The sequence below is a fragment of the Acinetobacter sp. YH01020 genome (assembly GCF_013420275.1).
In the GTDB taxonomy this organism is placed as follows: domain Bacteria; phylum Pseudomonadota; class Gammaproteobacteria; order Pseudomonadales; family Moraxellaceae; genus Acinetobacter; species Acinetobacter amyesii.
In genome coordinates this window covers 1-50,020 of sequence record NZ_VOYN01000023.1, presented here as the reverse complement: position 1 = coordinate 50,020, position 50,020 = coordinate 1, and the positions used below count along the sequence as shown (strand labels likewise).

General features: G+C 42.5%; 47 protein-coding genes and 2 pseudogenes. 21 read left to right on the top strand and 28 right to left on the bottom strand.

Going from position 1 to position 50,020, the window contains the following annotated elements:
* Nucleotides 1–121: 121 nt before the first annotated feature.
* The 5 genes and pseudogenes from FTT85_RS10320 to FTT85_RS10300 form a co-directional block, all read right to left on the bottom strand.
* Nucleotides 122–337, bottom strand: a pseudogene (locus FTT85_RS10320) (urea ABC transporter permease subunit UrtC); the annotation flags it as partial.
* Nucleotides 338–341: 4 nt separating this feature from the next.
* Complete coding sequence (urtB, locus tag FTT85_RS10315; protein WP_180049713.1) at nucleotides 342–1,976, bottom strand: urea ABC transporter permease subunit UrtB; 1,635 nt, start codon at nucleotides 1,974–1,976, stop codon at nucleotides 342–344.
* A gap of 96 nt (nucleotides 1,977–2,072) precedes the next feature.
* Nucleotides 2,073–3,359: an urea ABC transporter substrate-binding protein gene (gene urtA / locus FTT85_RS10310; protein ID WP_180078537.1), complete on the bottom strand. Its 1,287-nt coding sequence runs from the start codon at nucleotides 3,357–3,359 to the stop codon at nucleotides 2,073–2,075.
* Nucleotides 3,360–3,733: 374 nt separating this feature from the next.
* Nucleotides 3,734–5,614, bottom strand: coding sequence for a DNA topoisomerase IV subunit B (gene parE / locus FTT85_RS10305; protein WP_180183487.1), 1,881 nt, complete (start codon nucleotides 5,612–5,614; stop codon nucleotides 3,734–3,736).
* Nucleotides 5,615–5,801: 187 nt separating this feature from the next.
* Nucleotides 5,802–6,401: a YqiA/YcfP family alpha/beta fold hydrolase gene (locus FTT85_RS10300; RefSeq protein WP_180183488.1), complete on the bottom strand. Its 600-nt coding sequence runs from the start codon at nucleotides 6,399–6,401 to the stop codon at nucleotides 5,802–5,804.
* Between the two features lie 243 nt (nucleotides 6,402–6,644).
* Between FTT85_RS10300 and FTT85_RS10295 the strand changes: the two genes are divergently transcribed.
* Nucleotides 6,645–7,976 (top strand): alpha/beta hydrolase, encoded by a 1,332-nt coding sequence (locus FTT85_RS10295; RefSeq protein ID WP_180110689.1) that lies wholly within the window; start codon nucleotides 6,645–6,647, stop codon nucleotides 7,974–7,976.
* A 68-nt stretch (nucleotides 7,977–8,044) separates the two neighbouring features.
* On the opposite strand, the gene FTT85_RS10290 is transcribed toward FTT85_RS10295, so the two are convergent.
* Together FTT85_RS10290 and gshA are read right to left on the bottom strand one after the other, a co-directional pair.
* Complete coding sequence (locus FTT85_RS10290) at nucleotides 8,045–8,572, bottom strand: disulfide bond formation protein B (protein ID WP_180066490.1); 528 nt, start codon at nucleotides 8,570–8,572, stop codon at nucleotides 8,045–8,047.
* Between the two features lie 21 nt (nucleotides 8,573–8,593).
* A complete protein-coding gene (gene gshA, locus FTT85_RS10285; protein WP_180183486.1) occupies nucleotides 8,594–10,171 on the bottom strand; it encodes a glutamate--cysteine ligase in 1,578 nt (525 codons plus the stop codon).
* Nucleotides 10,172–10,381: 210 nt separating this feature from the next.
* On the opposite strand from gshA, the gene FTT85_RS10280 reads away from it, so the two are divergent.
* The 4 genes from FTT85_RS10280 to FTT85_RS10265 all read left to right on the top strand — a co-directional run bounded on the left by FTT85_RS10280 (nucleotide 10,382) and on the right by FTT85_RS10265 (nucleotide 13,575).
* Nucleotides 10,382–10,921 carry a DUF924 family protein gene (locus tag FTT85_RS10280; RefSeq protein WP_180183485.1) on the top strand — a complete coding sequence of 180 codons (540 nt, stop codon included), beginning with the start codon at nucleotides 10,382–10,384 and terminating at the stop codon, nucleotides 10,919–10,921.
* A gap of 59 nt (nucleotides 10,922–10,980) precedes the next feature.
* Complete coding sequence (locus FTT85_RS10275) at nucleotides 10,981–11,538, top strand: hypothetical protein (protein WP_180041416.1); 558 nt, start codon at nucleotides 10,981–10,983, stop codon at nucleotides 11,536–11,538.
* Nucleotides 11,539–11,564: 26 nt separating this feature from the next.
* Nucleotides 11,565–12,875 carry a DUF445 domain-containing protein gene (locus tag FTT85_RS10270; RefSeq protein WP_180049705.1) on the top strand — a complete coding sequence of 437 codons (1,311 nt, stop codon included), beginning with the start codon at nucleotides 11,565–11,567 and terminating at the stop codon, nucleotides 12,873–12,875.
* A gap of 106 nt (nucleotides 12,876–12,981) precedes the next feature.
* Nucleotides 12,982–13,575 (top strand): hypothetical protein, encoded by a 594-nt coding sequence (locus FTT85_RS10265; RefSeq protein ID WP_180183484.1) that lies wholly within the window; start codon nucleotides 12,982–12,984, stop codon nucleotides 13,573–13,575.
* Nucleotides 13,576–13,635: 60 nt separating this feature from the next.
* On the opposite strand, the gene FTT85_RS10260 is transcribed toward FTT85_RS10265, so the two are convergent.
* Nucleotides 13,636–13,923 carry a DUF2798 domain-containing protein gene (locus tag FTT85_RS10260; RefSeq protein ID WP_372491143.1) on the bottom strand — a complete coding sequence of 96 codons (288 nt, stop codon included), beginning with the start codon at nucleotides 13,921–13,923 and terminating at the stop codon, nucleotides 13,636–13,638.
* A gap of 177 nt (nucleotides 13,924–14,100) precedes the next feature.
* Between FTT85_RS10260 and argS the strand changes: the two genes are divergently transcribed.
* Both argS and FTT85_RS10250 read left to right on the top strand, forming a co-directional pair.
* Nucleotides 14,101–15,891 (top strand): arginine--tRNA ligase, encoded by a 1,791-nt coding sequence (argS, locus tag FTT85_RS10255; protein WP_180183483.1) that lies wholly within the window; start codon nucleotides 14,101–14,103, stop codon nucleotides 15,889–15,891.
* A 244-nt stretch (nucleotides 15,892–16,135) separates the two neighbouring features.
* Complete coding sequence (locus FTT85_RS10250) at nucleotides 16,136–16,735, top strand: SPOR domain-containing protein (RefSeq protein WP_180183482.1); 600 nt, start codon at nucleotides 16,136–16,138, stop codon at nucleotides 16,733–16,735.
* A gap of 145 nt (nucleotides 16,736–16,880) precedes the next feature.
* Here the strand turns inward: FTT85_RS10250 and asd are convergent, their stop codons facing one another.
* The 5 genes and pseudogenes from asd to FTT85_RS10225 form a co-directional block, all read right to left on the bottom strand.
* Nucleotides 16,881–17,732 (bottom strand): archaetidylserine decarboxylase, encoded by an 852-nt coding sequence (gene asd, locus FTT85_RS10245; protein ID WP_180173998.1) that lies wholly within the window; start codon nucleotides 17,730–17,732, stop codon nucleotides 16,881–16,883.
* The gene (locus FTT85_RS10240) at nucleotides 17,729–18,577 is read right to left on the bottom strand and encodes a sulfurtransferase (protein WP_180008663.1); all 849 of its coding nucleotides are present in this window, start codon (nucleotides 18,575–18,577) and stop codon (nucleotides 17,729–17,731) included. The genes asd and FTT85_RS10240 overlap by 4 nt, the downstream gene beginning before the upstream one ends.
* A gap of 153 nt (nucleotides 18,578–18,730) precedes the next feature.
* Entirely contained in the window at nucleotides 18,731–19,939 is a 1,209-nt protein-coding gene (pncB, locus tag FTT85_RS10235; RefSeq protein WP_180042294.1) for a nicotinate phosphoribosyltransferase, read from the bottom strand.
* Nucleotides 19,940–20,085: 146 nt separating this feature from the next.
* Nucleotides 20,086–20,586: an ankyrin repeat domain-containing protein gene (locus tag FTT85_RS10230; protein ID WP_078193253.1), complete on the bottom strand. Its 501-nt coding sequence runs from the start codon at nucleotides 20,584–20,586 to the stop codon at nucleotides 20,086–20,088.
* A 181-nt stretch (nucleotides 20,587–20,767) separates the two neighbouring features.
* Nucleotides 20,768–22,284, bottom strand: a pseudogene (locus FTT85_RS10225) (catalase).
* Nucleotides 22,285–22,513: 229 nt separating this feature from the next.
* On the opposite strand from FTT85_RS10225, the gene dtd reads away from it, so the two are divergent.
* Nucleotides 22,514–22,954: a D-aminoacyl-tRNA deacylase gene (gene dtd, locus FTT85_RS10220; RefSeq protein ID WP_180183481.1), complete on the top strand. Its 441-nt coding sequence runs from the start codon at nucleotides 22,514–22,516 to the stop codon at nucleotides 22,952–22,954.
* 80 nt (nucleotides 22,955–23,034) lie between these two features.
* Here the strand turns inward: dtd and FTT85_RS10215 are convergent, their stop codons facing one another.
* The 3 genes from FTT85_RS10215 to serB all read right to left on the bottom strand — a co-directional run bounded on the left by FTT85_RS10215 (nucleotide 23,035) and on the right by serB (nucleotide 25,637).
* Complete coding sequence (locus tag FTT85_RS10215) at nucleotides 23,035–23,514, bottom strand: SCP2 sterol-binding domain-containing protein (protein ID WP_078190615.1); 480 nt, start codon at nucleotides 23,512–23,514, stop codon at nucleotides 23,035–23,037.
* Between the two features lie 156 nt (nucleotides 23,515–23,670).
* A complete protein-coding gene (gene aciT / locus FTT85_RS10210; RefSeq protein WP_078190616.1) occupies nucleotides 23,671–24,003 on the bottom strand; it encodes an AciT family ciprofloxacin tolerance protein in 333 nt (110 codons plus the stop codon).
* A 413-nt stretch (nucleotides 24,004–24,416) separates the two neighbouring features.
* Complete coding sequence (serB, locus tag FTT85_RS10205) at nucleotides 24,417–25,637, bottom strand: phosphoserine phosphatase SerB (RefSeq protein ID WP_078193257.1); 1,221 nt, start codon at nucleotides 25,635–25,637, stop codon at nucleotides 24,417–24,419.
* A 77-nt stretch (nucleotides 25,638–25,714) separates the two neighbouring features.
* On the opposite strand from serB, the gene FTT85_RS10200 reads away from it, so the two are divergent.
* Nucleotides 25,715–26,971, top strand: coding sequence for a hypothetical protein (locus tag FTT85_RS10200; protein ID WP_078190618.1), 1,257 nt, complete (start codon nucleotides 25,715–25,717; stop codon nucleotides 26,969–26,971).
* Nucleotides 26,972–27,020: 49 nt separating this feature from the next.
* On the opposite strand, the gene ppk1 is transcribed toward FTT85_RS10200, so the two are convergent.
* The 5 genes from ppk1 to mhpT form a co-directional block, all read right to left on the bottom strand.
* The gene (ppk1, locus tag FTT85_RS10195; RefSeq protein WP_180183480.1) at nucleotides 27,021–29,084 is read right to left on the bottom strand and encodes a polyphosphate kinase 1; all 2,064 of its coding nucleotides are present in this window, start codon (nucleotides 29,082–29,084) and stop codon (nucleotides 27,021–27,023) included.
* A gap of 198 nt (nucleotides 29,085–29,282) precedes the next feature.
* Nucleotides 29,283–30,251, bottom strand: coding sequence for a bile acid:sodium symporter family protein (locus tag FTT85_RS10190; protein ID WP_180183479.1), 969 nt, complete (start codon nucleotides 30,249–30,251; stop codon nucleotides 29,283–29,285).
* 73 nt (nucleotides 30,252–30,324) lie between these two features.
* Nucleotides 30,325–30,975, bottom strand: a complete 651-nt coding sequence (gene pncA / locus FTT85_RS10185) for a bifunctional nicotinamidase/pyrazinamidase (protein WP_168379715.1) — start codon at nucleotides 30,973–30,975, stop codon at nucleotides 30,325–30,327.
* A 70-nt stretch (nucleotides 30,976–31,045) separates the two neighbouring features.
* Nucleotides 31,046–31,435 carry a hypothetical protein gene (locus tag FTT85_RS10180; RefSeq protein WP_168379713.1) on the bottom strand — a complete coding sequence of 130 codons (390 nt, stop codon included), beginning with the start codon at nucleotides 31,433–31,435 and terminating at the stop codon, nucleotides 31,046–31,048.
* Nucleotides 31,436–31,585: 150 nt separating this feature from the next.
* Nucleotides 31,586–32,797, bottom strand: a complete 1,212-nt coding sequence (gene mhpT, locus FTT85_RS10175; RefSeq protein WP_180004342.1) for a 3-(3-hydroxy-phenyl)propionate transporter MhpT — start codon at nucleotides 32,795–32,797, stop codon at nucleotides 31,586–31,588.
* Nucleotides 32,798–33,520: 723 nt separating this feature from the next.
* Here mhpT and dapA point away from each other — a divergent pair.
* From dapA to purC, 3 genes are read left to right on the top strand one after another with little or no spacing between them, the layout of a single operon-like run.
* On the top strand, nucleotides 33,521–34,420 hold the full coding sequence (dapA, locus tag FTT85_RS10170) for a 4-hydroxy-tetrahydrodipicolinate synthase (RefSeq protein ID WP_078193262.1): 900 nt from the start codon (nucleotides 33,521–33,523) through the stop codon (nucleotides 34,418–34,420).
* 15 nt (nucleotides 34,421–34,435) lie between these two features.
* Entirely contained in the window at nucleotides 34,436–35,041 is a 606-nt protein-coding gene (locus FTT85_RS10165) for a lipoprotein-34 precursor (NlpB) (protein ID WP_078193263.1), read from the top strand.
* 36 nt (nucleotides 35,042–35,077) lie between these two features.
* On the top strand, nucleotides 35,078–35,797 hold the full coding sequence (gene purC, locus FTT85_RS10160) for a phosphoribosylaminoimidazolesuccinocarboxamide synthase (protein WP_078190626.1): 720 nt from the start codon (nucleotides 35,078–35,080) through the stop codon (nucleotides 35,795–35,797).
* Nucleotides 35,798–36,133: 336 nt separating this feature from the next.
* Here the strand turns inward: purC and FTT85_RS10155 are convergent, their stop codons facing one another.
* Nucleotides 36,134–37,405: a replication-associated recombination protein A gene (locus FTT85_RS10155; protein ID WP_111885104.1), complete on the bottom strand. Its 1,272-nt coding sequence runs from the start codon at nucleotides 37,403–37,405 to the stop codon at nucleotides 36,134–36,136.
* A gap of 252 nt (nucleotides 37,406–37,657) precedes the next feature.
* Between FTT85_RS10155 and FTT85_RS10150 the strand changes: the two genes are divergently transcribed.
* Both FTT85_RS10150 and FTT85_RS10145 read left to right on the top strand, forming a co-directional pair.
* A complete protein-coding gene (locus tag FTT85_RS10150; protein ID WP_180183478.1) occupies nucleotides 37,658–39,454 on the top strand; it encodes an EAL domain-containing protein in 1,797 nt (598 codons plus the stop codon).
* A 20-nt stretch (nucleotides 39,455–39,474) separates the two neighbouring features.
* Nucleotides 39,475–39,951, top strand: a complete 477-nt coding sequence (locus tag FTT85_RS10145; RefSeq protein ID WP_078193265.1) for a DUF523 domain-containing protein — start codon at nucleotides 39,475–39,477, stop codon at nucleotides 39,949–39,951.
* A gap of 27 nt (nucleotides 39,952–39,978) precedes the next feature.
* On the opposite strand, the gene FTT85_RS10140 is transcribed toward FTT85_RS10145, so the two are convergent.
* Nucleotides 39,979–40,431, bottom strand: a complete 453-nt coding sequence (locus FTT85_RS10140; RefSeq protein WP_180054337.1) for a YcgN family cysteine cluster protein — start codon at nucleotides 40,429–40,431, stop codon at nucleotides 39,979–39,981.
* Between the two features lie 167 nt (nucleotides 40,432–40,598).
* Between FTT85_RS10140 and FTT85_RS10135 the strand changes: the two genes are divergently transcribed.
* On the top strand, nucleotides 40,599–40,757 hold the full coding sequence (locus FTT85_RS10135) for a DUF1328 domain-containing protein (protein ID WP_005006601.1): 159 nt from the start codon (nucleotides 40,599–40,601) through the stop codon (nucleotides 40,755–40,757).
* Between the two features lie 170 nt (nucleotides 40,758–40,927).
* Here the strand turns inward: FTT85_RS10135 and murJ are convergent, their stop codons facing one another.
* Entirely contained in the window at nucleotides 40,928–42,469 is a 1,542-nt protein-coding gene (gene murJ / locus FTT85_RS10130) for a murein biosynthesis integral membrane protein MurJ (protein ID WP_111885102.1), read from the bottom strand.
* 86 nt (nucleotides 42,470–42,555) lie between these two features.
* The gene (gene ampD / locus FTT85_RS10125; RefSeq protein WP_078190631.1) at nucleotides 42,556–43,128 is read right to left on the bottom strand and encodes a 1,6-anhydro-N-acetylmuramyl-L-alanine amidase AmpD; all 573 of its coding nucleotides are present in this window, start codon (nucleotides 43,126–43,128) and stop codon (nucleotides 42,556–42,558) included.
* Nucleotides 43,129–43,325: 197 nt separating this feature from the next.
* Between ampD and nadC the strand changes: the two genes are divergently transcribed.
* Nucleotides 43,326–44,171, top strand: a complete 846-nt coding sequence (gene nadC, locus FTT85_RS10120) for a carboxylating nicotinate-nucleotide diphosphorylase (protein ID WP_180183477.1) — start codon at nucleotides 43,326–43,328, stop codon at nucleotides 44,169–44,171.
* A gap of 73 nt (nucleotides 44,172–44,244) precedes the next feature.
* Here the strand turns inward: nadC and FTT85_RS10115 are convergent, their stop codons facing one another.
* Nucleotides 44,245–44,484 (bottom strand): hypothetical protein, encoded by a 240-nt coding sequence (locus FTT85_RS10115; protein ID WP_180183476.1) that lies wholly within the window; start codon nucleotides 44,482–44,484, stop codon nucleotides 44,245–44,247.
* A gap of 150 nt (nucleotides 44,485–44,634) precedes the next feature.
* Entirely contained in the window at nucleotides 44,635–45,351 is a 717-nt protein-coding gene (rph, locus tag FTT85_RS10110) for a ribonuclease PH (RefSeq protein WP_078190634.1), read from the bottom strand.
* 176 nt (nucleotides 45,352–45,527) lie between these two features.
* On the opposite strand from rph, the gene FTT85_RS10105 reads away from it, so the two are divergent.
* A complete protein-coding gene (locus tag FTT85_RS10105) occupies nucleotides 45,528–46,205 on the top strand; it encodes a TetR family transcriptional regulator (protein ID WP_180183475.1) in 678 nt (225 codons plus the stop codon).
* A gap of 58 nt (nucleotides 46,206–46,263) precedes the next feature.
* On the opposite strand, the gene FTT85_RS10100 is transcribed toward FTT85_RS10105, so the two are convergent.
* Nucleotides 46,264–46,881: a thiol:disulfide interchange protein DsbA/DsbL gene (locus FTT85_RS10100; RefSeq protein ID WP_078193271.1), complete on the bottom strand. Its 618-nt coding sequence runs from the start codon at nucleotides 46,879–46,881 to the stop codon at nucleotides 46,264–46,266.
* Between the two features lie 182 nt (nucleotides 46,882–47,063).
* On the opposite strand from FTT85_RS10100, the gene ubiG reads away from it, so the two are divergent.
* From ubiG to FTT85_RS10080, 4 genes are all read left to right on the top strand, one after another.
* Complete coding sequence (gene ubiG / locus FTT85_RS10095; protein ID WP_078190637.1) at nucleotides 47,064–47,774, top strand: bifunctional 2-polyprenyl-6-hydroxyphenol methylase/3-demethylubiquinol 3-O-methyltransferase UbiG; 711 nt, start codon at nucleotides 47,064–47,066, stop codon at nucleotides 47,772–47,774.
* Nucleotides 47,774–48,472 carry an HAD family hydrolase gene (locus FTT85_RS10090; RefSeq protein ID WP_180124427.1) on the top strand — a complete coding sequence of 233 codons (699 nt, stop codon included), beginning with the start codon at nucleotides 47,774–47,776 and terminating at the stop codon, nucleotides 48,470–48,472. Before ubiG ends, FTT85_RS10090 begins: the two co-directional genes overlap by 1 nt.
* Before the next feature lie 36 nt (nucleotides 48,473–48,508).
* The gene (locus tag FTT85_RS10085) at nucleotides 48,509–49,258 is read left to right on the top strand and encodes a YciK family oxidoreductase (RefSeq protein ID WP_078190639.1); all 750 of its coding nucleotides are present in this window, start codon (nucleotides 48,509–48,511) and stop codon (nucleotides 49,256–49,258) included.
* Nucleotides 49,259–49,428: 170 nt separating this feature from the next.
* A complete protein-coding gene (locus tag FTT85_RS10080; RefSeq protein ID WP_180124426.1) occupies nucleotides 49,429–49,848 on the top strand; it encodes a hypothetical protein in 420 nt (139 codons plus the stop codon).
* Nucleotides 49,849–50,020 lie beyond the last annotated feature (172 nt).

The following is a 50,020-nucleotide window of genomic DNA, read 5'->3' as shown; positions in this document are numbered from 1 at the left end:
TCAAATGGCGATTCAGCGTTTAATTGGTTTTGGGAAAAAAGAAGAGTTTAAGGAAATTTTGGCAATTTTAAGAAAGCAGAATCCTGATAGGATAAGGGTTCTGTGAAATTTGTCGTGTACAGAGAATGCCGGCATAGCCCCAAACCAAATCTAAGGCCAATGCCACCAAGGCGAGACACATAATCTTGCCAATGAGCGTGACCCAATACGCTGATAAATGCAGTGCTGAATCGGCTGGCAATACATGTAGCCAAGGCAAAATCAGCAAAATGGCAAAGCACACGGCAATCGCCATACCACTATAGGGTTTATCTGATAATAACGAAGTGATTTTCATGCGCTTACTCCACAAAACGGCCTTTGATGGCAAACAAACCTTGTGGACGTTTTTGAATAAACAAAATCACAAGAACCAGTAGAATAATTTTCGCTAAGACTGCACCCATGCCGATTTCCAGCACTGTGCCACTGACACCTAGACCTAAAGCCGCCAATACTGCGCCCCATACTTGGCCAACACCGCCAACCACAACCACCAAGAACGCATCGATAATATAGTTTTGCCCTAGGTCAGGACCGACATTGCCGACTTGTGCTAAGGCACAGCCTGCTAGACCTGCAAGCCCCGAACCTAAACCAAAAGCCATCATGTCAATGCGGCTAGAACGGATACCTACGGCCTGTGCCATTTGACGGTTTTGCGTCACGGCACGAACAAATAAACCAAAGCGGGTTTTATTCAGCAAGTAAACCAGTAATAGGAGTACCGCAACGGTAAAGCCAATAATGGCAATACGGTTATAAGGCAGCATCAGACTCGGTGTCACAGCAATGCCCCCTGACAGCCATGAAATATTCGACACCTCAACGTTCTGCGCACCAAAAACCATGCGCACCACTTGCATTAAAATTAAGCTCACACCAAAGGTGGCTAATAGTGTTTCCAATTGACGGCCATACAAGGGACGAATAACAGTACGTTCAATCAACATGCCGATCAAAGCACTTACAATAAATGCAGCAGGAATCGCGGCAATCAAGTACCAATCGACATAGCTACTGAGATAACTCTTAAACAGGCTTTGCACCACATAAGTGGTATAGGCCCCGATCATGATCAGTTCACCATGCGCCATGTTAATCACGCCTAGCAGACCATACGTAATGGCTAAGCCCAACGCCGCCAGTAGTAAAATACTGGCCGTGCTGAGACCTGAAAAGACATGTCCAGTCCATTCACTGGCCTGAATACGAGTTTTAATATTGCTCTTGGCTTCTGTCAGTGCGGCTTTTAACTCAGGATGCAGATTGGCTTGTTGTAATTCCTGTTCCACCATCGCCAACACATCAGGACGGTTAGAATCTTGCAGCACTTTGGCCGCCTGTATTTTTTGTAAAACATCGGGATTTTGATAGTCCAAGCGTGCTTTGAGCTGCGCTAAACGGGCTTTAACTTTGTTATTTTTTTCATTTAAATACAATTGATTAATATTTTTAACATCCAACTCAGCCAAGTTATTTTCTAAAATATCAATTGCATCTAAACGCTGGTTTAAATCATCCGATTGAAGCTTTTCTTTCGCTTGCGCAAACGTTAAGGCTTTACGAAGGGTATTCACCAAGGTGACTTGAGATAAATCGGCAGGCCAATCCGTCACGGTTTGCAAATCTGGATAGCTCAATAATTTTTCGTCAGTTTCTAAAATATAGGTTTGACCGCTTTGACCACTATATAACTGGTCTTTTTCGACCAATGCGGCCAACTGATCTAAGGATTCAATATCGCCCGGCCATTGATTCAGTAAACTACGTCGCTCGGTAAAACTACCACGAACAAATTGCTGAATGGCGTCACCTTGCTGCACAGATTGCACCGTAGGTGCCACATCTGCTGCTGTTTCTGCATGCACGATTTGCAGACAGAATAATTGGCTCAGGAATAGAAACAGGATCGGGAAATTGCGTAATTTTTTCATCTTATAAGCATCCCTATTGAGTAATAGAACAAACCCCATCTAGGGATCACATCAAAACATGCCCACTACACAATGGCAGCAGGCATTTGGATTGAATTATTTAGGGATGTACGGGCTCCATGGCTCTGCAGCAATGGTTTTTGCCGTTTTGTGTACCACATCAAACTGACCATCGGCACGGATCTGACCAATCATGACTGGTTTATGCAAATGATGGTTCGACGCATCCATTTGCAAGGTATAGCCCGATGGCGCTTTAAATTCTTGGCCGGCCATAGCCTCACGCACTTTATCGACATCTGTGCTTCCTGCTTTTTCTACCGCTTGTTTCCACATATTGATGCCGACATAGGTAGCCTCCATCGGGTCATTGGTCACAAATTTATCGGCATTTGGCAGTTTGTATTCCACGGCATACTGCTTCATTTTATTGGTGAATTCAGTATTCACTGGATTTTTCACTGACATGAAGTAGTTCCACGATGCCAAGTGTCCGACCAGCGGCTTGGTGTCGATACCGCGTAATTCCTCTTCACCTACAGAGAACGCCATCACTGGAATATCCGCAGCTTTGATGCCTTGGTTGCCCAATTCACGATAGAACGGCACATTTGAATCGCCGTTAATGGTCGAGATCACAGCAGTCTTTTTCCCTGCCGCAAACTTCTTCACATTGCCCACAATGGTTTGATAGTTGCTATGACCAAATGGGGTATATTCTTCCATGATGTCTGCATCGGCAATGCCTTTCGACTTCAAAAATGCACGTAAGATTTTGTTGGTGGTACGTGGGTAAACATAGTCTGTGCCCAATAGTACAAAGCGTTCTGCCTTACCACCCTCTTCACTCATCAGATATTCAACAGCAGGAATCGCTTGCTGATTCGGTGCTGCACCTGTGTAGAAAATATTTTTAGACTGTTCCTGACCTTCATACTGAACAGGGTAGAACAATAAGCCATTTAATTCTTCAACCACGGGTAAAACCGACTTACGAGATACCGACGTCCAGCAACCAAAAATCACGGCTACTTTGTCTTGGGTAATCAACTGACGGGTTTTTTCCGCAAATAGTGGCCAGTCCGATGCCGGATCCACCACCACAGGTTCTAGTTTTTTGCCCAATACCCCGCCATTGGCATTAATTTCATTAATCGCCATCAAGGCCGTATCTTTTAGAGAAGTTTCTGAGATCGCCATCGTGCCTGACAGCGAATGTAAGATCCCAACTTTAATGGTGTCACCACTTGCTGCAGCGGCTTTTGGTTCAGATGCAGCGCTTTCTGTTTTTTCTTCTGCAGGTTTTGAACACCCCGTTAAAGCAATCGCCCCAGTCATCGTTGCCGCTAAAATACTTTTAGCAAATACATTGCGTTGAAACATTATTCACACTCCCAACCTAAGCTTGTAAGTCACATTTTTAAAATGCATTTGTTGTCTTTCATCACAACAGAGCAATTCAATAACTGTGCCAAGCCTTATTTTTTATTTTGATTGAGTGCTTTTATTTATTTTTAAATATTATTTTTCATATAGTTATAACAAAAAACTTTGCTTGTGATTTTTTATGGTTCGATCCAAATACCGTAAAATCACCGCAAAGATGCATACAAACTTGTATCCAACATTTGACCTATAATTGAACAATTTTGCGACGTTTTTCAAAAAATACGGTGTTTTAGCACACAAATCATGCAGCTTTTCCTACATTTGAAGCAAAAAAAAACCACTTGCGTGGTTTTTTTCTTATTGCACTTTTAAACCGCCAAATCGGCCAAATTACCCTTCTGTTCCAACCAATGCTTACGGTCTGAAGAGCGTTTTTTCGCCAATAATTTGTCGAGTAAACCTGAAGTAAACTGTACGTCATCCAAGTCCAGTTGCACTAAACGACGTGTATTGGGATCCATAGTCGTTTCACGCAACTGACTCGCGTTCATCTCACCCAAACCTTTGAATCGAGTAATTTGTGGATTTTTGGTTTTGCATTTTTTCAAAATGCTATTTAATTCTTCCTCATCCAGCGCGTAATGAACGTCTTTATTATCATCAATACGGAACAGTGGTGGCATTGCCACAAACAAATGCCCTTCTTCCACCAAAGTTGGGAAGTGTTTAACGAACAAAGCACAAAGCAACGTCGCAATATGTAGACCGTCTGAATCGGCATCGGCCAAAATACAAATTTTGCCATAACGTAATTCAGATAAGTCATCACTACCCGGATCAACGCCAATGGCAATCGCAATATCGTGTACTTCTTGCGATGCCAAAACTTCGTCTGAAGACACTTCCCAAGTATTTAAAATCTTACCGCGGATCGGCATGATCGCTTGGAAGTTCTTATCACGTGCTTGCTTTGCAGAACCACCTGCAGAATCCCCTTCCACAATAAACAGTTCTGATTCTTCGAGGGTATGCCCCACACAGTCAGCCAATTTACCTGGTAAAGCTGGACCTGAAACGATTTTTTTACGTTCAACTTTTTTCGCAGCTTTTAAACGGCGACCGGCCTTGGCAATCACCATTTCTGCCAGTTGCATAGCAATATCGGAGTTTTGATTCAGCCACAGTGCAAAGGCATCTTTGGCAATATTTAACACTACACTAGAGGCTTCACGGCTTGAAAGTCGTTCTTTAGTTTGACCCGAAAATTGTGGCTCTTGGAATTTTAAAGACAGAATAAAGTTGACGCCATCCCACACATCTTCGGCAGACAGCTTCATATTACGCGGCAACAAGTTACGTAATTCACAGAACTCACGAATCGCATCTGTCACACCCGAACGTAAACCGTTGACATGTGTACCGCCTTGCGCAGTTGGAATCAAATTGACATAACTTTCTTGAATCTGTTCGCCGCCTTCAACGTTCCAGCAAATGGCAAATTCAGCACTAGCACGTTCAGCTTCACCAGTCGCAACAAATGCAGGAACAGGAACGATGTCACGGTCTTGTAGCTCATCCATCAAATAGTCGACTAGACCATTTTCAAATTGCCATTCGATCTTTTCGTTGTTGATTTGATCGATATAAATAATCTGCAAGCCTGCCGCCAAAACAGCCTTGGCTTTTAAGTTGTGTTTTAAGGCTTTCAGCGCAAATTTAGGCGAATCAAAATATTTGGCTTCAGGCCAAAAATGCACGGTAGTACCCGTTGCACGTTTAGCGCATTTACCTTCCAACACCTCAAGCGGTGCCACAGGAACGCCATGTTCAAAGGCCATTTTATATAGATTGCCTTGACGCTGAACTTCCACTTCAACACGATCTGACAGCGCGTTCACCACCGAAATACCCACACCGTGTAAACCACCTGAGAATTGGTAGTTATCGGTACTGAACTTACCACCGGCATGTAATTTGGTCAGAATAATTTCAATCCCGCTTTGACCATACTCAGGATGAATATCAACAGGCATCCCACGACCATTATCTTCAACTGACAATGAGCCATCTTTATACACTGTCACAGTAATTTTGTTGGCATGTCCTGCAAGCGCTTCATCGACGGCGTTATCTATCACTTCCTGCGCCAAATGGTTTGGTCGTGTAGTGTCTGTATACATCCCCGGACGACGACGTACCGGATCTAGGCCAGATAAAACTTCAAGTGATTGAGCCGTATATTGCGTCACGTTGCAAAATTCCCTGCTTTTTGGTTAAAACATTTCTTTAAGCGCTACAGTATATGCTTTTTTATTAAAATGCATATCTCTTGCGATCAGCCGCCATTTTCTTAAACAATTTAAACGTCAAATGATGTCGTAACTGCCCATTATTTGTATGTTAGATCTAGCTGGTCAGCATTTGTATTGGATCATTTTATTTAGGCATATTTTTGACAGCATCGGACAAAAACTGCAAGAGCATCGGTATTTTTTCTGCAAAATCATCCATGCCATGTGTTCCACCCACCTCAGTGATCAACATGGCCATGCCGGCTTGAGCCGCACTATAAAAACCAGCGGCATCTCGATAATCCAAGGTTTCATCGCCTTGTTGGAGCAAGACCAACAGTTGATCTGCGTTCTCAACCTTAGATACCGCCAAAGCCTGCATTTGATTGAGCTGTGCATCATCCAAGCACCACGTTTCAGTCACCTGATAGGGTAATGCCGTCTCGCCAAATAAATCACGAAATAATTGCCATGGATAGACCGCAGGATTGATGAGCACTGCAGGAATATGATGCCGTGCCATCAACTGCGTCGCATAAAAACCACCTAAACTGCTGCCCACCAAAACCACATCATCCAAACCTTCAATCAGCTCTGACATCTGCTGCATCACCTGTAGCGGTGGCATATTCAAATCTGGCAAATGCACATGCAGACCATTTAAGTCTGCGCAATAGCGCCGCAATATCTGTCCTTTCACTGAATTTGAGTTACTTTGAAAACCATGCAAATACACAATATTCATCATTTTGATTCCAAATTGATCTTTAAATTGCTTTAAAAGTGGCATATAAGTGCTAACTGCGTCACATTTTCTAAATTTGAATTTTTAGTAAAATTGTCAGACAAAAGGCATTCACCGACAGGTCTGTTATCGGTATTGTAAAAGCTGTTCGTGAGAATTTTATAAAATAAACAATGAAACTTCAGGCTATTCCAGTAATAAATACAATCGAGGAATAGCATTGAATGTAAGGATAGGAACATTATGCCTAGCTTAACACCATTGCATGAAACCTATTGTAAATGGGACCGCACGCCGCCCAGTCAAGCAGATGTACTGGAAGGTTTGGCACAGCTCGTGACAATGCGTTTTAGTGATGTCGTGCATGACTTGATCAAAAACATTCAACGTGAAATTTTAATCAGTATTTTTGGAATGAGCGAACAAGGCTCGAAAGCCTTTCATAAGCAGCCGACCATTGCACGGATTTATGAATTTTCTTACAACACCTTTTTCAACTATGGCAATTATTTACTTGCACCAACGCTGCGTAGCATTATTGAAAAATTCCCACGCTTACACGACAAACCCCTCACCCCGTCTTTACATTTTTTAGTGGGCGCGCTGAATGGGGTCTTGGGCGACTATTTACTGAAATATCACAACCCGATGGCCTTACCCATGGTGGTTTACGACCATTATGGTGCGGTACAAAAAGGCGAATTAACCGGTCGTATTACCCTGTTGATTCATGGGCTCTGCATGAATCATCTGTCATGGTCGACAGCCAAATATGGCGGCATTGGTGAAAAATTACTGTCACAACGTGACCACAACACCATGCTGTATTTAAATTACAACACGGGTCGTCGTATTTCGACCAATGGCCGCAGCCTTGCCAATACATTAGAGGATTTGGTCCGTCGCAACCCCGGTATTACCAGTATCGACTTAATTGGTCATAGTATGGGGGGCTTAGTCTCCCGTAGTGCCATTTTTTATGGCAAACAAAATATGTATCAATGGATTCATCAAGTCGAAAATCTAGTCTGCTTGGGCTCACCACATCATGGTGCTGTGCTTGAACGTGTCGGATTTCATCTGCAAGATCAATTGGGGCGTTTCCCCTTGGTCAAAATCGTGGGGCACGTGGTGAATATTCGTAGTAACGGCATTTTAGATTTGCGCTATGGCAGCGTGCGTGATGACGATTGGGAACATAATGATGTCCGCATTGGGCTCATGGATGACAACCGTAAACCTGCCCCGATTCCATCACATATCAATACCTACCTCGTGGCAGGGACCATTGAATATGAACATCGTCGCAATAAAACGCGACATGTGATTGGAGATTACTTGGTCAGTGTGAAAAGTGCGTTGGGGGAACATCCAAATGCACGGTATCAACTGAAAGTTCCAGATTCACATAAAGCGATTTTTTATGGCCTGAACCATTTTGAAATTCAGCATCATCCGCAAGTGGCTGAGCAAATCGTGCATTGGTTCTATCCAAACAATGACGATAAAGCTTGTGATCATATCTATGAATTTATGATGGACTTGGAAAGTGTGGAAGGCATTGCCCTAACCTAAGGTAAACTTCCCCCATTCAGACTCATAAAAAAAGCCCTCAACTGAGGGCTTTTTTATATATCATTGAATTAAAATTTATCACGTAAACGTGGCACTGGTTTGCTTGGGTATTTACGTAATAACTGCCAAAGACTGAGCAAAGTTAAGACCGTAAAAAACACCAATGACCAAACCGGTAATGATTGTCCCAAGAACGTCCAATCTACTTTGGCACACTCACCAGAGCCGGTCAGTACTTGTTCAAAGACTGATTTTAAGGGCAGCGTTTCTACCCAATAATCTAGTCCCGGGCCACAGCTCGGTACTTTGTCTGGCGGTAAATTTTGCAGCCAAATATGACGCGCAGCCACCCCAGCAGACCATAAAATCGACAGTGTCCCCAACAATGCGTAAATGCGTTTACCCCAATTCGATGCTGGATTGTGAATCAACGCAATCAATGAAATGATGCCGAGTCCAATCAAACCAATACGTTGGAATACGCACAACGGACAAGGTTCTAAGCCTTGTACATGTTCTAAAAACAGCGCAAAAGACATACCGATCACGCTGGCTAAAAACAACAAACCACTCACGAAGCGGAAACTCCATTTCATGGTAAATCCTCTTAAAATTTTTTATCTAAAGTTTTTCAAATATTCTTCAAAACTCAAGGTGCAGTCTTGCTCAAGTTGAGCCTGTTTTTCTAAAGACTGCTCAGCAGCTTGTGTAAAATATGCTGCAGTTTCAGGGCTCAAAACATGCTGCTCATACACTTCAGCATGTTGTAAGGCCATAAAGCTACCAAAGCCCCAAGTTCCACCTTGTTCTAAAGTATCGCTAATCATACGTGCCGACAATGTTTCATCGACTTCATCGATGCGTGATTGCATCACAGCCATTGCCTGAGTGTAAATATCTGTATTGTAAGAATCATCCAGCAATTCAGCCAACGGTTGCATCGCAACAACATGTGTACGACACCATGTTTCAATTGGAATCGCCTGACCTTGCTGTAAAATCACCGCATTTGGCGCACGACCACGGTTCACCACTTCCGCCTGATTTTTCTCAATTTCATTTTGTTCGGCATCTAACAATGCTGGGCTGTCTTGCAATAAACAGTATAAAGCCACCACTTCGAGCAAGCCTGCCGTGTCTTCATTGATCCCAATCGGGCTATAAGGATTGACGTCTACCGCGCGTAATTCAACATAACCTACGCCACGATTTTGCAGGGCTTCAGACGGTGTTTCACCATCCTGTGGCACTTGTTTCGGACGAACCAAACTGTAGTATTCATTTTCAATTTGCAACACATGGTCATTAATTTGAATCGGTTCACCCTGTTCATCATTTAAACCTAAATGACTAAATGCGGCATACGGGGTATGGACCGCTTTTTGCAAACCTTCCAAATACGCCTGAATGTCGTTGTAGTGAATCCCTAACTGTTTTTGTGCTGAATTTTGATAGCCAAAATTTCCCATACGCAGCGCCGTTGCATAAGGTAAAAATAACGTGCCTTTTAAGAGTGGTAACAGCTGATGTTCACGTCCAGTCATAAAACATTTACACACCGACGGGCTCGCCCCAACCAAAAACATCACCAATGGCGTTAAACGAATAAAATTACGGATCAGGCCGAAATAACGATGACTGCGATAATCCTGTAAGCTCAATGCCTTGAGGGCGTCGTCAGTTTCGTGTTGTTGCAGTGCTTCAAAGAAATGATCTGGGAAGGATAAATTATAATGCACCCCTGAAATGGTCTGCATCCGGCGACCATAACGCACCCCTAAACCACGACGGTACAAGGTTTTAAAACGTCCTATATTCGAGCTGCCATATTGCGCTAAACGAATACTGTCTTCGTCTTTATCCAACATGCATGGCATCGACAACGGCCAAAGTTTTTCACCATGTTCTAAATGCGTATGCGCAACAGCATGAATATCTTGCAGATAGTTCAACGCCTCTGTAATGGTTTCTTTTGGTGGCGTGATAAATTCCATTAAAGCTTCAGAATAGTCTGTCGTAATATGCGGATGAGTCAAAGCCGCACCCAAAGCTTGGGGATGGTCGGCCTGAGACAAGAAACCGTTGCTTTGCATACGCAAGCTTTCACGCTCAATACCGCGCAATATTCCTTTAATCAGCGAAGAATCTACCCAAGTCGGTAAAATGTCTTGAGAGGTCGATTCGGGTTGACTCATTGCTATCTCGCTTAAATGGAAGAAACTACTAAAATAAAATCATCAGTTTATATCAGTATAACGCGATTTGAAGTGGGCAAATGACCCACTGTATAGTTTTGAGACAAACCGTGATTTTATTTTGGCAATTTTTTATCACAAACTTACTCTATATGACATTTGAAATTTGTGATTTTATAAACAAATATATGCTAATAATGCTTAAAACTTATGAATTATCAAGATATTCTCGAATTTTGGTTTAACCCAGAAAATCAGCCCAATTGGTTCGCTAAAAGCAATAATTTTGATGTTTTAATCAAAAAAAAGTTTAAAGACATCCATCTTGCAGCCAGTCAAGCAGAACTATGGCAATGGCGTACGACTGCTAAAGGTCGTTTGGCTGAAATTATTGTTTTAGATCAATTTTCTAGAAATTTATTCCGTGATTCTGGCTTGGCTTTTGCCCAAGATGCACTGGCTTTGGCGCTTGCACAAGAAGCCATCGCGCAGGGTTTAGATCTACAATTAAGCCCTGAACAGCGCTCATTTTTATATATGCCCTTTATGCATAGCGAATCGACAAAAATCCATCAAAGCGCGTTAAAATTATTTGAGCAACTGGGCAATCCGATCAACTTAGAATTTGAAAAAAAGCATAAAGTGATTATCGATCGATTTGGACGTTACCCTCATCGCAATGCGGTATTGGGCAGAACATCCACAGCAGAGGAATTGGAATTTTTAACCCAGCCCAATTCTAGCTTTTAATTGACGGCTTTTGGCCAGTATCTCCCCTTGCCATGAACCGACTAAACAGGAGTATGCGCATGAACAAACTCATTATCGCAGCAGCCATAACCGCAGCACTCGGTTTGACTGGCTGTGCCACAACCCCATCAAAACCTTTGACCTTTGAACAACTCGGTCAATATTCTGCGACACCATTAAATGCGCAAAGCTATCGTATTAGCTTTCAAGCTAGACCCAATATGAGCTATGGTACTGCCGAAGAAATCACCTTGGTTAAAGCCGCTCAAACCACCCTACACAATGGCTTTCAATATTTTAAAGTCATGGATGACCCGAGTAATCGGAGTCAAAAACCGCCGCGCCAAGCGGTGATTTACCCAGACCCAATGCCTTATCCATATGGCTATTACCGTCGCCATCCTGGTTTTTGGCCAGGCCCGTTTTATGACGTTCCACAGGTGGTCACACTCGATCCAACTCAAGTTTCCTACAGTATTACTTGCTATAAAGATCGTGCCAAAGCCCCTCAGGATGCCTTTGATGCTCGCTTGATTTTGCAATCACTCGGGGCTAAATATGGTTTAGACAGCCAAGGAAATCCTTTGCCTGTAGCCGCTGAGCCTACCACCAAATAAGTCAACCCATAGAGACCCGATCATTGATGAACCCAACTGAACAGCCTGCTGTTTCACCTAGTCTGCAACGCAGTAAACGCTTCGCCACCATTGCTTTGGTGGTGGCGGTGCTGGCGTGGATTGCATTGATGATTGCAGCTAAATTGCTGCCCGAATACGTCTGGCTCATTCATATTTTAATGCTTTCAGCAGAAGCTGGAGTGGTTGGTGGTTTGGCAGACTGGTATGCGATAACCGTTTTATTTCGCAATCCCTTTGGTCGGATTCCGATTCCTAAATTTTTACGTGACCACACAGAAATTATTCCTCGTAATAAAGCACGCATTGCCGAGTCAATGGGCCGCTTTGTTCAGGAGAATTTTCTTTCACCACAAGTGGTTGAAAAAAGCTTAGCGGAGACGGATCTCTCTCTTGCCGTCGGGAAATGGTTGGCCAATCCGCACAATAATGCGCAAGTGACCCAAGTCATTCAGCAAACGGTACCGAAAATTTTCGAATTTGTCGGTCAGGAACAAATTGGACAATTTATCCAAAATAACAGCGTGCAATGGGTACGCAATACGCAAGTCAACCATCTTGCCAGTGAAATGCTACGGGCAGTTTTAGAAAATGACTTCCATCAAGATGTGTTACAGCGCGGGCTCGATTTAGCCCATGATTGGGTCACACAGCATCCAGAACAAACCCGCGACCTTTCACGCCAGTTGTTTAAAGAACTTGGGGTATGGAAGTTAGCTAAAGGCGCCAGCTGGATCGGCATTGATGTACAACAACGCACCATTGATTCACTGGTCAGTCGTGTCGAGTCGATGCTTGCCGACCATGAACATCCGTGGCGTCGAAAAATTGAAGAAATGGCACAGCAACTCATGCATGAGTTGGCAGACAATCAAAGTGTAGCCAGCCAACGCCTGAACAGTACCAAAGATGCCATGCTCGATAGTCCACAAATGTTGAATTTTATCAGTGGTGCAGTGGTGATTTTATGCGACGCGATTCGTTCTGATTTAGAAAAACCCGACTCTGGGATTGCACAAAACCTACGCGTCGCCATTCAACAAGTGGGCGAAAATATTGTCTCTAACGTCGCTGTACGCCAATTGTTGAATGAAAAAATGAGTGATATTGCCATCAATCTCTCTGATCAATACAGCGAAAAAGTCATTCGGTTTATCAGTGAACGTATACATGAATGGGACTCACGTGAAATGATCGATAAGATCGAAAACGAAGTCGGTGGCGACTTGCATATGATTCGAGTCAATGGTGTCGTGGTCGGTGGTTTTATTGGCCTCGCACTAGGGATTATTCGTGCCTGTGTAGAATGGCTGCTTTAGCCGCCTGCAGCAGTCCTCCTCAAAGGAGATTGGCCGCAGGTTTGAGCTTTATGCGTAGAACCGTTAAACTTTGTCGATCTGAAAATTTAATAGAACAATAAAATCTATGCATTTACCTGCCATCTATACCCTACCTTTCATTCTGATTATCAGTAGCTTAAGCGCTTGCCAGACCATTTCCAAAACCAGCAGTACAGTCAGCAACAAAGTGATGGGCATGCTCGGTAAAGAAAAAGCCCCTGAAATCGATAAAAAAGGCACGGTCGATATCAGCAAAAGTACCCAACAACAGTTAGAAACTCTGCTGACCAATATGCCGAAAAATCAGTGGGTCTATATTGAAAATGATCAACAAGGCACATCTACCCTCAAAAATAAATCGGCAGACAATTTCACCTTGAGCCTCAAATTGAATTGCAAAATCAGCACTCAGCGCCCTACTTTCAGTATAAGCAATGCAGATGGCCAAGAGATCCTAAAAGCACATGATACAAATGTGGGGCAAATTCAAATTCTGCTCGACAATAAAAACTTTGGAAATCCGTTTGAGACAGCCCATCAGCAAAAGTTCCAAAGCTTTAAAACCACTATCGCTCAAGCCAAAGTCATCAAAGTGTTTAATTCCTCAAAACTCTATACCTTCCAAAACAACAAAGCCGAGTTACTTTCTAAAGCCGTAAGTTGTCGCGATAGCCTATAAATATTCGGGGGCGAAATGCAGTAAGTCACCGTTTGACTCAGCTGTGACTTACATGCAGGCTTATTTTGCAGGTGGCTGCGGCCCAGACATATCGACCAACAGGCCTGTAAATTTTCGAACAAACGGCAATAAAATCAGCACAATGGGAAAAGCAATTGCCCAAGAAATCATCCAATTATGCAGCCATAGGGTAAGAAAACCCTCAAACCAACCTAAATTTCTGAGCATATTAATAAACGAAATAATGCCGCTCATGAGACAGGACAAAATAAACGGCACGATAATCAGCGCCCAACGTGCAGCTAACTTCGGCACATTGCCAAAAATTTTAGGAGTGGGTTGTGACATGTCCATATACTCGAGCAGTGATCCTGAATCGCTAAACCACTTATATCGTTTTACTTCGATATAAGCAATGCTTCACTTTTATCGAATATTTTTTATTCGCAACAAATGGGTTCACCTAAAGAGCCTGAAATTTGCTATATTTACCGTTTTTCTGCGACATTTATTTTTCGACTGATTATGAATACGGCAATACAAGCAGCGCTCGATCATGCAGTGCAATCCCTTCAAGCTGAAGGTGTACTCCCAACTGACTGGAACAATACTAGCAATTTGACCCGAACCAAAGACCGAAGCCACGGTGACTTTGCGTCAAACATTGCCATGATTGCCTCTAAAGCTGCAGGTATGAAGCCGCGTGATTTAGCCGAAAAAATTCTGGCAAATCTTCCAGAAGTCGCAGATATCAGCAAAGCAGAAATTGCAGGTCCTGGCTTTATTAACTTCTTTTTAAATGCTGACCAACGTTTTGCTGTCTTAGACCAAATTCAAGCTCAGAAAGATCAATTCGGTCGCACTCAGGCCAATGCTGAAAAACGTGTTCAAGTGGAATTCGTTTCAGCCAACCCAACGTCTAGCCTACACGTGGGTCATGGTCGTGGCGCAGCTTACGGTATGACCGTTGCCAATCTTCTTGAAGCAACAGGTGCCAAAGTTGACCGTGAATACTATGTCAACGATGCTGGTCGTCAAATGGATATCTTGGCGACATCGACTTACTTGCGTTATTTAGAATTGACCGGTCAACAACTGGTCTTCCCTAAAAATGCATATCAAGGCGACTACGTTAAAGAAATCGCTCAAAGCATTATCGACAAAGATGACGATGCTTATGTACGCCCTGTTGCCGACATCTACAAAGATGTTCCTGAAGATGTGCAATATGCTGCTGAACTCGATAGCGAAGGCAATAAAGTCGTTGTTTCAGGTGATAAAGAAAAACACATTGATGGCCTAATTCATAATTCACAAAACCATTTGGCTGCGGGTTACCGTGTGTTCCATCAAGCTGCGCTGAAAGCCATTCTTGATGACATTAAAGATGACCTCGGTGAATTTGGCGTGACTTTCAATCAATGGTTCAGCGAAGCAACCTTGACTGAAAAAATTGATGAAGCATTACAAATGCTCGATCAACGTGGTTTCTTATACGAAAAAGATGGCAACATCTGGTTCAAATCAACTGATTTTGGTGATGAAAAAGACCGTGTTGTGAAACGTCGTAATGGTCAAACTACATACTTCGCATCCGACATTGCTTATCACTTAAATAAACTACAACGCGGCTATACCGATATCGTTGATATCTGGGGTTCAGACCACCACGGTTATATCGCACGTGTGAAAGCAGCGATTGATGCGCTTGGCTATGATTCTAAAAAATTGACCGTACTTTTGGTTCAATTTGTGAGCCTATGGCGTGGCGGCGAGATGGTTCAAATGTCATCTCGTTCAGGTCAATTCGTGACTTTACGCGACTTACGTAAAGAAGTAGGCAACGATGCTGCTCGTTTCTACTATGTCATGCGTAAATCAGAACAACACATTGACTTCGACTTAGACCTTGCTGTGTCTCAAAGTAAAGACAATGCGGTGTACTACATCCAATACGCACACGCACGTATCTGCCGTATGCTTGAAAAAGCGGCTGCGACAGACGTTCAATTCTCTGCTGAAGCTGCACGTCAATTTGCAGCTAAACTTGAGTTAGAAGCTGAAACTGAAGTTCTTGCTAAACTTGCGGCTTACCCTGAAATTGTGGTTCGTGCAGCAAACAGCTATGAACCACACCAAGTGGGTAACTACTTGAAAGAGTTGGCGGCGTTGTTCCATGGTTGGTACAACGAAAATAAAGTCTTGGGTGATGATGCAGAACTGACTCAAGCGCGCTTATTACTGTCTGTAAATGTACAGCAAGTTTTACGCAATGGTCTTGAATTATTGGGTGTGAGTGCGCCTGAATCAATGTAAGCAATTCTTAGCATACGTTAGAATCCGTCCATGTATGACCATATACATTGACGCCTATACAGGCTCTTTATGAGCCTGTATTTTCATGGATATTCAGTCATCTTTTAATGAAAACTTGAAGATGTTGAAATTGTGAAAATTAAACATAAACAGCATGACAGTCATGTAATATATAATAATCAGAACTTGGTTTTGGGTCAGTTCCTACTAGGTTCGTAACAATTACAATTAAAGAGGTTTCCTCGTGTTTGGAAAAACGCAACGCGGTATATCAGAGCGGCCGAATCAGCCTAAAAAACCATTGATTCCTGCATGGTTAGGTACACTTGTGATCATTTTAATCGTGTTGAGTTTCTTGGTGGCCTTGATGTTATGGAAACCATGGGAGCCGGTAAAACCGAAAGGTCAAATTACCTCTGAACACTACCAAGAAGAAACCAATAAAGATTACCGTTTTTATGATCTGTTGCCTCAGCAACAAGTCACCCCGATTCCAGATCAAGCTGTGCCTGAAACAGATACCAAAGAAACCGTGGTGATCGTTGAAGCACCTGAAACGGATACCACTATACCGACTGAGCCGGGTATTGAAGCCACAGAAACAACACCTGCCCCTGCAAGCTATATTTTGCAAGTGCGTAGCTATGATGACCCTGACCAAGCCGATGCCCGTCGTGCAGAAATTATTTTAAATGGCTTATCTGCCGATGTGATCCAAAGTAATGAAAATGGCAAAGTTTGGTATCGCGTCGTGTCTGGCCCCTATGATTCACAAGAAGCTGCTGTGATTGCACAGCAAACTTTACGTCATAGCAGTATCGACTCGATTGTCGTAAAACGCTAAATTTTGCAATTAAAAAAAGCGCCTGATGGCGCTTTTTTTTATTCATTCCTTTAATAAAGGGAGGTTAGAAGGGATTCTTTTTTGAATACATCAGCTTAGCTCAAAAACCTCTCCCTAACCCTCTCCTAAAGGGACAGGGAATTCATTAAATGGTATGCCCTAAAGCTTCGCCCATCACCACAGTCGAGTTGGCTTTAAAGGTCGCATCCCATTGCATTTTGTTTTCTTCAAACAACACAACCGCTGTTGAACCTAAATAGAAACGGCCCAATTCTGCACCTTTTTCTAAGAATAAATCGTGTTGATTCAGTTCCAAACGCCCTGTCGGTTTAACTTTACCTGTAGCCACGGTTTCAATACCTGCCACGATCATTGCACCCACCAATACAACCGCCATACGACCAACTTCTGTATCAAATAAGCAGACCATGCGTTCATTACGAGCGAATAAACCCGGAATATTTTCAGCAGTGGTTTGGTTTACAGAGAATAATTCACCCGGTACATACAAAGTTTCTGTCAATGTCCCTGCAAATGGCATATGTACACGGTGGTAGTCTTTTGGAGACAAATAAACCGTAGCAAACTGACCATTTTTAAACGGCTCAGCCAATTGTGGATCGGCAATCAGGTTTTCAACAGTGAACTTCTGCCCTTTGGCCTGAAATACATCACCATTTTCAATTTTACCCAGTTGAGAAATTACACCATCTGCGGGTGAAACAACACTGTTGGCATTTGCATCAACTACACGTACGCCTTCTTTTAAAGAACGAGTGAAAAATTCATTGAATGATTTAAATTTCAGGGCATTACTTTGCTCAGCAATCGACATGTCGATGCCATACTGCGCTTTAAATGCGGTAATCACAGCATTTTTCACCACAGGGTTTTCACTCGCAGCCAATTTACCCACGATACGTGATAATTTGTGCTGCGGAACAACACGCTGAGCTTGAATAAAAATTTGTTTTTTTAACTGAGATGTAAGGCTCAAGACGGCAACTCTCCGGTGATCACAGGACTATCGAGTCGGTTGCCCCACTCGCTCCACGCACCATCATAAGCTCGAATATTCCAACCGAGTAAACGTCCCAGTATATAAGCTAGGCCCGACCGATGATGGGACTGACAATATACCACCACAGGTTCGTTTAAATTGAACCCCAATTGTTCTAAGCGTTGTTGTGTGCGTTCTAAAGGATGCAATTTTAAATGATTTTCCCGGTTAAGGGCAGTACTCCATTCGAAATGTCGTGCCCCCGGAATGTGACCGCCGCGTCGCGCAGCCAAACGTAGGCCTGTATATTCATCTTCGGTACGGCAGTCCCATACTTGGATTTGCTCCTGCTGCACACGAGCCAATAGCTCATCATAATCTGTTTGATACTGAGCACGCGCCTCTGCACTTACTTCAACCAATGGGCTCACGGGTTCAAATTGCTCAATTTCAGACGAGGTCGGTAAGCCTGCCCCAAGCCAAGCATGGATGCCACCATTGAGGAGACTGGTATTTTCAAAACCGAGGCAATGTAAGTTCCAAATCAGTCGACCAGCCCATGCCCCACCTTCATCGTCATACACTACTACATGGTGTTCTGGACTGATATTCAGATAGCTGATGAGCTGTTCTAAACCGGCTTGGTCAGGTAAAAGCCCCATCGCTTGTTCTTCTTGGCGCACTAACAGTTTCGGCTGCACATGCAGTGCATGTGGAATATGCAATTGGTCATAAACCGAACGACGACTCAAATCGACGATCCGTAGTTTTTCATTACCAAGATGTGGAACCAATTCTTCCGCTTCAATCAGCAGACCAAAATTCAGTGTAGATGCTGTCATCGTTGTTCGTGTTGTATTTTGTGCGATTAAATTCGATCTTAGCATAAGTCATTTTCACTATTATTCTGAATTTTTGCATTCCTTTAGCAATATTTTAGATATAAAAAAGCCGAATCATTGATTCGGCTTTTTTAGTTTTATCTAATGCTGTGTTTAAGCGCTAACTTCAGAGATGTCAAACACCTGACGTAGATACGCTAAGAAAGTATCATTATCTGTCATGGTTTTACCCGGACTATCTGAAATTTTTGCCACAGATTGACCATTACATTCAACCAGTTTCAGTACGATATTCAGCGCAGTTTGTCCCATATCATTGGTCAAGTTGGTGCCAATACCAAAACTCACTTGGAAACGGTCTTTGAAGTAATTATGCAAATCCCACGCTTTTTCGATATTTAGACCATCACTAAAGGTCAGCATTTTACTTTTGCTATCGACTTTAAGCTTTTTGTAATGTGCATAGGCTTTATCGCCCCATTCATACGGGTCGCCACTGTCATGACGTAAACCGTCGAATAGTTTGGCAAAGTACAAATCGAAGTCACGTAGGAACGCATCCATACCGACAACGTCTGTTAAGGCTATTCCTAAGTCACCGCGGTATTCCTGCACCCATGTTTCTAGCGCAGACTTCTGGAAGTTACGTAGACGAACATCAAGCGCTTGGAATGCTTGTAGGAACTCATGCGCCATCGTACCAATTGGAGTAATGTTCAAGTCTTTGGCAATCAGAACATTACTTGTACCGCGGAAAATATACGGTGAAGCCTGATTTAATTCTTCAATTACATGCTTTTGCCATGCATAACTATAACGACGACGCGTGCCAAAATCAGAGACCAAGAATGGTGGATCATTTGGATTTTGCCGTGCTTCATACTGCTTCAGCAAGGCAATCTTATGTTGCAAACGGCGCTCACCTTCGGCTAAAACTTCGGGTGTACGAATACGTTGGAAATATAATTCATTGACGATGGCTAAAACAAAGATTTCAAACATCATCGCTTGAACCATTGGGCCTTCTACCCAAATGTCGAGTCGACCTTCATCATCAATACCCGCTTTAATAAAACGGCGTTTAAGCTGAAATAATTCAAGATAATCAACAAAATCGCTTTTAATAAAACGTAAACTGCGTAAATACTGCAATTCATCATCTTTAAACTTCAACTGACAAAGCATGTCGAGCTGCATGTTTAAATCATCCAAAATTTCAACCAGTGGATAGGCTGTATCATCCAAGTTACGGCAACGAAAGTGATACACACTATGGGTTTGCGGAAATTTGTGTAACACCACCTGAAGCATGGTGAATTTATACAGATCTGTGTCTAATAAGGATTGGATGATTGGAGACATAAAGACTTTCAGTTTTTATCAACTCTTTGCATTAAAGCATACTTTATTGATAAAAAGCCGATTGATTTAGTGGAATAACTTATAAATCACCGCGATTCATCGACTTTTTTCAATTTTTTTGCTGAAGCTGAGCGCGATCAAGCTCACTATTTTTTGAGTAACTGTCGATATTTTTCTTCTTGACCAAATTCACGCGCAAACTGTTCTGCAGTCTTTTGCCCCATTTTTTTGGCATTTGCATCGCAATCCACTTGGCGTAATTGCTTTGCAATCGCCCATTCTAATTTAAACATGGCACCCATCAATGCGGTGTTGCCTTTATTGTCACGTGCGCAGCGGTCTGCACCTTGTTCTAGCAAACGAGTCACAATATTTTGATGACCATAATAGGTTGCCATCATCAGTGGTGTAAAACCCGAAGCATTGCGCACATCGACCGGAAAACCGTGCTTAAGAAATTCATTGATGACTTCTTCATTGCCAGTTTTGGCTGCAGCAAAGAAAATTGCGATCAATTCCTGTTGTGAGGTCATCTGATCGCTTGCAGTTGCTTTAGCGGGGGAGATATCTTCCGCGATTGCCACGTTTGCGAATGCGGAACCAAACGCAAGAAGACTGGCTAAAGTCAAATGCTGCATAACTTTCATGATGAACTCCAACAGAAAACGAATGTAGAATTGAATTAGAAATGATTCATTTCATAAAAATGAATATTTAAGGAGTGCCTATGAAACTCCCCCTAGGGTGCAGGAAAGGTATGGAGCTTCATAGGACTTTTTTGAGGTAACGTTCTAGACCCTAGTTACCAATCCTTCAGACTGATCGAAATTAGTCTTTCAGTTGTGCTGCTTTAGCTTTTACAGTTGCAAGATTACCGTTTACTGCTTTAGTCATACGTGTACCGTAGTCTGCATCTGCTTTATAGAAGTAAGACAACATAATGTGTTTCGTTTCTGAATCTTTCACGTTGCCAAGGTCAGCAGCCAAGTTCATGATTAAGTTTTCTTTCTCTTTCGCAGAGTATGAACGATAAAGCTCACCCGCCTGCTTGAAGTTTTGCTCTTTCACGCCTTTTTGCTGAACTGTGCCAGAAAGCGGTGTTTCAACCGCACGCGCTTTCGCAGTCGCTGGTTTTGGCTCAATACGGCTTGGCTCGTAGTTCACATTTGATGAAGTACCGCCAACATTCATGTAACCATCTTGATTGTTTTTGTTTACAGCAACTAATGGACGGTTGACTGGAATTTGTTGGTGGTTCGCACCTAAACGGTACATTTGTGTATCTGAGTAAGAAAAGATACGGCCTTGCAGCAGACGATCTTCTGATGGCTCGATACCTGGGACTAAGTTACCTGGAGCCAATGCCACTTGTTCCGTTTCCTGGAAGAAGTTTTTCGGCATACGGTTCAGCGTCAATGTACCCACTTTAGTTTCTGGAACTAAGTTCGTTGGCCAGATTTTAGTTGGATCTAGCGGATCAAAATCAAAGCTGTTGAGATCTTTAGGATCTAACACTTGGATATAAAGATCCCATTTCGGGAATTTACCAGCATTGATGTTGTTATAAAGATCGTTAGTCAAGTGGTTGAAATCTTTACCTTGTTGCTCAGCAGCTTCTTTAACGTTCAGACCTTTCACACCTTGTTTAGAGCGGAAGTTGAATTTAACGTATTTGTATTCGCCTTTGTCGTTATAAAGCTTGTATGCATGCACACCAAAGCCGTCTTGTTCGCGGTAGCTGGTAGGCACGCCTTGGTTACCATACACATAAGTCAACATGTTGGTTGCCCATGGCTGGCTAGACAAGAAATCAAATACGCGGTTTGCGTCTTGAACGTTGTTGATTGGGCTAGGCTTCATGGCATGGATGAAGTCTGGGAATTTGATCGCATCACGGATGAAGAACACTGGAGTTTGGTTACCCACTAAGTCCCAGTTGCCTTCTTGTGTATAGAACTTAATCGCAAAACCGTGCGGGTCACGTAAAGTTTCTAGAGAACCTTTACCGTGAATTACAGTCGAGAAACGTAAGAAAACTGGAGTCTTGGTACCTGCTTTGAACAATGAAGCAATGGTTAGATCAGATAAATCTTTAGTTGCAACGAATTCACCATAAGCACCTGTACCACGGGCATGTACCACACGCTCAGGAATACGCTCACGACCAAACGTTGTAATTTTTGAACCGATTGTACGTCTTGAAGTAGAACTGAACCATTTGGACCCGCAGTAATCGAGTTTTGGTTATCGCCTACTGGTGCACCATTGTCTTTAGTTAATGGCGCTGCTTGAGTCGCCGCTGTTGCTGTTGCTAACATCGCAACCAATAAAGAACGCTTAAACATCGTCTTAATATCTCTGTTAAATACCTTTCCTGCCCCGCAAAGATACTGATATTTAATAAATAGATAAAACAGATTATTTTCATAAATTCAATCGCATTATTAGATTTATAAAAAATATACATTTCATTTTCAAATGTTTGAGCCCAAAATTTTCTAAACATCGCTTCGAAAGAATGCTGTCTTTGCTACAATCCCTGCCCTATGTTCAATTTTCTACTCGGAAGAATTTATGCGGGCCTTGTTACAACGTGTTTTGGAAGCCAAAGTGGTGGTCGATGGTGAGATCACGGGTGAAATCAATCACGGTATTTTAGTGTTTTTAGGACTTGGTAAAGCTGACGATTTAGAAAAGGGCAAAAAACTGATCGATAAGATCTTGAAATACCGTTTTTTTGATGATGAACAAGGCAAGATGGGCTGGAATGTCAGTCAAGCTGGCGGTGGTATCCTCTTGGTGTCTCAATTTACTCTGATGGCACAAACGCAAAAAGGCCTGCGCCCTGATTTTGGCCCTGCCATGCCGCCAAACGATGCCAAAGCACTGTATGAACAGCTGGTCGATTACACCAAGCGCCAATATGATCATGTGCAGACAGGCATCTTTGCCGCCGACATGAAAGTGCATTTGGTCAATGACGGTCCAGTGACCTTTAATTTAGAAGTTGAATAACCACTGAAGCATTAAAAAAGCCCTCAAAAGAGGGCTTTTTTAAATCCTCCCGCTAAAGGAGTGAAAACAAGGCGTAAATCTTACTTACCTGTTTTTTCTTTAATAAACGCACGTGCGATTTTAATTTTTTCTTTAACCGGTTTTGGAAGTTTAGGTGGAATTAACTTCGCCACTTGGTTAAACCAGACCAGTAGACCAAAATCACCTTCCATTTTAATACTGCCATTTTGCATACCCGTCATAAATGCAGTTGGGTCACCTTTCATCAAGGTTTTTACACCCTGTTCGCTGTCCGCAAATTGCAAAATAAAGTCTGCTTTTTCAGCATCGCCTGAAACAGTATCAATCTGTCCGTTATTTACAATAATTTGACGTGCAACACCTAAATCCGTGCCGATTTGAATACGGAATTGACGTTCATGAACCAATTCAATGAATTTAGGGCTAGTACGTGCAAGCTGTTTCATACGAAGCGCTAAACCTGCCACGAGTAAATCAAGTGGATCCGTACTGACATCAACTAAAGGTAGTTTTACGACAGGAATTGATGATAGTTTCATGACTTAAAGCCTATTGTAATTGTTGGAAAATTGACTGGCTTCATCCTACCATAACTTGGCTTTTGAGAAGTAAGGCTTTGTATCTCAAATCGGACTAATACGTTCATAAAAAAATGCGCCCTCAGGCGCATTTTCATTGAAATTTTGTTCTGGCACTTATCGGCTCGAACATTGCTGTTCTTCATCATATACAGGCGTGTGCTCTATACATTGGCGCTTTGCCATCGCACGCTCTGCACGGCGGTCTTCACGTAACAATACTAAAGTGAATACCACCATTGCGGCCATTAATGCCGTTAAATAACTATAAGTCACTGATAATTCAAACATGGTTTGTGTGCCAAATCGAATCACTTCAATGAGTCCCCACACCAGCATCCCCGCCAGCATAAAACTTAACCAGCGACGATAAGGCGAGAAGAAAACAGCAATCACAGCCGCCGATACCAAGCTCAGGCCAACGATTGTTGCTAAATTCGCTGTTAACATAAAAACCTCCGTCATTTGACAGCTGACATCTCTTGTCTTACAGGATGCTGAGCCGTCTCACTACTGTATCTTCAGTAAATAGATTTGGTCGATCTCAATCTCTTGCAAGCATTATGCTGAGTTTTTTGCATAAAAAAAGTCTCGTTTTTTGTCCATGCGACACACCTTGTCGCAACATTATTTTGTCATTACATTTTTTCTTTTTAAAGAATTTCTAGAACAATGATGGCATCTCGTTTCGAGTGTCATTACAAAAAAAACAGCTGATTTTAGGCTAAAAAAATTAATTTTTCGAATGCTGTTAATCGTTGTTTTTATCGACAATTTTCTTCTACCGTTCATCGGATGAGCTGAATTCTTGGCATAAAAAACGCAGCCTTTTGGCTACGTTTTTTAGTATGAATTAAATGCTTTTAAGCACGATTCAAATCTTTATCGTGCACACCAAGCAGGTAAAGAACACCATCTAAACCCACACTTGAAATGGCTTGATTGGCATTTTGACGCACCAAAGGTTTCGCACGGAAGGCAACGCCTAAGCCAGCTAAAGACAACATTGGCAAATCATTCGCACCATCACCGACTGCAATGGCTTGTTCTAATGAAATCCCCATTTCTTCAGCGATTTGTGTCAATAAGAAGGCTTTGCGGGCACCATCCACAATATGGCCTTTCACTTCACCGGTTACCGCGCCATCTTGGACGTCCAGTACATTGGCATGGACTTCATCGATACCCAGTTTTGCTTGTAAATATTCAGCAAAATACTGAAAACCACCTGACAAAATAGCCGTGCGATAGCCCAGTGATTTCAGCGTTGAAATGAGACGTTCCGCACCTTCTGTGACAGTCAGACGTTCTGCAATCTTAGGCAATACCGAAGCATCCATACCTTTGAGTAGTGCCACACGTGCACGGAAACTTTGTTGGAAATCGAGTTCACCTTGCATAGCACGTTCAGTGATTTCAGCCACTTGAGCGCCGACACCCGCTTCAATCGCCAATTCGTCAATCACTTCTTGCTCAATCAGCGTCGAGTCCATATCAAAGCAGACTAAACGACGATTACGACGGTAAGCATTGTCTTCTTGAACGGCAACATCTACCCCTAGTTCAGTAGATAGACGTAAACATGCTGCACGCATCGCAGTGGCATCCAACATCTGGCCTTTTAGACCAAATTGAACGCAGGCACGGCGCGGACCTTCACTTGATCCATCTAACTCTGGACGGCCAGATAAACGAGTCACAGTTTCAATATTGAAGCCTTGGCTCGACACAATATTTGTAACTGCCTGTAAATGAGACGCCTGTAATTCTGGCGCAAGTGCCGTAACGATATAGCGTGTGCGGCCTCCCTCATTTACCCATTGTTGATATTCTGTTGTAGAGATTGGTTTAAAGCGCACAGTTAAGCCAATATCATGTGCTAAAATCAACATCTCCTTCATGGCTAATGCTGTCGCAGTCTGGTCTTCCGACGAAACAACAATACCTAAAGTCAGCTGATTGTGGATGACTGCTTGTCCGACATCTAAAATCTGTAAGGAATGTGCGGACAAAACCTGCATTAATCGTGTAAATTGATTAGGTTGGTCAGGTCCTAAAAGTGATATAAGAATGATTTCTCGCATGAATTGACTCGGGTCTGAGCTACAACTAATGTAAGAATCATAATCTAAATTGAATAGAATTGCCTTGGAAGTTTACGTTGAATGCGCCTAGACAAGGGCTATTTGCTAGCCTATTAGTAGTTTGTTTTGCTTTGCATACCTTTTTATTGGTATTGGCAACAACCCACCAACTGAACGAAAACCGTGCCAGTCAGGGACAACTGATGACCAGTCAATTGGTTACAGACAGCCTATCTGAGCTTGAGCCGGCCAATACCGTATCATTAGCCTTACTTGCTGACCGCTATGCAACCAACCCGAGCGTGGCTTCCATCCGCATCTTAAATGCCAATAATCAAGTCTTGGCTACAGGCGGTTTGACCAAAACCCGTGACGGTGAAATCTTTGTTCGTGATGCGCTGCAAAACGAAAAGAAAGTTGGAACGGTTGAAATCACCTTAATTAAACCAAGTATTGGTGAAATCTTACGTACGCAATGGGCCGCGATTCTATTTTCATTATTCTTACATGGCTTGTTGTGGTTAGCGTATCGCGCAATTGCACGTCCAAGTCGTACTGAATATTTAGCGCGAATCAACAATGAATCACGTCTAAAACATGAAATTCAAACGCTAGCGCAGGCTTTAGAACAAGAAAAACACAATGCCGCTGTGGCGATTGCTCAAGCGCAGCAAAATGCGCAAGCCAAAGCAAAACAGCATAAAGATATGAAACCAGTGGTTCTCGACAGCAACAGCTTGGCATTAAATATTCAATTTTATGATCCGAAACAGCTTCTCGATAGCGTCAACAAAACCGTGTCTGTGCCGTATTTTAATCTCTGCCAAATTTTCTTGAATAAAACCACAGAACTCTGTGTTCAACATTATAAATTGAACAGTTCTGACATCAGTACAGTGCATAAGTTTGATGAACATGGCGCAACCATCAGCATGACCGCTGACACTCCAGATGCGCTACGCTGTCTCACCATGATCAGCTCAGTATTCCAATTGCTCTCAGATGTTTTATATAAACGCTACCGTGAAGAAAAACGTTTCGTTTTACAAACCCGTAGTGCGATTTCAAGCTCTGTCGAAGCTATGCAATTGTCTTCTGTACAAGCGGCTGAACGTTTAGTCCAACAATTGGTTGCCAAAGAAAGTGCCATTCATGTGCCGACAACTTTGCTCAAAGAGATTTCAGATCATTTCCAATTGGTCAGCTTGCCAAATCCGACCAATGTGTTGACGCGTCATGCGTTTATGCTCAATGGAATGGACAGTGATGCCGCTGAATTGGCTCAAAACTTCAGAACTGAAATTTTAAAATCCAAACAGTCAAAAGCCTCGTAAAGGTTTTAGCGCAATCAAAAATCCCGACTTGAGTCGGGATTTTTTTGTCTTAAACAGTCGAAATTTTCTGTGCAATCAAATATTTTTGCGCGTTATGCGGTTCGGTACCTGCTTCAACCGCGACTTTCTCCCATTGCCCATTCGACTGCATTTCCCATGCATTTTGATTATCTTCCAAATAGTTAAGTAGACCATCTTTCATAATGCGTTTTTTCAAACGGCTTTCCAAAATGGGAAAACAGGTTTCGACCCGTGAAAATAAGTTACGTCCCATCCAATCGGCACTGGCACAGTACAATCGTTTTTCGCCTGCATGCTCAAAATAATACACTCGAGTATGCTCTAAAAAGCGCCCAACGATAGATCTCACATGAATATTCTCAGACATACCTTTGACCTGAGGAATCAAACAACAAATCGAACGGATAATTAAATCTACACGTACCCCTGCTTGCGATGCACGATACAAAGCAGCAATCAGTTGCGGTTCCGTGAGTGCATTGACCTTCACAATAATTCTTGCGTATTTTCCCGCTTGTGCGGCAACAATTTCCTGTTCAATCAGTTTCAGTAATTCAGTATGCAGGGTAAATGGTGCATGCAGTAAGGCTTTCAGCTTCGCCATCTTGCCCATGCCGGTCAGTTCCTGAAACATACGATGCACATCTTCGCAAATATCGGAATGCGTCGTCATCAGGCCATAATCGGTATACATCCGCGCATTGCCTGCGTGGTAATTACCTGTTCCCAAATGGGCGTAGCGTAACAACTGATTATTTTCACGGCGTACAATCAAAATCATCTTGGCATGGGTTTTATAGCCCACAATGCCATACACCACGACAGCGCCCGCTTCTTGCAATATATTGGCCACGGTAATATTGGATTCTTCATCAAACCGCGCCCGAAGTTCGATGACGGCGGTTACTTCCTTGCCGTTGCGTGCCGCCTCCGCTAAAACTTGTACGATGTCCGAATCTGGCCCACTACGATAGAGCGTCTGCTTAATGGCTAAAACCTGAGGGTCTTTTGCAGCTTCACGTAATAAGTTGATGACCGGTTGAAAGGAGTCAAACGGATGATGTAACAACACATCTTGTGTTTTTAATACATCAAAAATCGCGGTTTGTTTACGAAAAACTTTAGGAATAATCGGTGTATAGACCGGATATTTCAGTTCAGATCGTTTAAAACTAGTACTGAGACGCGATAAATTGATCGGGCCATCAATGCGATAGAGCTCCTGCTCACTCAAATCAAATTCATCTAACAAATAATCAATAATGCTTTGCGGACAATCATCTTCAATTTCTAAGCGAACTGCCCGACCAAAACGGCGTGAAGACAATTCATCTTTTAAGGCCACAGCCAAGTCATCCACATCTTCAGCCAGAACCAAATCTGCATTGCGCGTCACTCGAAAGGCATAACAGCCCGTCGCTTTCATCCCCGGAAATAAATCATTAATGTGTTGCTGGATGATGGCCGTCAGAAAAATTTGTGTTTCTGTACTGCCTTCAACTTCGACGGGCATTTTGATTAAACGCGGCAAGGAACGTGGCGCAGGCACAATCGCCATTTCAATGGCACGACCAAAGGCATCTTTGCCTTCTAGGCTCACAATAAAGTTGAGGCTTTTATTGACCAAGCGTGGAAACGGATGCGATGGATCTAAGCTAATCGGCGTTAAGACCGGTTGAACTTCTTTACTAAAATAATGGCTAATCCACGCCCGATGTTTTTCTAAAATATCTTTAAATTGAATAAAACGAATGCCTTCACTTTGTAGTGCAGGCAATACAGCATGATTGAGGGTGTGGTATTGCTGTGCAACCGTGTCATGAATCACTTGGGAAAGTTCATCTAAGACCACTTCAGTCGGAATGGCATCTGGCGTCCGTACAATTGCATTCAAATCTCGTTGTTTCATTAGCCCCGCAATGCGAATTTCAAAGAATTCATCTAAATTGCGTGAAAAAATGATGAGAAAATTCAAGCGTTCAAGTAAAGGTAAACTTGAATCGAGTGCCTGAGCCAAGACCCGCCGATTGAAATCTAAAAGTGACAATTCACGATTATAATAGGTCGCTGATGAATGCTGAAAATGTTGCATACCCTCTCAATGCTGTTTGAAACAGTCTATATCTAAAGTGTTTGCCGGCATGTTAGGCAGCGGAGATGACACTTATGTTACAAATAGCATTAATCAATTAAAAAAGCATGCAATTCCCTAAAGCCCTGTTCATCAAATCGTAAAATTTATTTTCGACATCAAAAAAGAGGGACATTGCCCTCTATTTTACTGAATTGTTTATTGCACAGGCTTGTCTTGTTCCAATGCTTTGGGCTCACTCGTCCGTGCTGCCCAATAGGTTGCCAGTGCGGGACCCGAAATATTGTGCCACAAACTAAAAATCGCACTCGGCACAGCGGTCAGAGGTGAAGCGGCAAAATGGGTCGCCGCCAATGCCACACCCAAACCTGAGTTTTGCATCCCAACTTCAATCGACACTGCTTTACAGTCTGCATAGGGCAATTTAAACAGTCGGCTGGCCCAAAAACCCAATAGATAGCCCAAGCCATTATGTAAGGCCACTACCCCAAGAATCAGTAAACCTGATTGCAAAATCTGTGTTCGACTACCCGCAATGATTGCTGCCACAATCGCTACAATTGCCACAACAGAAACCAATGGCATGACCTGTATATAGGCATCCACTCGGTGCTTAAAGACAGTTCGAATCATTAACCCCACAATGATCGGAAATAAAACCACTTGTAAAATTGAAACCAACATCGATGCCGCATTAATTTCGATCCATTGGCTTGCCAGCAAATAGAAAATCGCAGGGGTTAAAACCGGTGCGAGTAATGTCGAAACAGAGGTACAGGCAACAGATAATGCGGTATTACCTTTTGCCATATAGGTGATGACATTAGAAGCCGTTCCACCCGGACAGCAACCGACAAGAATGACCCCGATCGCGATTTCTGTCGGCAGTTGCAATAATTCACACAAGAAAAAAGCCAATCCCGGCATCACAATAAACTGTGCCAAAACCCCGATCATCACAGCTTTAGGACTTTGCAATACACTTTTAAAATCTTGCAGTGTCATGGTCATGCCCATACCCAACATAATGATGCCTAGCATCCATGGGATATATGCTTTTAACCAAACAAATACATCGGGAAAAAACATGGCGAGCGCTGCAAACAGCACCACCCAAATCGCAAATGTTTTCTGCACAAATTGAGTGAATTTTAAGAAAGCCGACATAGGCATCTTCCATTTAAAAACAGGGACAAAAAAAGGCACACCCTTGTGCCTTTTCTCAACTGAGCCCACTGGGTCATGCCAAAGATAATGCCTGTGCATGCTGCTGCACAATATCTTTCAGGTAAATACGCTTCACCCCATTCGCCAACATGTCTTGCCATGCATGCTGTAAGGAACCCTGTAAATCGATCCCTTTGGTCAAATCAGCAATCACAAAAGTTTCAAAACCAAGCTTACGCGCATCCATTGCCGTCCATGCAACACAAAAATCCGTGGCAATGCCCACCACAAAGACCGTATCAATACCACGTTCGCGCAAATAGCCCGCCAAACCCGTTGAAGTTTTCTGATCCGCTTCCATAAAAGCAGAGTAGCTGTCGATATGCTGATGAAAACCTTTACGGATAATCAGCTGCGCCGTCGGTAAATTTAAATCCGGATGCAATTCGGCATCCTGTGTGCCTTGTACACAATGCGTCGGCCACAATACTTGCGTTCCATAATTCAGCTCTATGCTGTCATAAGGTGCATGCTCAGGATGATTTTCAGCAAAAGAAATATGGTCGGCTGGATGCCAATCTTGAGTCAGCACAATATTCGCAAAGTATTGTCCAACTTGATTAATCCCTGGAATAATTTGATCTGCATTGGCAACAGCCAACTGACCACCTGGGGTAAAACCATTTTGTACATCGACCACAATCAGCGCTGTATTTTTTTGCATATCTCTCCATCCGTTGTCATGCGTTGTCGGCGACTCTACTGATTCGCTCATATTTTAAAAGCCTTAGTATTCAGTCCTGTGCATAAAAATAAAATGACTGTCCTTCCTGACAATACCGATACTTGGGCAAATGCTCAACCAAACGCTGTGCAAAGCGTGGGTAAATACGGGCTTTTCGCCGAGTCGAGGCATGAAAATAAAAATATCGCGGTTGATGTTGAAAGATATATTTTAATAAATGGCTGCGTGTCTGTTGCATGACCTCAAACGCATTAATATTTTCAGCAACATCTTCTAGGGTAGGTTCATCGGCAAAGGCTAACCACGCATTTTGTCTCGGCTGTTGGCGATTTCTTTGAAATACAGGTTTGAGTTCCAAGATAAATTCGTATTGATGTAGATACAAACTGAATTCACGTTGATCAACTTTAAAAATTGCGACCAGTTTTCTTGCTGACATAGCCCCTCTACGTTGATTTTTTATTTTCTCTTTCTGCTGTATTTTTACATAAAATACATTTATTTATCTTGATTTAAAGCATTAGCGCGACTTCAATTGTCGCCATAAAAAAGCCCGCAATATGCGGGCTTTTTTGATATGACATGTTCCTTAAGATGGAATACGACGTACCAATAACAACATAAATATTGCAGAGATTGCGATACATGGAATTGCAGCGGTAATCACCCCTGCCGCACCAAAACCTGCTGCCAATAACTGACCCGCAATTGCAGGGCCTAACATTGCACCGACACGACCAACAGCTGAAGCGACACCAACACCCGTACCACGTAACTGTGTTGGATACACGATACCACCGAAGGCATACAATACACCTTGGCAACCAATCACGAATGCACCGACTAAAGCTGACGCCATGTACATTTGGGTCAATGAACCTGCACCATTCAGCGCAAATAGACCTGCCAAAATACCGCCGTACATCAAAATGATCACATAAGCTTTCTTCCAACGGTCAGTCAACATACCTAAAATGATCGTACCAATGGTTGCACTCACCATGAAGTAGAACTGCGCAGTTGCACCATCTTTACGAGTGAAACCGAGTTCGGTGAACAACGACGGTAACCAGCTCAACATGATGTACACCACCATCAAGGTGAAGAAGTAGCTCACCCAAATTGAGAAAGTACGTAAACGGTTTTCTGTGTTAAAGAGGTTTTTGAAAGCACCTTGTTGCACTTCGCCATTGGCGGTCGCTTGAACCGCTTGATCTTTGGCTTTCAAGAATTCACGCGATTCAGGCAAGAACCAGATCATCAATGGAATGACAACAATCGGTAATAAACCGCCTAAATAGAAAATATTTTTCCAGTTTGCACCGAAGTCCGTCATTGCGACCAATGACAAGATTGCCGCACCCACAGGCATACCACAGTACATCAAACCGACTGCACGACCACGATTTTGTGGCGTTACCGCTTCAGATGCCAAGGTAATTAAAATTGGCATTGCTGCCCCTAAACCCGCACCGGCAAGAAAACGTACAGCGAGTAAGCTATGGAAGCTATTTACCCACACCGTACATAAGGTAAAGATGGCGAACATCCCCGTAGACCAAATTAATACTTTTTTACGGCCCATTCGGTCTGCAATCCGACCACCCACCAAAGCACCAGGTAATAATCCTAAAATACCGGCACTAAAAAACACCCCTAGCTGCGAGCTATCCAGCCCGAAATATTCACGAATCCCTGCTGCTGCAATACCTGCAGCCTGAATATCCAGACCTTCGATTACGGCAATAAGGAAGCAGATTGCTACCGTGACAATAGCATGCTTATTATCTGACTTTTCCATTGGAGAATCCTTGTTGTCATCAGCGTTCAAATTAAGTCGCATCATCGCTGAGCCTTATAAAGGATATAACTACCAATAAGTTGAAGCCTTTCGTCCAAAATTGGATTACGTGCATGGTGTAATAGTTTTTGTGCTTTAAGTCACAAAGTCGTAAAAACAATTAAAAATTTAAAATAAAAAAATATGAATCGTGCAATGAACAGTCAAATCAAGCGATCTTTTTAAACACTCATAAAAACATGTCTATTTCTATTAGATATAAAAAAGATTATTACCCAAGTTTTTAACAATCATTTGTAATAAAACCCGAGCGAATTGATATAGTTTTTAAATCTTTAGTCATTGTTATTTAATCTTAAATTCTGATTAAAAAGCACGGAATACACATAGATCAACCTTTTGCTGATGATTTAATCAATCCCATCAACCATGCCAACCCTCTCGATTGAATAAAACATTTTCAAGATTCAGCCCCTGCTGAACAATTTTCAGGCTGCAAAAAAACCGCTATTTTACACTTGATTGTTTTAAGTTTGATTTGTATAAAGAATTTTATGGCTTTGACCAAAGCATATTGTTCTTATGCGTTTGATCAGTCATAATTTGCGTAAGCATTATTCAATTTGGGTATAGCCCAATGAACATGCTACAAATCAAAATTCGAAACCATCCAGAAATCAATATTTCATCTTGTCGGATGGACAAATAGGATAGCTTTTCAAAATGACTCAGCAAGCTCAGACCATTCAAGGTTCAATTGTCGCAATCGTCACCCCAATGTTTGAAGATGGCAGCGTAGATTGGAAGAGCCTCGAGAAGCTGGTTGAGTGGCATATAAAGCAAGGCACCAATAGTATTGTTGCTGTAGGGACTACAGGTGAAGCTTCTACCTTGAGCATGGCCGAACACACTCAGGTGATCAAAGAAATCATCCGTGTGGCGAACAAACGCATTCCAATTATTGCCGGCACAGGTGCAAACTCAACCCACGAAGCGATTGAACTCACCAAAGAAGCCAAAGAGTTAGGTGCAGATGCGGCATTATTAGTTACACCATACTATAACAAACCTACCCAAGAAGGCCTGTATCAACACTACAAAGCGATTGCTGAAGCTGTTGATTTACCTCAAATTTTATACAATGTACCTGGCCGAACCGGTGTAGACATGCACAACGACACCGTGATCCGTCTTGCTGATATTCCACAAATCGTGGGCATTAAAGACGCCACTGGCGATGTTCCTCGTGGTCAAGAACTCATTGAAGGCCTTAAAGGCAAAGATATGGTGGTGTACTCAGGTGATGATGCAACGGCTTATCAGTTAATGGGTTTAGGTGCTAAGGGCAACATTTCGGTTACTGCGAACGTGGCGCCAAAAGAAATGAGCGAAGTGTGTGCAAGCGCTTTGGCGGGTGACGCAGTCCAAGCCGAGCAACAAAACAATACTGTTGCAAATTTACATCAAATTTTATTTTGCGAATCGAACCCAATTCCTGTGAAATGGGCACTTCATGAGATGAACCTGATTGAAACAGGCATTCGCTTACCATTAACACCCCTTGCAGAACAATATCGCACTCCGCTTCGTGAAGCACTCATCACTGCGGGCGTTATCAAATAAAGAAGAGCAAACATCATGCAATTACGTTTAGGACTTAGCCTGGCACTTTCAGTGTTTACATTAGCCGGTTGTAGTTCACTTGCCTTTAATAATGGCACACTGGACTATAAACAAACCACAGATGTTGAACCACTGAAATACCCTGAAGGGTCGATGGTTCGTCCTGCAACGCCTTTGTATCCTGCTCCATCTGTTGACCCACTAGCAATTGAGCATGCACCAAAGCTTGAAAATAAGCGCGGCAATCGCTATGCCCTTCCGCGTCCAGCCGCGGAAAAAAATAATGTCGTTGCAGATTCCTCAACAGACAGTACAAATATTAGCCGCCCTCAACTATTGGTGGATGGAAATCAAAATCCACTGATCAAAGTTGAAGGAAATTCTGCTACAATTTGGCAATACACACTTGCTACCCTCAGCAGCCTTAACCATACCATTGTTGGTCAGAGCAAAAACCGTTACGAAGTAACCGTCAAGGTCGATCAACAGACCTATGTTTTAAGACTTTCTTCTGTAGGTTCAAGCAATAACATCGCTGTGTTCAATGCCGATAACAGTTTTGCAGACAAAGAAAAAGCTGCAGATCTGTTAGCTCAGATTTACCAAAATTGGCCAGCCTAGTCGTACTAGGCATTTTTTCTCGAAAAAGGTTCCCTCATGTTAAAACAAACCTTGCTCTATACTGGTAAAGCGAAATCTGTTTATGAAACAGATAGTTCTGACCACCTCATCCTAGTTTTCCGTGACGATGCTTCTGCATTCAACGGTGAAAAAATTGAACAACTGGATCGCAAAGGTAAGGTGAACAACCGTTTTAACGCCTTTATCATGGAAAAATTGGCTGCGGCTGGTATCGAAACTCATTTCGAAAAACTTCTTTCTCCAACTGAAGTTTTAGTGAAAAAATTGACTATGGTTCCTGTAGAGTGCGTAATCCGTAACTATGCAGCAGGTTCACTTTGCCGTCGTTTAGGCGTTGAAGAAGGTAAAGAACTTACTCCGCCAACTTTCGAATTGTTCTTCAAAGACGATGCGTTAGGCGACCCAATGGTGAATGAATCACAAGCGATTGCATTAGGTTGGGCGACTGCAGAACAACTCGCTCAAATGAAAGAATTGACTTATAAAGTAAACGAAGTACTTAAAGGTCTATTCGATGCAGGCAACATGCTGCTTGTTGACTTTAAACTTGAATTTGGTGTGTTCCACGACCGTATCGTACTGGGTGACGAATTCTCTCCAGACGGCTGCCGTCTATGGGACAAAGACACTAAGAAAAAACTCGACAAAGACCGTTTCCGTCAAGGTTTAGGCGGTGTAGTTGAAGCTTATGAAGAAGTTGCTGCACGTTTAGGTATCGACCTTTCTGATATCTAAGTCGTTCATCGATGTAAAAAACCGAGCTCTTTAGCTCGGTTTTTTAATGAAATATTACTCGATTAATCTATGATCGAAAAAACAAATGTTAACGATAAAAATCCTCTGTTTCACATTTACCCACGTTCACACTAAGATAGCTACATATCAAGCAGCACCAGGATCTATACTTCTCCAATGTGTATGCCGACCAGATTTTCCATCTACCCTCTAGGATGTATCTCCCCCAAAGACATCCTATTTTTTCAGCCCAGCTCGCCTTGAGTTGGGCTTTTTTTTGCATGAAATAGACATAAAAAAGGGCGCCGAAGCGCCTTGCCATTATGATCATTCAAATCATTGTTGCTGTTGTTGCATCCAACGTCGTTGCTGCAAACGCTCACCTTCAACTTCACGTTTATTACGTGCAGACTCATACAGCTTAGTGCCTTTCAGTTCAGGCGGCATATAATCCTGCATGACAAAATGCTCAGGATAATTATGTGGATATAAATAGTCCACGCCATAGCCTTGCTCTTTCATCAATTTGGTTGGTGCATTTCTCAAATGTAGTGGCACAGGTAGATTCGAGGTTTTTTCTGCCAAATCTAAGGCTTTGTTGATGGCCAAATAAGTACTGTTACTTTTAGCACTGGTTGCCAAATACACCGCACATTGCCCCAAAATGATTCGACATTCAGGCATACCAATTGCCTGCACAGATCGGAAACATTCTCCAGCCAACAGTAAAGCATTTGGATTTGAGTTGCCAATATCTTCAGATGCCGCAATCAACATACGACGTGCAATAAAGACGGGGTCTTCACCACCTTTGAGCATACGTGCCATCCAATACAAAGCGGCATCTGGATCACTGCCTCGAATCGACTTAATAAAAGCCGAAACTAGATCATAATGCTGTTCGCCCGATTTGTCATAGCGTGCAATATTTTGCTGCGCAACTTTGACTACCACCGCATTGTTAATGATATTCTCTAAGTCTGGCTCAAACGTACTGGCGATTAAATCTAAAAGATTTAATGCTTTACGAGCGTCACCTGCGGCAAATTGAAATAAAGCTTCATATTCTTCGATTTGAATATAACGCTCTTTTAAAAAAGAATCTTGCTGAATCGCTTGATCCAATAAGCGCTGAATTGCGTCATTATCCAGAGCATTTAAGGTATAGACCTGACAACGGGACAATAAGGCATTATTAACTTCAAATGAAGGGTTTTCTGTGGTTGCACCAATCAGAGTAATTTTGCCCTTTTCAACTGCATTCAGTAAGGCATCTTGTTGTGACTTATTAAAACGATGAATTTCATCAATAAACACCACAGGTGTCAATAAATCTCCACCATCGGCGATGATTTCACGTAACTCTTTCACCCCAGTATTGAGCGCAGATAAACTAATAAATGGTCGGTCAACGGCCTGCGCTAACAACAACGCAATTGTGGTTTTACCTACACCCGGAGGTCCCCAAAAAATAATCGATGGCAAATGCCCTTGGTCAATCATCTGGCGTAACGGTGCATCTTCACCCAGAAGGTGATCTTGTCCAATAATTTGAGATAAATCATGAGGACGCATGCGTTCAGGAAGAGGAATTTGGCTGTCTGACATCTTATTATTTCGTTTCCGGCAATTGGGGACGTTTTTTCTATTCTAACACTGCCTTGGCAGAATCTTTGCTTTATTCGATATTCAATTTAAGAGGCTGGTTTGATGTCGTTATTTAAGTATCTTGCATGTAAAAAAGCTTAGGCGAATGTTAACTATAATGTAACAAGACATCCTAGCCCTTATTGATCAAATTAAAGTATCATCGGCAAGATATCCCATTTTAGACTTGCCTGACCCAATTGGACAGATTGTATGAAGCAATCAACAAAGCAAAAGCGAATCGTTCAAGTTCAACAAGGCATTGATCTATCTATATATTCATTTCAACAAATGCCTCAAGCCAAGAATATACAATTACAACATACCCAATGTGCAGAATTACGCGAAAAACTCGACAGCCGTAATCAAATGTTAGATGCTAGTGTCGACTGTATAAAATTATTAAGTCTAGACGGTCATGTTCTGCATATGAACCGCGCGGGATGTTTAGCTCTGGGCGTACCTCTAACTGAAACTGAGTTTGGTATGTCTTGGCATAAATTACTGCCTGAAGAAGTCCGTGACGCGTGTTTGAATGCTTTTGCCGAAGCCAAAGAAGGTAAAATATCTCGCTTTGTCGGCATGAGCCAAGTAGCAGATGAACCCTTGGCTTATTGGGATAATATGCTCAGCCCAGTATTCAACGAATCTGGCCAAGTCAAAGAAATCCTCTGTGTATCACGTGATATTACGATACAGCGACTTGCAGAAAATAAACTTCAACGCATCATTGAACAAGATGATTTAACAGGTTTATTAAACCGCCGTGCGTTTAGTCGAGTATTTAAAAGCCAATTAAAAGTGGCGCGAGAACATCAGCAACAACTGGGTTTGTTATTAATCGATCTAGATTATTTTAAGCATATTAACGACACCTTAGGTCATAGTGCAGGAGACCATTTACTGCATACCCTTGGGCAGCATTTTCAGCAATGTTTTGATACAAATATTGTAGTTTCACGTTTAGGTGGCGATGAATTTGCCATTTCTATTCCAAATTTAAAATCGCAACAACAATTACAGAATTTTGCCAGCATCGCCTGTCAGCAAATGGACATGCCCATTTTCTATAATGGGCAAAGTATCAATATTGGTATGAGTATTGGCTGTGCGATCTACCCACGCGATGCACAAAATACCTCCAATTTACTTAAATGTGCGGATATTGCACTAAATGATTTAAAAAGCAGTGGTCGTGGTGGTGTACGAATGTTCAACCATACTATGTTAAAAACCCTTGAAAATACTACTCGCCAATTAACGCTTGCACGCAGCTTGATTAAGTCCAATCAAATTATTCCGTTTTATCAGCCCAAAGTTCGTCTTTCTGACAGTCAAGTTATCGGCTTTGAAGCCTTGTTACGTTGGTATGATAAAGACCAACAATTACAATTACCTTCTCAAATTTTTGCTGCATTTCAAGATTATGAATTGGCTTCACGCATTAGTGAAACAATGCAAATTAAAATCTTTCAAGATATTCAAAAATGGATTGAACTTGGACTGCAACCGCTACCGATTTCAATAAATGCTGCACCTGTCGAATTTTTACGTGATGATTATGCGGAAAAACTACTGAATCGCTTAAAGCAGTTTGGTATATCACCAGATATTATTGAGGTCGAAATTACCGAGCAAAGCCTGTCAGAACGTGGCTCAAATTATGTGATTCGCGCTCTCCATTTATTAAAAGAGCATGGCATACACATTTCTTTAGATGATTTTGGTACAGGTCATTCATCATTAACACGTTTGAGTAATTACCCTGTCGACTGTATTAAGATAGACCGTAATTTTGTGGAACGCATGCATACCGACTGTTCAGCACTTGCCATTGTCAAAGCGATTACCCAAATTGGTGCGAGTGTTTCCCTGAATATATTAGTCGAAGGTATAGAGAAACCGGAACAGGTCGATACCTTAAAAGAATGTAATTGTCATACTGGACAAGGTTTTTACTTTTATCGCCCGCTCAGTTATGACCATGCGATGGAACTTTTGAGTCACTAAAACTTGTGGAGCATGACACGATGACACTGAAGTATTTAGTCAGTGCCTGTCTGGCAGGCCAACCCGTTCGTTATGATGCCAAATCGAATACACAACAAGCGATTTGCCAACTGATGCAGACTCACCAAGTCATTACGGCCTGCCCAGAAATGATGGGCGGCCTGAGCTGTCCACGTTTTCCTGCAGAAATTCAAAATGGTCAAGCCACTGATGTGCTCAATGGTACAGCTCAAGTTAAAGATGTTTTGGGGACAGACGTTAGTGCTGAATTTATTGCAGGTGCTCAACGAATGTTAGAATTGGCCCAATTACACAAAGTTGATGTTGTTGTCTTGAAAGATCGCAGCCCGTCTTGCGGCAGCCATTATATTTATGACGGCAGCTTTACCCGTACGAAAATTGAAGGCTATGGGGTAACCACAGCACTCCTCAAACAGCACGGTTTTCAGGTTCTGTCAGAACAAGACTTTCTGGCTATGATACAAGATCAACTCTAGATCCAAAATTGAGCGTATCTGTGTCCTTTAGCGTACCCAACGCACAATATAATCTTCAATATCGTCAGGGTTGACGTCTTCTTCACTGATGCAACGCCCTGCGGCAGACTTTCGTGCCTTCAAAATACTGTCACGATTTCCCGTCACTAGATGATGCCAACGTGGTAAATCTTTACCCTCAGAAATTCTACGATAAGCACAGCTCGGTGGTAGCCAATGAAATTGGTGAATCTGATGTGGCGTCAGCTGTATACAGTCTGGAACATGTGATTGACGATTTGGATAATTGGAGCAAGATGCCTTTTCACAATCTAAAAGTTTGCATGCCACTTTGGTGTAGGCAACCTCATGAGTATCTTCATCTTCAAGCTTAATTAAACAGCAAAGTCCGCAACCATCACAGAGTGACTCCCACTCCAAATGAGTGAGTTCAGTCAAAGCATGCTTTTTCCAAAAATGTGGGCGTAGAGTATCGGTCATCTTCTCGCTCGCAACGAAGGTGGCAGGCATATTAACTGAACCCGCACATAAATTCCTTGTTTAAGTTACCGAATATTGAACATTAAATAAACAAAAGAATACATAGCATGCTTTCTGTGACTCCTATACTGATGAGACAGAATAAAAAATCACATGGAGATAAAACTATGTTCCGCTGGGCTATTATTTTCGCTGTAATTGCATTGATTGCGAGTCTGCTAGGTTTTGGTGGTGTTGCAGGCTTATCCAAAGACTTTGCTGTTATTCTTTTGGTTATTGCAGTCATTCTCGCAATTGTTGGTTTCCTCTCTCGAGGAAAAGTTTAGGCGACTGAGTGACTGATTCAATGTCGTTTTAAACTACAAATTACTCCCCTCAGACTCATGAATCAGAAACCTATGTTTTTATCATCTTGAGTCTCAATCAAAAAAATAAGAGCCTATGGGCTCTTATTTTTTACATCAACGTCAAACGCATTACGCTGTAGGTTTTAGCTTTAAGGTTTTAAGTGACGAGGTCTAAAGCCGGTTGCAATTAAAGCAATCCCATAAGCAGCAATGCCAATCACACATAAGATGATCACTTCCGCGACACGCATCCACGCAGATACATCACCGTTGTACCATGTTAAGCCATACCACAGTGCAGCAATCATCACAGCATTGGCAATCGCAAACTGAATCACCAATTTTTTCCAATGCGCACCAAAACGGAAAATATTGCGCTTATGTAAATAAAAATACAGCATCCCTGCATTCACTAAAGCGGAACCCGATGATGCCAATGCCAAAGCCATATGCTCAGCATGCCAATCAATCAGTTTAAAGAACCCAATAAACACCACGTTAAGAATGGCATTGGCTGCGACCGCCATTAAACCTACACGTACTGGAGTTTTTGTATCTTGCTGCGCATAAAACCCTGGTGCAAACACTTTGATGAGCATGAATGAAATCACGCCAGCACTCATACATTGCAATGCTAATGCAGTCATTTGTGTATCTTCAAAGCTAAATTGACCACGTTCAAATAAGGCCTGAATAATAGGTGTCGAAAGCATGAACAGCGCAATACTGGCAGGCACACCCACCAAGATAATGACTTTAGCCGCCCAATCAATCATACGGCGGAATTTGTCCTGATCCTGTTCAGCATGGCGTGCAGACAATGACGGTAAAATCACGGTACCAATGGCCACCCCAATCAAACCTAAAGGCAGCTCGGTCATACGTTCAGCACTATACAGCCATGATACTGAACCATCTTGCATGAAAGACGCCCAAATGGTGTTCAACAGTAGGTTGATCTGCGTCACTGAGACACCAAACAGTGCTGGCAGCATCAACTTCATGATGCGATCAACACCTTCGTGTTTGAAGTCAACTTTCGGTGGAATCAGTAATTTTTTACGCCACAGCTCTGGAATCTGAATCGCCAATTGCAAGAATCCTGCCGCGACAACAGACCAACCCAAAGCCATAATTGGCTCAGCCATATAAGGGGTTAACCACAGCGCACCGGCAATCATCGCGACATTGAGTAACACTGGAGCGAACGCAGGTGTACTGAATGAGCCATAACTATTCAAAATACTGCTGGCAAATGCCGTTAGGGACATAAACAGTAAGTAAGGAATCGTTAGGCGGAACATATCGGTAGCTAACGCAAACTTGTCTGCATCACCATGGAAACCCGGTGCATAGATATAAATAATCGCGGGTGCCGCCACCATCGCGATGAACGTCAAACTAGTCATCACCAGACCTAAACAGCCAAAAACACGGCTAATCAGAATCTGGACTTCGGCATGGGTTCGACTGGTTTTATATTCAGTCAATACAGGAATAAAGGCTTGTGAAAATGCCCCTTCTGCGAATAAGCGCCTAAAAAAGTTAGGAATACGAAAGGCAACCACGAAGGTATCGAAGTCTTTACCTGCACCAAATACATTTAACAGGACAATATCCCGTACCAGTCCCAATACACGGGACAACATAGTCATTGCACTGACAATGACTGTCGAACGCCAAAGCGCCATCAGTATTTCTCACTTTTGAAAGTGCGCCTATTGTAATGAAACTCGTCAAGGAATTTCATTGGTTTATTAAACGCAGTGTGTATTGTTTATTTGTTTTTAAAATGATGCAGCTGCTGACGAAAAGCGTTCCACTCAAAAAATGGACCTGGATCAGTTTTACGTCCCGGTGCAATATCTGAATGCCCTGCAATATGTTGTTGAATTTTAGGATAAGCCTGTTGTAAACACGCCACGACCTCGGTCAGCACGGCATATTGTGCAGCTTCAAAAGGTAAATCATCACTTCCTTCGAGTTCAATGCCTATCGAATAATCATTACATTCTTTTTGTGCTAAATAGGTTGAGCGACCTGCATGCCAAGCTCGATCATTAAAATTGACAAACTGTAGAACTTCGCCTGTGCGCAGGATCAATAAATGTGTCGATACTTGCATCCCTTCAATGGTTTGAAAATAAGGATGTTTCGACCAATCCAACTGATTTTGGAAAAATTGTTCGATATAACCACCGCCGAACTGAGAAGGTGGCAAACTAATATTATGAATGACGACAAGCTGAATTTCGGTATCTTCAGGACGCTGGTTAAAATTCGGTGATGGAATTTGACGCGCACCTAGCAATTGCCCATCCTGCACCTGAAATGTTGTTGCTTGTGACATAAAAAATCCTGTGTCTAAGCCGGCCTGCAATGCTGCAGATCAAAACGCCGAGCCCTACTTGAAAGGTTTAATGCTAAAACTTTCACATTGAAATCTCAATTCAAGTCTGTGAAAGGAGTTAAAAATCGCTCATTTTTAAGGAACAATGCTAATATAACGCGCACATTTTCCTGGGTTAAAAAGATACGGAACTTCTTATGAGCATATCGCAATCTTTGCTTGAACAATCAATCCAAATCAATATTCAACACGCACTACAAGAAGATATTGGCGAAGGCGATCTTACAGCCCTGTTAACTCCAGAAGATGAACAAGCCACTGCAACGATTATCAGCCGTGAAGAGATGATCTTGGCGGGTCAGCCTTGGGTCAATGCACTCATTCAGGCTTATGATGCCACTGTCCAAGTCACTTGGTTGAAAAATGATGGTGACCGTGTGGCCGCAGGCGAAGCCTTTTTAAAACTCGCAGGTTCTGCGCGTAGCTTACTGACGGTTGAGCGTCCAGCCTTAAATTTTGTGCAAACCTTATCTGCGGTTGCGACCAAAACCGCTGCCTATGTCCAGCAGCTTGAAGGTTTGCATACTCGTCTACTCGATACCCGTAAAACCTTGCCAGGCCTACGTATTGCACAAAAATATGCGGTTGCTGTCGGAGGTGGTCAAAACCATCGCTTAGGTTTATTTGATGCGTTTTTAATTAAAGAAAATCACATCATGGCAGCAGGTGGCATCCAACAAGCGATTGCCAAAGCACACCAGATTGCACCGGGTAAACCTGTGGAAGTTGAAGTCGAAACTTGGGATGAACTCAACCAAGCATTGGATGCAGGTGCGGATATTGTGATGTTGGATAACTTTAGTCAGCAACAAATGATTGATGCCGTTAAACACGTCAATGGTCGCTGCAAACTTGAAGCGTCAGGCAATATCACTATTGCAAACTTACGTGAAGTGGCAACGACAGGGGTCGATTATATTTCGATGGGTGTGCTCACCAAAGATGTCACAGCGATTGATTTATCGATGCGCTTTAATGCCTAACGCTCTAGACTTACTCTAAACATAAATAAAGGGTGCTATTGCACCCTTTTTGATGCTTAACCTCTAGCATGACTTAATCATCATCTTGCTGTTGTTTTGCACCTCGTTGATCTTCATGTTCAGAGTCCTTTTCATGCGCCGCATCGTCTTCATGCTGCTCGCGCTCATCTTGATCATCGTCCTGATCTTTTGAGTTTTCACTTTGTTCAGATAAACGACCACCTTCACGCTCTTGATCCTGATTCCCAAAAAAATCACAACCACTGATCAACAATACGCTGAACAAAGAAAAATACATCATCCAATTTTTCATATTTAGTCCTTCAAAGCATCCTGATCCTATTAATTTGAGTCAAAGACACGCTACTGAATAGCCGATTCGTGTTGGATTTTCTATATTCAACGCATAAAAAAACGCATCCGAAGATGCGTTCTTTATTCAGTTTGAACTGAATCAAACAACTTACCAGCCTAAAGCTTCTTGTTGTTTTTTGATCAATTCTTGAATGCCTTTTTCAGCCAATTCAAGCATTTCATTACACTGTGTACGTGTAAATGGTTTGTCTTCTGCTGTACCTTGAAGTTCAATGAACTCACCAGCTTGTGTCATCACTACGTTCATGTCTGTTTGGCAGCTTGAATCTTCTTCATAGCAAAGATCAAGTAATGCTTCGTCTTGATACATCCCTACAGAAATCGCAGCAACTAAACCTTTTAATGGATCTTGTTTAATTTTTTTATTTTCAAGCAAGACATTCATTGCATCGACCAAGGCAACTGCTGCACCTGTAATTGATGCTGTACGTGTACCGCCATCTGCCTGAATCACATCACAGTCGATACTGATGGTATTTTCACCCAATTTTTTCAAATCCACCATCGCGCGTAAGCTACGACCAATCAGACGTTGAATTTCTTGAGTACGACCGCTTTGTTTACCACGCGCCGCTTCACGGTCAGTACGTGTATGTGTTGAACGAGGTAACATGCCATATTCAGCAGTCACCCAACCCTGACCTTTTCCTTTAAGGAAACGCGGTACTGAGTTGTCAACACTTGCAGTACAAAGAACTTTTGTATGACCAAATTCAACCAATACAGAACCTTCCGCATAACGTGTGTAGTTACGGGTAATTTTTACTTCACGTAATTGATCTAATGCTCGTTGGTCGATACGCATAATGAGTCCTTAATCTGACAAAATTGATTGCGGCACATTATAACAGAAGGTACAGCCAGATTCGGGATGCATTCGTGTGCATTTACAAAATCCATTCATCCAAGTTTTGATAGGCCCATCGTACGACATCAGGAAATTTGTTAGACTGAAGCCACGCAAAATTCAGGACGAATTGCATGTCGATACGGGAAGAACGTAAGCAACAAAGTCGTAAAGCTATCCTTGATGCAGCGCTTGCATTGAGTACCACAGGCCGTTCTTTTAGCAGTCTGAGCTTACGCGAAATTTCCCGTCATGTCGGCTTGGTTCCTGCTGCGTTTTATCGCCATTTTCAGGACATGGATGAGCTCGGTTTGGAACTAGTCGACCAAATGGCCCTGCACCTTCGGAATGTCCTCAATCAACTGAGTCAGCAATGCTTTCAAGCACCAGATGCACGCACACGACAAAGTCTGGATTATTTATTTCATGCCGTTGAGCAATTTCCTGAGGCATGGATGTTTCTTATTGCTGAACGTTGGGGTGGTTCAGCATTCTTAAGACAAGCCATTACTCGTGAGTTTAATTTTCTCAGTACCGATTTGGCCCATGCACTGGCTCAAGTTGAAGCGACTCAACATATTCAATCCGAACAAGACCTCAAAGTATTGGGACAAATTTTGTTTGAATTGGCCTTGAGTTGGGCAATGCAGTGGATTGACTTACATCGACATGTTGAACTTCCACAGCGTACTGAAGCGCTACAACAATTTCGCCGCCAAGCTCAGACCCAAGTTCAGCTCTTATTTCGTGGCATCTTACATTGGGATCGATCTTTGGCTCAAATCGCTGATCCACAAAATTTATCGCCCTAAACTCAAAATGTGCTGTCATAAAAAAGCCGCATCTTGTGCGGCTTTTTTATGACATCTGTTATTTCGCTTTGCGTTCTTTATCAACAAGGAATTTCACGATTTCAACGGTACGTGCATCTTCACCTTGTACGATGTATTTACCATTGACGGTAATCGCAGGCACGCCGCTCAATTGATATTGAGCCGCTAAGTTTTTCGCTTGAGCAATTTTTGAAGACACAGCAAATGATTTAAATGTGCTGTTAAATTTCGCTTCAGGAACACCATAACGGGTGTAGAACTTCGCAAATGCGCCTTGTTCTAAGATATTTTTTTGACCCACATGAATGTCATGGAACAATTGTAAATGTGCTTTTTGACGAACACCCAGTGCTTCTGATGCATAGTAAGCACGTGCGCCTTGTTCCCAAAGTGGGTTCATTGCTGCAGGTGTACGGACAAAACGCACATCTTTAGGCAATTGTTTTAACCACGTTTGCATATGTGGTTCTAATGTAAAGCAATGTGGGCAACCATACCAAAAGAACTCACGAACTTCGATTTTACCCGGACGTTCGACTTTAATCGGTTTTGGAATAACTGTGTAATCAGTCCCCGCGACAAATTGCGCTGCCATCGCACTGCCAGAAAAAGCCAAAATAGCTGTTGTAATCGTGCCTAAAAGGAATTTTTTCATTGAACTTATCGTCCTCAAAATCATTATGATTAGTTTATGGCAACACTATAAATCAAATCTGTCGATTTCGTTTTCATTCTGTGAACTTTTTTAAGGCTTTTATCGCTTTTTTTTCAGGACGCGCTACACTAACTCCCATAAACTTTTTTCTAAAATATAAAGACTTGATTGAGGTGCAACCGATGTCGCAATTGAATGTTGATCCACAAGAAATTGCCAAATTTGAAGCTTTCGCAGCCATATGGTGGGATCAGCATTCTGAGTTCCGCCCTTTGCACATGATTAATCCTCTGCGTTTGAACTGGATTGATGAGCATTCAAATGGCATCACTGGCAAGAAAGTATTAGATGTAGGCTGTGGCGGCGGTATTTTAGCTGAAAGCATGGCACGTCGTGGCGCGCAAGTATTGGGTATCGACATGGGCGAAGCGCCATTAAATGTTGCACGCCTACATGCCGAACAAGAAAATGTGCAAAATATTGAATATCGCCAAGTGCCTGTAGAGCAATTGGCAGAAGAACAAGCAGGTCAATATGACGTCGTTACCTGTATGGAAATGCTCGAACATGTACCTGATCCAGCATCAATTATTTTAGCGTGTCAAAAACTGGTAAAACCGGGTGGTCATGTATTCTTCTCGACCATTAACCGTAATCCTAAAGCCTATTTGTTTGCGATTATTGGTGCGGAATATGTTTTACGCATGTTGGCGAAAGGCACTCATGATTATTCAAAGTTTATTAAACCTTCAGAATTAGCTCATGATATTCGTCAAGCCGAGTTAAAACTCAAAGATATGACAGGTTTACATTATAACCCGATCACCAAACGCTATTGGCTCGCACCGAATGTGGATGTGAACTACATGGTTCATACGGTGAAAGAAGCCTAATGAAAGCTGTACTCTTTGATCTTGACGGTACACTGATTGATACCGCGGCTGATTTTATTCGTATTATTCAAGACATGTGCCGTGACAAAGGCATTGCGGTGGTCAGTGCAGAAGATATTCGTGTACAAGTATCTGAAGGCGCGCGTGCGATGGTCAAACTGGTCTATCCAGAGTTAGACGTTGAAGATCCTGTCTTTCTGGCACATCGTCAACGCTTTTTAGATCTGTATGGTGCTGATATTGCAGTTGATACCGATCTGTTTGAAGGCATGTATCCACTACTCGCAGAGTTAGAACAACATCAAATTCCGTGGGGCATTGTCACCAATAAACCACGTTCACTCAGTGAAGCGTTGCTCAAAGCGTTGAATTTAACTGAACGCTGCTCGGTATTGGTTTGCCCAGACGATGTCAGTAAAACCAAGCCAGACCCAGAGCCGATGTATTTAGCCGCCAAGCACATCCATCTTGATGCTCAAGACTGTATCTATATCGGTGATCATCCACGTGATATCGATGCTGGTCGTAATGCACAGATGTATACGATTCTAGCGGCTTATGGCTATTTACCTTTACAACACAAAGATGACTTAACAGCTTGGCATGCAGATTGTATAGTGAAGACTGTTGCTGAACTGCATGAAGTCATTCATGATTTGGTCATCAAACCGAAAACGCTCAACACAGCGACTTTATAACGATAGAACACAACACAATAAAACGAGGAGGTACGGATGAAATATTCAGAATATCAACCTCGCCCCGATCTGCTCAAAGATCGCATTATCCTGATTACAGGTGCGGGCGATGGTATTGGCCGTGCGGCTGCCCTCAGTTATGCCTTACATGGCGCAACCGTGGTCTTACATGGACGCACACTGAATAAACTAGAAGTGATTTACGATGAAATTGAAGGCTTGGGTGCCCCCCAACCGGCGATTTTACCGCTACAACTGTCTAGTGCCTCTCCTCGTGATTATGAGCTGTTGGTCGATACCTTAGAAAAGCAATTTGGTCGCCTAGACGGCATTTTGCATAATGCCGGGATTTTGGGTGAGCGGACTGAACTAGAACATTATCCTGTGGATGTTTGGGATGATGTTATGGCGGTGAACCTTCGTGCGCCCTTTGTACTGACTCAAGAGCTGATGCCACTACTACAAAAATCTGAGCATGCCTCTGTGGTCTTTGCCAGTTCGGGTGTGGGACGTGAAGCCCGTGAACGTTGGGGCGCGTACTCGGTCTCAAAAATTGCCATTGAAGCCGTGAGTACATTGTTCGCCAAAGAAAATGAGCATCCCAATATTCGTTTTAACTGTATTAACCCCGGTGCGACACGTACTGCCATGCGTGCAAAAGCTTATCCAGACGAAGATCCAAAAACTTTGCCTACGCCTGAAAGCATCATGCCTGCGTATTTATATTTGATGGGTGATGACAGCTTGCATTTAACCGGTGCCAGCATTGATGCTCAAGATGAATAGGCCGCAAAGCCGATTAAAAAAAGGAAGCGCAAGCTTCCTTTTTTTATGTATTGAATGCTTACAAGACATCATTAACCGAATGATTTTGCAGTGACCACGCGAAAGTCGACTTGAGTTTTTAGTAAATTTGCCGATACTTGAGGCATTCTTTAAAAACATTGGATTGATACATGTCTGACTTTAGCAATATTACAGTGACTCCAACTGAGGATGGCATGGTTAACCTACTGGTCGATGGTCAACCGATTTCAGCAAAATATGGCATGAAATTCGACCCGAGTATCGTGGACGATTTAAAAGGCTTAGAGGTTGGTCAAAATGCAAAATTATTTGAACAATTTATTTTTTCGCATACTGACTTAAACTTTGAGCATGCCTATTTCTATATCACTTGCATTCAAAAGCAAGAAGCAGGCTTTCAAGTGATCACTAACTTTGTTTATCGCATCATTGCGCAAGATCAAGCACCGTTTGAGCATGTGATTACCAAACAAGGTGCAGCAATGACACCTGAAGATATTAATGAATTTATTCAAGCTCATATTCAAAAATCATTAACGGATTATACTGACCTGAAATACGCATACTAATTACGTTCCAAGTGACACATTTAGAACTAAAAAGGGCCATTTGATGCCACTGCTGTCCCATAGTTTGACTTAAATAAAAAACCTGAGTCCAAAATAGTTAAAATGTAAGTGCTAACAAAGACTTCAACTATAAAGGATTCAGGTTTTGTCACATCAGAATACCGTATTTCAT

Coding starts and splice junctions, on each gene's coding strand:
- urtB (WP_180049713.1), bottom strand. CDS start 1,976: ATGAAAAAATTACGCAATTTCCCGATCCTGTTTCTATTCCTGAGCCAA.
- urtA (WP_180078537.1), bottom strand. CDS start 3,359: ATGTTTCAACGCAATGTATTTGCTAAAAGTATTTTAGCGGCAACGATG.
- FTT85_RS10300 (WP_180183488.1), bottom strand. CDS start 6,401: ATGAATATTGTGTATTTGCATGGTTTTCAAAGTAACTCAAATTCAGTG.
- FTT85_RS10295 (WP_180110689.1), top strand. CDS start 6,645: ATGCCTAGCTTAACACCATTGCATGAAACCTATTGTAAATGGGACCGC.
- FTT85_RS10290 (WP_180066490.1), bottom strand. CDS start 8,572: ATGAAATGGAGTTTCCGCTTCGTGAGTGGTTTGTTGTTTTTAGCCAGC.
- gshA (WP_180183486.1), bottom strand. CDS start 10,171: ATGAGTCAACCCGAATCGACCTCTCAAGACATTTTACCGACTTGGGTA.
- FTT85_RS10280 (WP_180183485.1), top strand. CDS start 10,382: ATGAATTATCAAGATATTCTCGAATTTTGGTTTAACCCAGAAAATCAG.
- FTT85_RS10275 (WP_180041416.1), top strand. CDS start 10,981: ATGAACAAACTCATTATCGCAGCAGCCATAACCGCAGCACTCGGTTTG.
- FTT85_RS10270 (WP_180049705.1), top strand. CDS start 11,565: ATGAACCCAACTGAACAGCCTGCTGTTTCACCTAGTCTGCAACGCAGT.
- FTT85_RS10265 (WP_180183484.1), top strand. CDS start 12,982: ATGCATTTACCTGCCATCTATACCCTACCTTTCATTCTGATTATCAGT.
- FTT85_RS10260 (WP_372491143.1), bottom strand. CDS start 13,923: ATGTCACAACCCACTCCTAAAATTTTTGGCAATGTGCCGAAGTTAGCT.
- argS (WP_180183483.1), top strand. CDS start 14,101: ATGAATACGGCAATACAAGCAGCGCTCGATCATGCAGTGCAATCCCTT.
- FTT85_RS10240 (WP_180008663.1), bottom strand. CDS start 18,577: ATGACAGCATCTACACTGAATTTTGGTCTGCTGATTGAAGCGGAAGAA.
- pncB (WP_180042294.1), bottom strand. CDS start 19,939: ATGTCTCCAATCATCCAATCCTTATTAGACACAGATCTGTATAAATTC.
- FTT85_RS10230 (WP_078193253.1), bottom strand. CDS start 20,586: ATGAAAGTTATGCAGCATTTGACTTTAGCCAGTCTTCTTGCGTTTGGT.
- dtd (WP_180183481.1), top strand. CDS start 22,514: ATGCGGGCCTTGTTACAACGTGTTTTGGAAGCCAAAGTGGTGGTCGAT.
- FTT85_RS10215 (WP_078190615.1), bottom strand. CDS start 23,514: ATGAAACTATCATCAATTCCTGTCGTAAAACTACCTTTAGTTGATGTC.
- aciT (WP_078190616.1), bottom strand. CDS start 24,003: ATGTTAACAGCGAATTTAGCAACAATCGTTGGCCTGAGCTTGGTATCG.
- serB (WP_078193257.1), bottom strand. CDS start 25,637: ATGCGAGAAATCATTCTTATATCACTTTTAGGACCTGACCAACCTAAT.
- ppk1 (WP_180183480.1), bottom strand. CDS start 29,084: ATGCAACATTTTCAGCATTCATCAGCGACCTATTATAATCGTGAATTG.
- FTT85_RS10190 (WP_180183479.1), bottom strand. CDS start 30,251: ATGTCGGCTTTCTTAAAATTCACTCAATTTGTGCAGAAAACATTTGCG.
- pncA (WP_168379715.1), bottom strand. CDS start 30,975: ATGCAAAAAAATACAGCGCTGATTGTGGTCGATGTACAAAATGGTTTT.
- FTT85_RS10180 (WP_168379713.1), bottom strand. CDS start 31,435: ATGTCAGCAAGAAAACTGGTCGCAATTTTTAAAGTTGATCAACGTGAA.
- mhpT (WP_180004342.1), bottom strand. CDS start 32,797: ATGGAAAAGTCAGATAATAAGCATGCTATTGTCACGGTAGCAATCTGC.
- dapA (WP_078193262.1), top strand. CDS start 33,521: ATGACTCAGCAAGCTCAGACCATTCAAGGTTCAATTGTCGCAATCGTC.
- FTT85_RS10165 (WP_078193263.1), top strand. CDS start 34,436: ATGCAATTACGTTTAGGACTTAGCCTGGCACTTTCAGTGTTTACATTA.
- purC (WP_078190626.1), top strand. CDS start 35,078: ATGTTAAAACAAACCTTGCTCTATACTGGTAAAGCGAAATCTGTTTAT.
- FTT85_RS10155 (WP_111885104.1), bottom strand. CDS start 37,405: ATGTCAGACAGCCAAATTCCTCTTCCTGAACGCATGCGTCCTCATGAT.
- FTT85_RS10150 (WP_180183478.1), top strand. CDS start 37,658: ATGAAGCAATCAACAAAGCAAAAGCGAATCGTTCAAGTTCAACAAGGC.
- FTT85_RS10145 (WP_078193265.1), top strand. CDS start 39,475: ATGACACTGAAGTATTTAGTCAGTGCCTGTCTGGCAGGCCAACCCGTT.
- FTT85_RS10140 (WP_180054337.1), bottom strand. CDS start 40,431: ATGACCGATACTCTACGCCCACATTTTTGGAAAAAGCATGCTTTGACT.
- FTT85_RS10135 (WP_005006601.1), top strand. CDS start 40,599: ATGTTCCGCTGGGCTATTATTTTCGCTGTAATTGCATTGATTGCGAGT.
- murJ (WP_111885102.1), bottom strand. CDS start 42,469: ATGGCGCTTTGGCGTTCGACAGTCATTGTCAGTGCAATGACTATGTTG.
- ampD (WP_078190631.1), bottom strand. CDS start 43,128: ATGTCACAAGCAACAACATTTCAGGTGCAGGATGGGCAATTGCTAGGT.
- nadC (WP_180183477.1), top strand. CDS start 43,326: ATGAGCATATCGCAATCTTTGCTTGAACAATCAATCCAAATCAATATT.
- FTT85_RS10115 (WP_180183476.1), bottom strand. CDS start 44,484: ATGAAAAATTGGATGATGTATTTTTCTTTGTTCAGCGTATTGTTGATC.
- rph (WP_078190634.1), bottom strand. CDS start 45,351: ATGCGTATCGACCAACGAGCATTAGATCAATTACGTGAAGTAAAAATT.
- FTT85_RS10105 (WP_180183475.1), top strand. CDS start 45,528: ATGTCGATACGGGAAGAACGTAAGCAACAAAGTCGTAAAGCTATCCTT.
- FTT85_RS10100 (WP_078193271.1), bottom strand. CDS start 46,881: ATGAAAAAATTCCTTTTAGGCACGATTACAACAGCTATTTTGGCTTTT.
- ubiG (WP_078190637.1), top strand. CDS start 47,064: ATGTCGCAATTGAATGTTGATCCACAAGAAATTGCCAAATTTGAAGCT.
- FTT85_RS10090 (WP_180124427.1), top strand. CDS start 47,774: ATGAAAGCTGTACTCTTTGATCTTGACGGTACACTGATTGATACCGCG.
- FTT85_RS10085 (WP_078190639.1), top strand. CDS start 48,509: ATGAAATATTCAGAATATCAACCTCGCCCCGATCTGCTCAAAGATCGC.
- FTT85_RS10080 (WP_180124426.1), top strand. CDS start 49,429: ATGTCTGACTTTAGCAATATTACAGTGACTCCAACTGAGGATGGCATG.